At 72.2% G+C, this 56753-nt stretch carries 51 protein-coding genes (2 of these 51 only partly in view); 23 read left to right on the top strand and 28 right to left on the bottom strand.

The genetic code is table 11. From position 1 onward, the window contains the following. The 3 genes in view from argB to argC are tightly spaced (each overlapping or abutting the next) and all read right to left on the bottom strand, a layout consistent with a single transcriptional unit that may run on beyond the window. Positions 1-588, bottom strand: partial view of an acetylglutamate kinase gene (gene argB / locus QQX09_RS10465; RefSeq protein ID WP_301134350.1) — the 5' portion only. It extends 312 nt beyond the left edge of the window; only the first 588 of its 900 coding nucleotides appear in the window; the start codon lies at positions 586-588; the stop codon falls past the left edge of the window. Next, entirely contained in the window at positions 585-1760 is a 1176-nt protein-coding gene (argJ, locus tag QQX09_RS10460) for a bifunctional glutamate N-acetyltransferase/amino-acid acetyltransferase ArgJ (RefSeq protein ID WP_301134348.1), read from the bottom strand. Before argJ ends, argB begins: the two co-directional genes overlap by 4 nt. Beyond that, the gene (argC, locus tag QQX09_RS10455) at positions 1757-2806 is read right to left on the bottom strand and encodes an N-acetyl-gamma-glutamyl-phosphate reductase (RefSeq protein WP_301134346.1); all 1050 of its coding nucleotides are present in this window, start codon (positions 2804-2806) and stop codon (positions 1757-1759) included. Before argC ends, argJ begins: the two co-directional genes overlap by 4 nt. A gap of 52 nt (positions 2807-2858) precedes the next feature. Here argC and QQX09_RS10450 point away from each other — a divergent pair, with 52 nt between their 5' ends. Both QQX09_RS10450 and QQX09_RS10445 read left to right on the top strand, forming a co-directional pair. Continuing rightward, the gene (locus QQX09_RS10450) at positions 2859-3839 is read left to right on the top strand and encodes a quinone oxidoreductase family protein (protein ID WP_301134344.1); all 981 of its coding nucleotides are present in this window, start codon (positions 2859-2861) and stop codon (positions 3837-3839) included. Positions 3840-3877: 38 nt separating this feature from the next. Beyond that, positions 3878-4378 carry a GNAT family N-acetyltransferase gene (locus QQX09_RS10445; protein ID WP_301134342.1) on the top strand — a complete coding sequence of 167 codons (501 nt, stop codon included), beginning with the start codon at positions 3878-3880 and terminating at the stop codon, positions 4376-4378. 6 nt (positions 4379-4384) lie between these two features. Here the strand turns inward: QQX09_RS10445 and QQX09_RS10440 are convergent, their stop codons facing one another. Then, positions 4385-5098 (bottom strand): hypothetical protein, encoded by a 714-nt coding sequence (locus tag QQX09_RS10440; protein WP_301134340.1) that lies wholly within the window; start codon positions 5096-5098, stop codon positions 4385-4387. A 125-nt stretch (positions 5099-5223) separates the two neighbouring features. Here QQX09_RS10440 and QQX09_RS10435 point away from each other — a divergent pair, with 125 nt between their 5' ends. Both QQX09_RS10435 and QQX09_RS10430 read left to right on the top strand, forming a co-directional pair. Beyond that, entirely contained in the window at positions 5224-6279 is a 1056-nt protein-coding gene (locus QQX09_RS10435) for an NAD-dependent epimerase/dehydratase family protein (RefSeq protein WP_301134338.1), read from the top strand. A 276-nt stretch (positions 6280-6555) separates the two neighbouring features. Then, a complete protein-coding gene (locus QQX09_RS10430) occupies positions 6556-7545 on the top strand; it encodes a zinc-binding alcohol dehydrogenase family protein (RefSeq protein WP_301134336.1) in 990 nt (329 codons plus the stop codon). Between the two features lie 20 nt (positions 7546-7565). Here the strand turns inward: QQX09_RS10430 and QQX09_RS10425 are convergent, their stop codons facing one another. The 4 genes from QQX09_RS10425 to tal all read right to left on the bottom strand — a co-directional run bounded on the left by QQX09_RS10425 (position 7566) and on the right by tal (position 11558). Continuing rightward, a complete protein-coding gene (locus tag QQX09_RS10425; protein WP_301134334.1) occupies positions 7566-8885 on the bottom strand; it encodes an HNH endonuclease in 1320 nt (439 codons plus the stop codon). A 152-nt stretch (positions 8886-9037) separates the two neighbouring features. Then, entirely contained in the window at positions 9038-9943 is a 906-nt protein-coding gene (locus QQX09_RS10420) for a hypothetical protein (protein WP_301134332.1), read from the bottom strand. Positions 9944-9954: 11 nt separating this feature from the next. Next, complete coding sequence (locus QQX09_RS10415; RefSeq protein WP_301134330.1) at positions 9955-10464, bottom strand: O-acetyl-ADP-ribose deacetylase; 510 nt, start codon at positions 10462-10464, stop codon at positions 9955-9957. After that, on the bottom strand, positions 10461-11558 hold the full coding sequence (gene tal / locus QQX09_RS10410) for a transaldolase (RefSeq protein ID WP_301134327.1): 1098 nt from the start codon (positions 11556-11558) through the stop codon (positions 10461-10463). Before tal ends, QQX09_RS10415 begins: the two co-directional genes overlap by 4 nt. Positions 11559-11656: 98 nt before the next feature. Here tal and QQX09_RS10405 point away from each other — a divergent pair, with 98 nt between their 5' ends. From QQX09_RS10405 to gnd, 3 genes are read left to right on the top strand one after another with little or no spacing between them, the layout of a single operon-like run. Continuing rightward, positions 11657-12619: an SDR family NAD(P)-dependent oxidoreductase gene (locus QQX09_RS10405; protein ID WP_301134325.1), complete on the top strand. Its 963-nt coding sequence runs from the start codon at positions 11657-11659 to the stop codon at positions 12617-12619. Further along, positions 12616-14019 carry a glucose-6-phosphate dehydrogenase gene (zwf, locus tag QQX09_RS10400; protein WP_301134323.1) on the top strand — a complete coding sequence of 468 codons (1404 nt, stop codon included), beginning with the start codon at positions 12616-12618 and terminating at the stop codon, positions 14017-14019. The genes QQX09_RS10405 and zwf overlap by 4 nt, the downstream gene beginning before the upstream one ends. 1 nt (position 14020) lies before the next feature. Further along, the gene (gnd, locus tag QQX09_RS10395) at positions 14021-15043 is read left to right on the top strand and encodes a phosphogluconate dehydrogenase (NAD(+)-dependent, decarboxylating) (RefSeq protein ID WP_301134320.1); all 1023 of its coding nucleotides are present in this window, start codon (positions 14021-14023) and stop codon (positions 15041-15043) included. Between the two features lie 269 nt (positions 15044-15312). Here the strand turns inward: gnd and QQX09_RS10390 are convergent, their stop codons facing one another. The 4 genes from QQX09_RS10390 to QQX09_RS10375 all read right to left on the bottom strand — a co-directional run bounded on the left by QQX09_RS10390 (position 15313) and on the right by QQX09_RS10375 (position 21946). Next, on the bottom strand, positions 15313-15609 hold the full coding sequence (locus QQX09_RS10390) for a DUF202 domain-containing protein (RefSeq protein ID WP_301134318.1): 297 nt from the start codon (positions 15607-15609) through the stop codon (positions 15313-15315). A gap of 61 nt (positions 15610-15670) precedes the next feature. After that, complete coding sequence (locus tag QQX09_RS10385; RefSeq protein ID WP_301134316.1) at positions 15671-16699, bottom strand: CE1 family esterase; 1029 nt, start codon at positions 16697-16699, stop codon at positions 15671-15673. A gap of 65 nt (positions 16700-16764) precedes the next feature. Beyond that, positions 16765-19506: a glycoside hydrolase family 3 protein gene (locus tag QQX09_RS10380; protein WP_301134314.1), complete on the bottom strand. Its 2742-nt coding sequence runs from the start codon at positions 19504-19506 to the stop codon at positions 16765-16767. A gap of 7 nt (positions 19507-19513) precedes the next feature. Further along, positions 19514-21946, bottom strand: a complete 2433-nt coding sequence (locus QQX09_RS10375; protein WP_301134311.1) for a glycoside hydrolase family 3 C-terminal domain-containing protein — start codon at positions 21944-21946, stop codon at positions 19514-19516. Between the two features lie 84 nt (positions 21947-22030). On the opposite strand from QQX09_RS10375, the gene QQX09_RS10370 reads away from it, so the two are divergent. Next, positions 22031-22648 (top strand): TetR/AcrR family transcriptional regulator, encoded by a 618-nt coding sequence (locus tag QQX09_RS10370; protein ID WP_301134309.1) that lies wholly within the window; start codon positions 22031-22033, stop codon positions 22646-22648. 339 nt (positions 22649-22987) lie between these two features. Here QQX09_RS10370 and QQX09_RS10365 read toward each other — a convergent pair whose 3' ends face one another. Next, positions 22988-24070, bottom strand: coding sequence for an Rv2578c family radical SAM protein (locus QQX09_RS10365; protein ID WP_301134307.1), 1083 nt, complete (start codon positions 24068-24070; stop codon positions 22988-22990). A 52-nt stretch (positions 24071-24122) separates the two neighbouring features. Next, positions 24123-24845 (bottom strand): hypothetical protein, encoded by a 723-nt coding sequence (locus QQX09_RS10360; RefSeq protein ID WP_301134304.1) that lies wholly within the window; start codon positions 24843-24845, stop codon positions 24123-24125. A 226-nt stretch (positions 24846-25071) separates the two neighbouring features. Between QQX09_RS10360 and QQX09_RS10355 the strand changes: the two genes are divergently transcribed. The 5 genes from QQX09_RS10355 (at position 25072) to QQX09_RS10335 (ending at position 31861) form a co-directional block, all read left to right on the top strand. Further along, complete coding sequence (locus QQX09_RS10355) at positions 25072-26976, top strand: DUF4914 family protein (protein ID WP_301134302.1); 1905 nt, start codon at positions 25072-25074, stop codon at positions 26974-26976. A gap of 38 nt (positions 26977-27014) precedes the next feature. Beyond that, positions 27015-27440 carry a VOC family protein gene (locus QQX09_RS10350; protein ID WP_301134301.1) on the top strand — a complete coding sequence of 142 codons (426 nt, stop codon included), beginning with the start codon at positions 27015-27017 and terminating at the stop codon, positions 27438-27440. An 81-nt stretch (positions 27441-27521) separates the two neighbouring features. Then, positions 27522-30233 (top strand): cation-translocating P-type ATPase, encoded by a 2712-nt coding sequence (locus QQX09_RS10345; RefSeq protein WP_301134299.1) that lies wholly within the window; start codon positions 27522-27524, stop codon positions 30231-30233. Between the two features lie 9 nt (positions 30234-30242). Continuing rightward, complete coding sequence (locus tag QQX09_RS10340) at positions 30243-30857, top strand: sugar O-acetyltransferase (protein WP_301134296.1); 615 nt, start codon at positions 30243-30245, stop codon at positions 30855-30857. Beyond that, positions 30854-31861 carry a phosphotransferase family protein gene (locus tag QQX09_RS10335; protein ID WP_301134295.1) on the top strand — a complete coding sequence of 336 codons (1008 nt, stop codon included), beginning with the start codon at positions 30854-30856 and terminating at the stop codon, positions 31859-31861. The genes QQX09_RS10340 and QQX09_RS10335 overlap by 4 nt, the downstream gene beginning before the upstream one ends. Positions 31862-31878: 17 nt before the next feature. On the opposite strand, the gene QQX09_RS10330 is transcribed toward QQX09_RS10335, so the two are convergent. The 4 genes from QQX09_RS10330 to QQX09_RS10315 are packed head-to-tail and all read right to left on the bottom strand — an operon-like array spanning position 31879 to position 35007. Further along, entirely contained in the window at positions 31879-32727 is an 849-nt protein-coding gene (locus QQX09_RS10330) for an alpha/beta hydrolase (protein WP_301134292.1), read from the bottom strand. A 59-nt stretch (positions 32728-32786) separates the two neighbouring features. Beyond that, entirely contained in the window at positions 32787-33185 is a 399-nt protein-coding gene (locus QQX09_RS10325) for an ACT domain-containing protein (protein WP_301134289.1), read from the bottom strand. A gap of 26 nt (positions 33186-33211) precedes the next feature. Continuing rightward, positions 33212-34129: a phosphotransferase gene (locus tag QQX09_RS10320; RefSeq protein WP_301134287.1), complete on the bottom strand. Its 918-nt coding sequence runs from the start codon at positions 34127-34129 to the stop codon at positions 33212-33214. A 41-nt stretch (positions 34130-34170) separates the two neighbouring features. Next, positions 34171-35007, bottom strand: coding sequence for a phosphodiester glycosidase family protein (locus QQX09_RS10315; RefSeq protein ID WP_301134284.1), 837 nt, complete (start codon positions 35005-35007; stop codon positions 34171-34173). A gap of 105 nt (positions 35008-35112) precedes the next feature. Here QQX09_RS10315 and QQX09_RS10310 point away from each other — a divergent pair, with 105 nt between their 5' ends. Beyond that, the gene (locus QQX09_RS10310; RefSeq protein WP_301134277.1) at positions 35113-36018 is read left to right on the top strand and encodes an NAD(P)-dependent oxidoreductase; all 906 of its coding nucleotides are present in this window, start codon (positions 35113-35115) and stop codon (positions 36016-36018) included. A 153-nt stretch (positions 36019-36171) separates the two neighbouring features. Continuing rightward, positions 36172-36624 (top strand): GNAT family N-acetyltransferase, encoded by a 453-nt coding sequence (locus tag QQX09_RS10305; protein ID WP_301134274.1) that lies wholly within the window; start codon positions 36172-36174, stop codon positions 36622-36624. Positions 36625-36658: 34 nt separating this feature from the next. Here the strand turns inward: QQX09_RS10305 and QQX09_RS10300 are convergent, their stop codons facing one another. The 4 genes from QQX09_RS10300 to QQX09_RS10285 all read right to left on the bottom strand — a co-directional run bounded on the left by QQX09_RS10300 (position 36659) and on the right by QQX09_RS10285 (position 40323). After that, positions 36659-37213 (bottom strand): hypothetical protein, encoded by a 555-nt coding sequence (locus QQX09_RS10300; RefSeq protein ID WP_301134273.1) that lies wholly within the window; start codon positions 37211-37213, stop codon positions 36659-36661. Positions 37214-37606: 393 nt separating this feature from the next. Further along, on the bottom strand, positions 37607-38362 hold the full coding sequence (locus QQX09_RS10295; protein WP_301134384.1) for an amino acid ABC transporter ATP-binding protein: 756 nt from the start codon (positions 38360-38362) through the stop codon (positions 37607-37609). Between the two features lie 8 nt (positions 38363-38370). After that, the gene (locus tag QQX09_RS10290) at positions 38371-39333 is read right to left on the bottom strand and encodes an amino acid ABC transporter permease (RefSeq protein WP_301134272.1); all 963 of its coding nucleotides are present in this window, start codon (positions 39331-39333) and stop codon (positions 38371-38373) included. Between the two features lie 72 nt (positions 39334-39405). After that, entirely contained in the window at positions 39406-40323 is a 918-nt protein-coding gene (locus QQX09_RS10285; protein ID WP_301134270.1) for an ABC transporter substrate-binding protein, read from the bottom strand. Between the two features lie 226 nt (positions 40324-40549). On the opposite strand from QQX09_RS10285, the gene QQX09_RS10280 reads away from it, so the two are divergent. From QQX09_RS10280 to QQX09_RS10265, 4 genes are all read left to right on the top strand, one after another. After that, positions 40550-41614 carry a transglutaminase domain-containing protein gene (locus QQX09_RS10280; protein WP_301134267.1) on the top strand — a complete coding sequence of 355 codons (1065 nt, stop codon included), beginning with the start codon at positions 40550-40552 and terminating at the stop codon, positions 41612-41614. A gap of 152 nt (positions 41615-41766) precedes the next feature. Then, a complete protein-coding gene (locus tag QQX09_RS10275) occupies positions 41767-43164 on the top strand; it encodes a hemolysin family protein (RefSeq protein WP_301134265.1) in 1398 nt (465 codons plus the stop codon). Continuing rightward, positions 43161-44210 (top strand): hemolysin family protein, encoded by a 1050-nt coding sequence (locus tag QQX09_RS10270; RefSeq protein WP_301134263.1) that lies wholly within the window; start codon positions 43161-43163, stop codon positions 44208-44210. The genes QQX09_RS10275 and QQX09_RS10270 overlap by 4 nt, the downstream gene beginning before the upstream one ends. Positions 44211-44297: 87 nt before the next feature. Beyond that, a complete protein-coding gene (locus QQX09_RS10265; protein WP_301134261.1) occupies positions 44298-45485 on the top strand; it encodes a transglutaminase domain-containing protein in 1188 nt (395 codons plus the stop codon). Between the two features lie 78 nt (positions 45486-45563). Here QQX09_RS10265 and QQX09_RS10260 read toward each other — a convergent pair whose 3' ends face one another. Together QQX09_RS10260 and QQX09_RS10255 are read right to left on the bottom strand one after the other, a co-directional pair. Next, positions 45564-45707: a methionine/alanine import family NSS transporter small subunit gene (locus tag QQX09_RS10260; protein ID WP_301134259.1), complete on the bottom strand. Its 144-nt coding sequence runs from the start codon at positions 45705-45707 to the stop codon at positions 45564-45566. Further along, the gene (locus QQX09_RS10255; protein WP_301134257.1) at positions 45704-47311 is read right to left on the bottom strand and encodes a sodium-dependent transporter; all 1608 of its coding nucleotides are present in this window, start codon (positions 47309-47311) and stop codon (positions 45704-45706) included. Before QQX09_RS10255 ends, QQX09_RS10260 begins: the two co-directional genes overlap by 4 nt. 214 nt (positions 47312-47525) lie before the next feature. Between QQX09_RS10255 and QQX09_RS10250 the strand changes: the two genes are divergently transcribed. Further along, positions 47526-48965 carry a hypothetical protein gene (locus tag QQX09_RS10250; RefSeq protein WP_301134255.1) on the top strand — a complete coding sequence of 480 codons (1440 nt, stop codon included), beginning with the start codon at positions 47526-47528 and terminating at the stop codon, positions 48963-48965. Positions 48966-49031: 66 nt separating this feature from the next. On the opposite strand, the gene QQX09_RS10245 is transcribed toward QQX09_RS10250, so the two are convergent. Together QQX09_RS10245 and QQX09_RS10240 are read right to left on the bottom strand one after the other, a co-directional pair. Beyond that, the gene (locus QQX09_RS10245) at positions 49032-49610 is read right to left on the bottom strand and encodes an HAD domain-containing protein (RefSeq protein WP_301134253.1); all 579 of its coding nucleotides are present in this window, start codon (positions 49608-49610) and stop codon (positions 49032-49034) included. A gap of 100 nt (positions 49611-49710) precedes the next feature. Beyond that, positions 49711-50766 (bottom strand): phospholipase D-like domain-containing protein, encoded by a 1056-nt coding sequence (locus tag QQX09_RS10240; protein WP_301134251.1) that lies wholly within the window; start codon positions 50764-50766, stop codon positions 49711-49713. A 269-nt stretch (positions 50767-51035) separates the two neighbouring features. Here QQX09_RS10240 and QQX09_RS10235 point away from each other — a divergent pair, with 269 nt between their 5' ends. The 3 genes from QQX09_RS10235 (at position 51036) to QQX09_RS10225 (ending at position 53517) form a co-directional block, all read left to right on the top strand. After that, positions 51036-51347, top strand: a complete 312-nt coding sequence (locus QQX09_RS10235) for a hypothetical protein (protein WP_301134249.1) — start codon at positions 51036-51038, stop codon at positions 51345-51347. Positions 51348-51407: 60 nt separating this feature from the next. Beyond that, on the top strand, positions 51408-51797 hold the full coding sequence (locus QQX09_RS10230; protein ID WP_301134247.1) for a hypothetical protein: 390 nt from the start codon (positions 51408-51410) through the stop codon (positions 51795-51797). Between the two features lie 127 nt (positions 51798-51924). Beyond that, positions 51925-53517, top strand: a complete 1593-nt coding sequence (locus tag QQX09_RS10225; protein WP_301134232.1) for a hypothetical protein — start codon at positions 51925-51927, stop codon at positions 53515-53517. 240 nt (positions 53518-53757) lie between these two features. Here the strand turns inward: QQX09_RS10225 and pheT are convergent, their stop codons facing one another. After that, positions 53758-56340 (bottom strand): phenylalanine--tRNA ligase subunit beta, encoded by a 2583-nt coding sequence (gene pheT, locus QQX09_RS10220; protein WP_301134230.1) that lies wholly within the window; start codon positions 56338-56340, stop codon positions 53758-53760. Further along, on the bottom strand, positions 56340-56753 hold the end of the coding sequence (pheS, locus tag QQX09_RS10215) for a phenylalanine--tRNA ligase subunit alpha (protein WP_301134228.1). Its footprint extends 672 nt past the window's final position; only the last 414 of its 1086 coding nucleotides appear in the window; its start codon lies off the right edge, out of view; the stop codon is at positions 56340-56342. The genes pheT and pheS overlap by 1 nt, the downstream gene beginning before the upstream one ends.

The following is a 56753-nucleotide window of genomic DNA, read 5'->3' as shown; positions in this document are numbered from 1 at the left end:
GGCCGTGTCGGCGTTGACGTTGAGGACCGTGGTGGGGTCGTCGATGTCGGGCGCGACGGTGCTCACCACGGGGATGCGGCCCGCCTCGATGATGTCGACGATCGCGCCGGGGTTGACCTTCACGACGTCGCCGACGAGGCCGACGTCGACCGCCTCCCCGTCGACCACGGCGTGGCGGCGCTTGGCCTGGAGCATGCCCGCGTCCTCGCCCGACAGGCCGACGGCGTACGGGCCGTGGTCGTTGATGAGGCCCACGAGCTCGCGCGACACCTGGCCGGTGAGGACCATGCGGACCACGTCCATCGCCTCGGGCGTGGTGACGCGCAGGCCGCCGCGGAACTCCGACTCGATGCCGAGCTTGGACAGCATCCCGGAGATCTGGGGGCCGCCGCCGTGGACCACGACCGGGTGCAGGCCGAGGAGCCGCAGGTGGACGATGTCCTGCGCGAAGGAGCGCTTGAGGGAGTCGTCGATCATGGCGTTGCCGCCGTACTTGATGACGATGGTGGCGCCGCGGAACGTCTCGATCCAGGGCATGGCGTCGATGAGGACGCTCACCTTCTGCTGGGGCGTGAGGTCAAGGTTCATGAGGAGTACGCGCTGTTCTCGTGGACGTAGTCGTGGGTGAGGTCGTTGGTCCAGACGGTCGCCTCGGCGTCGCCGGCGTGGAGGTCGACCGTGATGAGGACCTCACGGCCGGACAGGTCGACGCCTTCGCGGGGGTCGCCCACGCCGGAGGCGCGGCAGACCTGCACCCCGTTGACGGTGACGTCGAGGGCGGTGGCGTCGAAGGGGGCCACGTCCTCGGGGACGGTGCCGGCGGCGGAGATGATGCGGCCCCAGTTGGGGTCGTTGCCGAAGATCGCGGCCTTGAACAGGTTGGACCGCGTGATGGCGCGGGCGACGGCCTCGGCCGCGTCCTCGGTGGTCGCGTTCGTGACGGTCACGGCGATGTCGTGGCTCGCGCCCTCGGCGTCGGCGACCAGCCCGCGCGCGAGGCTCGCACACACCTCGGTGAGCGCCTCCGCGAAGGCGCCCGGCTCGGGGACGATGCCGGTCGCACCGCTCGCGAGCAGCAGCACCGTGTCGTTGGTGGACATGCAGCCGTCGGAGTCGACGCGGTTGAAGGTGGTGCGGACGGCCTCCTCGAGGGCGACCTCCGCGGTCGCGGCGTCGATCGCGGCGTCGGTGGTGATGACGCACAGCATCGTGGCGAGGCCCGGAGCGAGCATCCCCGCGCCCTTGGCCATGCCGCCGACGGTCCAGCCGTCGCGGCCCGCGACGGCCTCCTTGGGGACGGTGTCGGTGGTCATGATGGCGAGCGCGGCGTCGGCGCCGCCGTCCTCCGCCAGGCCGGCGACCGCATCGTCCACCCCGGACAGCAGCCTGCCCAGGGGCAGGCGCACGCCGATGAGGCCCGTCGAGCACACGGCGACGTCGCCGGGACCGATGTCGCGGCCGGTGCCCTGGAGCGACGATGCGACGTGCTCGGCGGTGCGGTGGGTGTCGAGGAAGCCCTCGGGCCCGGTCGCGGCGTTGGCGCCGCCGGAGTTGAGGACGACGGCGTCCACGCGCGCGTCGGCGAGCACCTGGCGGGTCCAGGTGACGGGTGCAGCGACCACGCGGTTGGAGGTGAGCACGCCGGCGGCGACCTTGGCGGGCCCCTCGTTGACGACGAGGGCGACGTCGGGCGCGCCCGTGCTCTTGAGGCCGGCGACCACGCCGGCGGCGAGGAAGCCCTGTGCTGCGGTGACGCTCACGGTGCGACTCCGATCGTGGTGAGGCCGGTGGTCTCGGGCAGGCCCAGCGCGACGTTCATCGACTGGAGGGCGGCGCCCGCGGTGCCCTTGACGAGGTTGTCGATCGCCGCGACGACGACGACGCGGCCGGCCTTACCGTCGACGGCGACCTGGACCAGGCACGTGTTGGCGCCGAGGGTCGCTGCGGTGGTGGGCCACTGGCCCTCGGGCAGGAGGTGGACGAAGGGCTCGTCGGCGTAGGCGTCCTCCCAGGCGGCGCGGACGGCCTCGACGTTCACGCCCTCCGCGAGCGGCGCGGTGACGGTCGCGAGGATGCCGCGCGCCATGGGCACGAGGGTCGGCGTGAAGCTGAGGCGGGCGCCCTCCGCGCCGGCGGAGGCGAGGTTCTGGAGGATCTCCGGGACGTGGCGGTGGGAGCCGCCGACCGCGTAGGGCTGCGCGCTGCCGAGCGCCTCGGAGGCGAGGTACGGGACCGCGAGCTTCTTGCCCGCGCCGGAGTAGCCGTTGGCGAGCACCGCCACCACGTCGGAGGGGTCGACCACGCCGGCGGCGACGCCGGGCTGGAGGCCGAGCGTCACCGCGGTGACGTTGCAGCCCGGGACCGCGATGCGCCTCGTCCCGGGCAGCGCGTCGCGCTGGTGGCCGCTCGGGGTGATGAGCTCGGGCATGCCGTAGGGCCACGTGCCGGCGTGCTCGCCGCCGTAGTACTCGGCCCACGCCTGGGCGCTCTCGAGCCGGTGGTCGGCGCCGCAGTCGATGACGAGCGTCTCGGGTGGCAGCTGGGCCGCGACCTCCGCCGACGCGCCGTGCGGCAGGGCGAGCACCACGACGTCGTGGCCCGCGAGGTTCTCCGCGGTGGTGTCGACGATCACCCGCTCCGCCAGATGGCGCAGGTGCGGCTGGTGCGCGCCGAGCGCGTCGCCCGCGCTCGAGTGCGCCGTGAGCGCGCCGAACTCCACGTCGGGGTGACCGGAGAACACGCGCAGGACCTCGCCGCCGACGTAACCGGAGGCTCCCGAGACTGCGACCCTGATGCTCATATGCATAACCATACATGCCTATGCATGAGACTGTGTAGCACGACGTACCATGCGTGATGTGAGAGCGATCCAGGTGGCGCGGCCCGGTGGTCCGGAGGTGCTCGAGCTGGTCGAGCTCGAGCGTCCGATCGCCGCGCCCGGGCACGTCGTGGTGCGGGTCGAGGCGGCGGGCGTGAACTTCATCGACACGTACCAGCGGTCGGGCCTCTACCCCATGGAGATGCCGTTCATCCCCGGCAAGGAGGGCGCCGGCCAGATCGTCGAGGTGGGCGAGGGCGTCGAGGACTTCGTCGAGGGCGAGGGCGTCGCGTGGGCCTTCACGCAGGGCTCGTACGCCGAGTACCTCAGCGTCCCGGTCACGGACCTCTACCGCGTCCCCGAGGACGTGGAGCTCGACATGGCAGCCGCCGCGATGCTCCAGGGCCTCACCGCCCACTACCTCGTGACGTCCTCCTACCCCGTGATGCCGGGCGACACCGTGCTGGTGCACGCCGCCGCGGGCGGCGTGGGCCTGCTGCTCACGCAGCTCGCGGTCGCGCGCGGCGCGACCGTCATCGGCACGGTCGGCGCGGAGGGCAAGGAGCGCATCGCGGCGCAGGCGGGCGCCTCGCACGTGCTGCGCTACGACCTCATGGAGGACCTCGCCCACGATCTTCCCGCGGCCGTCCGCCGCATCGTCCCCGAGGGCGTCGCCGCGGTGTACGACGGCGTGGGCCGCACCACGTTCGACGGCTCGCTCGCGTCGGTGCGCCGGCGCGGCTCGATGGTGCTGTTCGGTGCCGCCTCGGGCCCTGTGGAGCCGGTGGACCCGCAGCGGCTGAACTCGGCAGGCTCGGTGATGCTGAGCCGGCCCACCCTGGGCGACTTCACGGCCGACGCCGAGGAGCGCGAGTGGCGGGCGAGCGACATCTTCCACGGGATCCTGCTGGGCGACCTCAGCGTGCGGATCGACCACGGGTATGCGCTCGAGGAGGCGGCGGAGGCGCATCGGGCGCTCGAGTCGCGCACCACCTCGGGCAAGCTCCTGCTGCACCCGTAGGACACATTCCCGACACATCGACCAGGCACAATGTGCCCATGCAGAACCTCCGCCTGCGCGTCATGCGCGCCGCCGACATCCCGGCGGTCACCGCGCTGAACGCGGGCGCGTCGCCGGCGGTGAACCTGCTGGAGGAGCAGGAGCTCGCGGCGCTGCACGGCATGTGCGACGTCGCGCTCGTGGCGACCAACCGCGACCGCGAGGTCATCGCCTTCCTCCTGAGCCTGGGGATGGGTCAGCCGTACGAGTCCGAGAACTATCGCTGGTTCGAGACGCGCGGGGTGCGCCACCAGTACATCGACCGGATCGTGGTGGCGCCGTCGGCGAAGGGCACGGGCGTCGGGCGCGCGCTGTACGAGTCCGTGTTCGAGAGGGCACGCGAGCGTGGGGCGAGCGAGGTGACCACCGAGGTGCAGCTCGACCCGCCCAACCCCGGCTCGGTGACCTTCCACGAGCACCTGGGCTTCCAGCGGGTGGCCGAGCAGCGCACGCGCGGCGGCGCGGTGCTCGTCGCGCTGCTGGCGCGCGCGGTCTACTGAGGATCCCTACTTCGCGATGAAGACGCTCGCCTGGCGGGCGCGCTCGTCCGCGACGCGGTGGAGGCCGTAGCTCAGCACCCGCTCGTCGGAGCCGAGGCGGTGCGCCGTGCGGCGGATGAGGTCGCCCACGGCGGAGCGGTCGAGCGCCTCGATCGTCTCGGCACGCTCGAGCGGATCCTCGGCGGGCGGCCCTCCGGCGAGCGACTCCTTCACGAGCGCCACGACGTCGTCGTTGGGCGGGATGGGCGCGTGCACCATGAAGGCGATGCACGCCCAGGTGCCGGGGCCGAGCCCGCGGATCGACAGCAGCAGCCGGGAGACCTCGTCGGTGCGGGTGCGGATCGCGTCCTGCATGTCGAAGGCGGTGCGCACACCCGAGTGGGTGAGGAGGCGGGCGGCCTCGTGGATGACGTCGGCGCGTCGGCGCGGGACGCCGAGCACGGTGGAGTCGCCCCAGCGGTCGCCGATGATGCCGCGCAGGTCGACCGCGTCGATCGCGGCGAGCTCGACGAGGTTGTCGAGGCTGCTGCCGGGACGGCGGCGCATGACCGTGTCGGCGATGTCCGCCACCGCCTGCTCGGGCAGCTGCGACGCGAACACGCCCGTGATGAGGGCAAGCTCGCTCTGAGCGGGATAACCCCACGGCGCGGCGTCCCTCCAGCCGGCCGGGAGGATCCCCCCAAGCGCCGCCCTCAGATTCGGCACCAGGTCCTCGACCATGGAGCCACGGTACTCCCCCGGTCGCGGGAACGGCACCCGTGCAAAAGGGACATATCCCACGACTTTCGAGGCGGCCCGGCGGACGCTCGGACGCGGGCTCCGGGGCCACGTCCTAGGCTCGGGGCATGCGCATCCTCATCGTCGGAGGTACGGGCCTGATCTCGTCCGAGCTCGCCTCCCAGGCCGCCGCGGCGGGCCACCACCTCACCCTCGTCACGCGGGGGCGCTCGACCCTCGCCGCTCCCCCGGGCACGGCCTCGATCCACGCGGACGCGACCGACGCATCGTCCCTGCGGGAGGCGCTGCACGGCATGAGGCTCCGGGGCGAACGCTTCGACGCGGTGGTGCAGTTCATCGCCTTCACCCCCGAGCATGTCGCCGCGGACGTGGAGACGTTCGCGCCGCTGACCGACCAGTACGTTCTGGTGGCGACCTCGGCGGCGTACCGGACCTTCGACAGGCTTCACCCCCTCACGGAGGACACGGAGCAGGAGAACCTCCACTGGGAGTACGCGCGGCTCAAGGCCGCGAGCGAGGCGGTGCTGAGGGGGCGCGCGGCGGCTGCGGGCCTCGGGTGGACCGTGGTGCGTCCGGCTCACACGTACGGCGCCTCGAAGATCCCCGGCTACACGGGCAACAGCTCGCACCCGTGGACCCTGGTCGACCGCATGCGCAGGGGCGCGGACATCGTGATCCCGGGCGACGGCACATCGCTGTGGACGCTCACCCACGCCTCCGACGTGGCGGCAGGCATGCTCGGGCTCCTGGGGAACGATGCGGCGCTGGGCGAGGCGGTCCACATCACGTCGGACGAGGCTCTCACCTGGCGAGGGATCCACGCCGAGATCGCGCGCGCCGCGGGGCTCACGGACGAGCAGTTCGCGGCGCAGGCGGTGTGCGTGCCGTCCGACGCGCTCGTGGCGGCGCGGCCGTCGGAGGCGGGCTCCCTGTACGGCGACAAGATGCACCCGGCGGTCTACGACACGTCCAAGATCCGCCGGCTCGTGCCCGGCTGGGAGGCGCGGGTCCCGTTCTCACAGGGGGTCGCCGAGGCGATCGCGTGGTTCGAGGCCGACCCGGCGCGGCAGCGGGTGAACGACGACGCGAACGCGATGCTCGACGCGGTGGCCCGCATCTACCGCGACGCGCTCGACCGCGTCCGGGCCGAGGTGGGGCGCTGAGCGAGGACCCTCCCCGGAAGGGACGCGATCCCGAGGTCGCGTTCCCGCTGGCCATCGCGTCGACCGCGCTGGGCGTCGTCGGGCTCACGGTCCCGACGCTCGCATGGGTCGCGCTGCTGCTCGCGGTGGCGAGCTACCTCCTCAACATCCGCCACGCCCCCACGCGCGCCTTCGCCATCGCGGGCGCGGCCTTCTCGCTGGTGGGGATCGTGAGCGCGATCGTCGGGGGCTGAGGGCCCGCGCGGGCGTAGTGTCGAAGGGCGAGAAGGGATCGCCATGCACGCCATCGCCGCCTTCGCCGGGCTCCCGATCGAGAGCCACGAGGCGCTCGTCGACGTCGAGCTCCCGATGCCCGACCACGGCCCGCTCGACCTCCTCGTCCGCGTCGAGGCCGTCTCCGTCAACCCCGTCGACGTCAAGGTGCGGGTCTCGCGGTCGACGCCAGACTCGCCGCGCGTGCTCGGCTACGACGGCGCGGGCGTGGTCGAGGCGGTGGGCGCCGAGGCTCCCGGCTTCGCGCCCGGCGACCACGTGTGGTGGGCCGGGGACATCGGCCGCGCCGGAGCGAACGCCGACTACCAGGCGGTCGACCATCGGATCGTCGCTCACATGCCGTCGACATGGTCGTTCGCGGAGGCCGCCGCGCTCCCCCTCACGTCCCTCACCGCGCTCGAGGCGTTCCGCGACCACCTGGGCCTCGACCCGCGATCGACCGGCACGCTCCTCATGGTCGGCGGCGCGGGCGGGGTCGGGTCGGCCGCGATCCAGCTCGCCAAGGCGACCACGGGCCTGCGTGTGCTCGCCACGGCGGGCCGCGAGGCCTCGGCGGAGTGGGCGAGCGAGATGGGCGCGGACGCGATCGTCGACCATCGGACCCTCGAGGCGTCGGTGCGCGAGGCCGCCCCCGAGGGGGTCGACCACATCTTCTCGGCGTTCACCCCGGGGAACATCGGCGTCTACGCCGCGGTCGGCAGGCCGTTCTCGCGGGTGGTCGCGATCGACGGCGGCTTCGAGGACGTCACGCCGCTCAAGTCGAAGTCGATGTCGCTTCACCTCGAGTACATGTTCGCGCGGGCCCTGCACGGCGCCGCGGATCTCGGGGTCCAGGGCGAGTACCTCGCGGAGGTCGCCCACCTCGCCGAGCGGGGCCTGATCCGCACCACGGCGAACGAGCTCCTCGAGGGCTTCACCGCAGCGAACATGCGGGAGGCGCACCGGCGGGTCGAGTCCTCGTCGATGATCGGCAAGGTCGTCGTGCACCGGTAGAGGGCGGAGCTCTTCCTTGGTCATGCGGCGTCGGGTTCGTCGTGGTGTGGTTCGTCGTCGGTGTCGATGTGGAGCCTGGCGGTGCCGCCTTGGATGGGGGTGCGGGTGGGGTCGATGGAGGCCGGTGGGATGAACCAGGGTCTGCCGTCGCGCATCTCGAGCTCCCAGTCGGTGGTGTGGAGGCGCACGTGGCATCCCGTGCACAACGGCACCCCGTCCTCGAGGTCGGTCCGTCCGCCGTCACGCCAATACCGGGAGTGGTGCACGATGCACCAGGTCGGTGGTGCCAGGCACCACGCGCAGCCGCCGTCACGCTCGATGAGGGCCTTGCGCTGATCGGCGGTGTACAGGCGTCGTGCACGGCCCCAGTCCAGCGGCACCGAGTCGCCCCCCATCACCACCGGCAGGATCCGGGCGTCCACGGCCATCAGCCGCATCGTGCCCACGGTGATGGGTCCGGGAAGCGAGTCGCACGAGCCGAGGGCCAGGTCGTCCTCGAGGTCGGTCTTGTCGATGCGGATGATGACCTCGGTGCGCACGCCCGTGCCCGGCGCGTCGCATCCCAGCCCATGCTGGGCGAGCGTGACCAGCGCGTCGACCCGCATCTGAGGCGCGCTGCGCCGGTCCGCCTTGGCCAGCGCGGGATCGTCGTTGCGACGCTGGAAGCCGTCCTTGACCTGGGCGTCGAGCCACGCCACGATCGGCGCCGCCGACGCCGCATCAAGACGCGCCGACAGCCGGGTCATGCCATCGCCGTCACGCGACACCACCAGCGAACGCTGCTGACGGTGGCGCCGTTCCTTGGCCGCCAGCGCCTCCCGATCCAGGCGGGCCCGCAGCTGCTCGCATGCCCGCCGCAGCTCCCGCAGCGACAACCGTTCGGCCTTGACCACCAGGCGCGCCTCGAGGCCTTCGGGAAGCGCGGCGACGTCGACCAACGCGTCGAGCGTCTCGGTCAGCACCGCCACCGCGCCCGCACCGATGCGCCCCTCGGCATGCGCGGCCGCGATCAGCGGATACCGTTCCTTCTTCGCGGCATCGCCCGCATCGATGAGCTTCTGCGCCTCACCCTCACCGATACCGAGGTCCTCGGCGACCTTGCGGCGCGCGTGCGCATGCCCGTGGCGACGTGCCCACCCGTTCGCACCCCGCTCGCGCGCCGAACGACGCTGCACCGCGGCCGCCGCGTCAGCGGCCACCACCCCCGCATGCCGGTACACCGACGCCACACACTCCTGGAACAGCGCGAACTCCCTCTCGCCCAGCGCGTCGACATCCGCACCATCGAAATGGCGCAGCGCCGCCATCGCCGTGGTCAGACGAGCCGTGGAGAACGTCATGACACCACTCCACCACGCAGGTCCGACAACGAGACGCCTAGGAATCCACAGGAATACCAGGAAGGATAACTCTTCGCGAGCGAGGGGCTGGGGACATCACCCCACCGCCCAGCCCACCAGGGACGATGCGGAAACCACCGGGCGCCGACCGCTCAGCCCACCCCGGGACCGGACCGGTTCACCGTGTCGCCGTCGAGCCCGACCGGATCGGTCGGGCCCACCGCGAAGGCCTCGAAGACCGGATCGGCGAGCACCGCGTCCACCAAGGCGCGCGACCCCGCCACGAGGGTCGAGTCGAGGTCGATCTCGGTCGCGACGGCCCAGGCGCGGTCGGCCGGCCACGCGAACTGGGGCGCCGGCTCGCGGAACGACCCCCACCAGCCGATGCCCGCCTCGAAACCCCAGTCGGGGTCGGCCAGCTCGGACAGCCTGCCCGCCAGCATCAGGTACTCGCGCCCCGTCCCCTCGAATCCGGGCACGTCGGCGACGTCGCCGCGCGCGATCGCCTCGACCACGTCCGGGGAGAGCCGCGGGAGGTCGGGGACCACCCCCGCCGCCGCATCGTCCCCGCGGGTCGCGACGACCACGTGCCGCCCGCCGGGGTGCAGCTCTCCCCAGCCCGACCAGATCCCGAGGGTCACCTCAGCGGGAGCCGCCGACCCCGCCGGCCGCGGATGCGGCAGCAGGTGCGGCACCAGCGCCGCCCAGAGGCGCGGGTCGAGCCAGCCGTCGCGGGTCTGGCCGACCTCCCAGCCGTCGTCCAGCTGGACGACCTCGTCGTCGCCGGTCAGGGCGTACCACTGCACCAGCGGGTGCATCACCCCGCCGACGGCGGCCGCCACCTCGGCCCACGACCACTCGCGCTCCTCGACGACGCGCGGGACCATGCCGGTGCCGGGGTCGTCCCAGGAAAGCCGTCGCGCGGGCACCGGGTGGAGGATGCGGGCGTACGCCTCGAACCCGAGGCCGACCACGCCGCCGACCGTCGCCCACGCACCGGCGCGGCCCCGCAACCACCGACTCGCCTCGGCGACGGCCGCACCCCGGAGCACCCTCATGACGACGCACCCTACCGCCCGAGAAGTCCCCGGTAGATGGCGAGATCGGCGTCGGAGAAGACGCAGAAGATCACCTCCTCGACGCCGGGCGCGGAGGCGAGCGCCCGGCCCACCGCGCGCACCGCGACGCGCGCGGCTTCCTCGGCCGGGTACGCGAAGGCCCCGGTCGAGATCGACGGGAACGCGATCGACCGGCAGCCGTGCTCCTGGGCGAGCGCCACGCACGTCGCATAGGCGGAGGCGAGCCGCGCCTCCTCGCCCTGGTCGCCGCCGTGCCATACCGGTCCGACCGCGTGGATGACGTGCCTGGCCGGCAGCGCGTGACCGCCGGTGATCTTCGCGGACCCGACCGCGCACCCGCGCAGCCCCATGCACTCCTCGAGCAGCCCGGGCCCGGCGGCGCGGTGGATCGCGCCGTCGACTCCCCCGCCGCCCAGGAGCGAGGAGTTGGCGGCGTTGACGATCGCGTCGACGGCCAGCGTGGTGATGTCGGCGCGGCGCACCGACAGCACGGCCGTCACGCGAGCGCCTTGCCCACGGTCGCGAGCAGGTCCTCCCACGACGCGATGAACTTCTCCACGCCCTCGCGCTCGAGCTGCGCGGTCACGTCGTCCATGTCGATCCCGGCCTTCTCGAGGTGCCCGAACGCCGACTGCGCCTCGTGGTACGTCCCCTCGATGGTGTTCCACCCGCGCTCGTGCGCCTCGCCGTGGTCCTGGAACGCCCGCAGCGTCGCCTCGGGCATCGTGTTGACCACGCCCGGCGCGACGAGCTCGTCGACGTACATCGTGTCGGGGTAGGCGGGGTCCTTCACCGAGGTCGACGCCCACAGCGGCCGCTGCGGCCGCGCGCCCTTCTCTGCGAGCGCCGCCCACCGCTGCGTCGTGAGGATGTGCTCGTGCTGCTCGTACGCGAGGCGCGCGTTGGCGATCGCCGCGATCCCGCACAGCCCCGAGTCCTGACCCGTGGCGCGCAGCCGCCTGTCGACCTCGGTGTCGACGCGGCTGACGAAGAACGAGGCGACGGATCCCAGGCGCGACACGTCGCGCCCCGCCGCCACCGCGCCCTCGACTCCGGACAGGAACGCGTCGACGACGGCCCGGTAGCGGGCGAGCGAGAAGATCAGCGTGACGTTGACGGAGATGCCCTCGGCGAGCGCGGTCGTGATGGCGGGCAGCCCCTCGACGGTCGCCGGGATCTTGATCATGAGGTTGTCGCGCCCGACCTCGTCCCACAGCTCGCGGGCCTGCTCGATGGTGCCGATCGAGTCGTGGGCGAGGCGCGGATCCACCTCGATCGACACCCGCCCGTCCACGCCGTGAGTCCGCTGGTAGACGTGGTGGAACACGTCGCACGCGTCGCGCACGTCCGCCGTGGTGAGCTCGCGCACGGCCTCCTCGGCGGTGGCTCCGCGCGCGGCCAGGGCCGACAGCATCGCGTCGTACTGCGACGAGCCCGCGACCGCGGCCTGGAAGATCGACGGGTTGGTGGTGACGCCCGCCAGCGACAGCGCATGGATGTCGTCCGCCAGCGAGCCCGAGGCGAGCCGGTCGCGGCTCAGGTCGTCGAGCCACACGGACACGCCGGCGGCGGAGAGCAGGTGCAACGCGGTCATGGTGGCCTCCCTCGTCCCCTCCGCCCACCCTAGGTCGCCCGGCGGAACATGCGCACCTCGTTCTAGGTTGGCCTGTGGGGAGACACGAGGGAGCACGCATGAGCTGGACCGCCGACGACATTCCCGACCTGACCGGACGCGTCGCCGTCATCACGGGCGCGAACGGCGGGCTCGGGCTCGCCTCGACCCTCGCGCTGGCGCGCCGCGGCGCGCACGTCGTGATGGCCGCGCGCGACCCCGCCAAGACGGACGATGCGCGGGCCGCAGTCCTCGCCGAGGTCCCGGGAGCCTCGCTCGAGACGGTCCCGGTCGACCTCTCCTCGCAGGCGAGCGTCCGCGAGGCCGCGGAGGCGATCGCGTCCGCGCACCCGGTCGTCGACATCCTGCTGGCCAACGCGGGTGTCATGGCCATGCCCGAGCGCCGCACGGAGGACGGCTTCGAGACCCAGCTCGCCGTCAACCACCTGGGCCACTGGACGCTCGTCTCGCGGCTGCTGCCGAGCCTGGTCGCGGCCCCCGCGGCGCGCATCGTCACCCTCACCTCGATCGCGCGCCTCAACGCGACGCCGCTCGACCCCGCCAATCCGCACCTCGAGGGCGAGTACGACGACTGGCGCGCCTACGGGCAGTCCAAGCTCGCCGCGCTGCAGACGGCGCTCGGGTTGGACGATGCGCTGCGCGCCGCGGGCACGCCCGCCCGGGCCCTCTGCGCGCACCCGGGCATCTCGCACACGGACCTGCAGAAGCGCACGGTGCGCGAGGGCGGCGGAGGCAGGCAGGGCCCGTTCTGGGAGGCCTACGCGGAGCAGCGCGGCATGCCGCCCGAGCAGGGGGTGCTCCCCCAGCTGCGCGCCGCCACCGACCCGCACGCGCGCGGCGGCACGCTGTGGGGACCCCGATTGGGGCTGTCCGGCCCCCCGACCCGCAAGATGCTGCTGAGGCGCGGCCTCATCGAGGCCGGCATCCCCGGGCTGTGGGAGGCCTCGATCGCGCTGACCGGCGCGCGCATGGACGTCGAGGCGGCCGCGGCTGCCGCCCGCGCGAAGGAGGCCACCCCGTGAACCGCACCGAGCCCTCGGACGTCCTCGTCTTCTTCGGCGCGACGGGCGACCTCGCGCGCAAGATGATCTTCCCCTCGCTCTACGGGATGGTGGTGGCCGACGAGCTCCACGTACCCGTCGTCGGCGTGGCCTTCTCGCAGTGGGGCATCGACGACCTGCGCCGGCGCGCGCGCGAGTCGGTCGAGGCCGCGGTCCCGGAGGTCGACGAGGACGCCCTCGAGAGGCTGCTCGGCCTCCTGCGCTACGTCGACGGCGACTACCGCGACGCCGCGACCTTCGACGCGCTCAAGGAGTCCGTGGGGGACGCGCATCGTCCCGTGCACTACCTCGCGATCCCGCCGGTGATGTTCGCGACCGTGGTCGAGGGTCTCGCCCGCGCGGGCCTCAACCGGCACGCGCGGGTGGTCGTCGAGAAGCCGTTCGGACGGGACCTCGCCTCGGCTCAGGAGCTCGACGCGGTGGTGCGCGAGGCCTTCCCCGAGGAGTCGGTGTTCCGCATCGACCACTACCTCGGCAAGGAGGAGATCATGAACCTCCTCTACTTCCGCTTCGCGAACTCGTTCCTCGAGCCCGTGTGGAACCGCCAGCACGTCGCCAGCGTCCAGATCACCATCGCCGAGGACTTCGGCGTGCAGGGGCGGGGCTCGTTCTACGAGTCCGCGGGCGCGCTGCGCGACGTGCTCGAGAACCACATGCTGCAGATCGTGGCGCTGCTCGCCATGGAGCCGCCCGCGTACCAGGGCTACGGCGCGGTGCACGAGGCGAAGGCCAACGTGTTCCGCGCGATCCGCCCGCTCACCAGGAACGACATCGTGCGCGGCCAGTTCGAGGGCTACCGCGACGAGCCCGGCGTGGCGCGTGGCTCCGACGTCGAGACCTTCGCCGCGGTGCGGCTGTTCATCGACTCGTGGCGGTGGGCCGGGGTGCCCTGGTACCTGCGCACGGGCAAGAACATGCCGGTCACGGCGCACGAGGTCGTGGTCGAGTTCAAGAAGCCGCCGCAGGCGCTCTTCGACGACGCGATGATGGCGCAGCACCCCAACCACCTGCGCTTCCGCCTCAAGCCAGACCCGGAGATCGCGCTCGGCGCGCGCGTCAAGACCCCGGGCGAGGAGTTCGTCGGCGAGCAGCGCGAGCTGGTCGCGGCGACGGGCGACACGGCGGCGCGCGAGCCGTACGAGAGGCTGCTCGGCGACGCGATCCAGGGCGACCGCGCGTTGTTCACCTCGGAGGACTCGGTCGAGGCCGCGTGGCGCGTCGTCGACGCGATCCTCACCGACCACGCCCCCGCGATCCGCTACGCCCCCGGCACCTGGGGCCCCACCGAGGCGGACACGCTCATCGGCGCCGACGGCCCGTGGCACGACCCGTCCCTGCGGGATTCGAACGGAAGGAAATGACATGCAGCTGGGCATGATCGGGCTCGGGCGCATGGGCGCCGGGCTCACGCGCAGGCTGATCCGCGACGGCCATACGGTCGCCGTCCACGACGTCTCCCCCGCCGCCATCGACGCGCTCGCCGCGGAGGGCGCCGTCGCGGTGCCCGAGCTCGCGGGCTTCGCCGAGACGCTCGACGCGCCCCGGGCCGTGTGGGTGATGGTGCCCGCCGGCGCGATCACGCAGCAGGTGATCACGTCGCTCGCCGCGGTGCTCGAGCCCGGCGACACCATCATCGACGGCGGCAACTCGTACTACCGCGACGACATCGCGCACGCCGCCGCGCTCAAGGACCAGGGCATCGCGCTGGTCGACGTGGGCACGTCGGGCGGCGTCCACGGGCTCGAGCGAGGCTTCTGCCTCATGGTCGGCGGGGACGATGCGGTGGTCGCCCGGCTCGCGCCGATCTGGCGGACGATCGCGCCGGGCATCGACGCGGCCCCTCGCACCCCGGGCCACGCGGGCGACCCCGCGCCCGGCGAGGAGGGCTGGCTGCACTGCGGCCCGACCGGCGCGGGCCACTTCGTCAAGATGGTCCACAACGGCATCGAGTACGGCCTCATGGCGGCGTACGCGGAGGGGCTCAACGTGCTGCGCAACGCGAACGTCGGCGGGGTCGAGCGCACGGCGGACGCGGAGACCGCGCCCCTCGCCCACCCCGAGTTCTACCGCTACGACGTCGACACGGCCGCGGTCGCGGAGGTGTGGCGGCGCGGCTCGGTGATCGGCTCGTGGCTGCTGGATCTCACGGCGCAGGCGCTGCACGAGGATCCGAACCTCGATTCCTTCTCCGGCCACGTGGCGGACTCGGGCGAGGGCCGCTGGACGTCGATCGCGGCGATCGACGAGGGCGTGCCGACCCCGGTGCTCACCACCGCGCTCTACAGCCGGTTCGCGTCGCGGGACCTCGACGACTACGCGCAGAAGACCCTGTCCGCGATGCGCAAGGGCTTCGGCGGCCACGAGGAGAAGCCCACCGGCGAGTAGCCGAGGGGCGCCCGAGGCTCGGCACGCACGCCTCCACGCCTCCACGACGCTCGCCGAATTCATGCACGAAGCGACGGAAGAGGCGGGGCCCACCTCATGCCGGGCCCGTCCGCACGCACGATGCGTGCGCAGCGTGCGCGTTCGCGCGCGCATCGTGCGCCTGGCGGCGGGTTCCACTGCGCGCCCTCCGCGAGATTCATGAAGTCGGCGAGCATCGGGGAACGATGGCGGCACGCCCTCGCTGATCGCACCCGGGCACCCGCGACGGCTCAGGTCATGACCCAGCCGACGAGCAGGAGCAGGCCGGCCGCGACCACGCCCCAGGTGAGCCACGATCCGATGCGGAGGTCGGGCGCCGCCTCGCCGTTGCCGGGCGGGCGGGCGTGGGTGCGCCACGAGAACCAGCCCTGGGCCGCCGCCGCGATCGCCAGCAGGAGCACCAGCCCCGCCGCTCCCAGCCGCCAGCCCTCATCGATCGGCACGTCGAGCGCGACGAGCAGCAGCGCGGTGATCAGCAGCCCGACCGCCGTGCGGATCCACGCCAGGAAGGTGCGCGCGGCGTCCACTCCTCGACGCTACTCCGGGGCGGCGGCCGGGGCATCGCGCACCCCGGCCGCCCCCGCGGCGTCAGGCGGCGCCGAGGAAGAAGTCCACGGCGGCCTGCGGGCCGTCGAGGAACTCCGTGGTGCCGCCCATGATGCGCGGCTGCGCGTAGACGGGGTTGGGGACCACGTGCCCGCCGCCGTCGACCGAGAACAGCAGCACGGGGGCCGCGCCGTCGTACGCGGTGACCGTGACGTCGCTGGCTCCCGCGGCGTCGGTGTTCGCGAAGGCCGCGACCTGCGGCGTCATGCTGAGGCCGTTGCGCTCCGCGACGAACGCGGCGCTCTCCTCCGCCGACAGCACCTGGCCGAGGCTGCCCGCGAAGCCGCCGGCCTCGCCGCCCTCGAACGGGTTGATGGGGTCGTCCGAGCCGAGCACGAGCATGGTCGGCACCGCCGCGCCCGAGGCCTCGCACTCGTTGTTCGAGGGCGCCGGGTACGCCGCCGCGAACGGCGCGATGCCCTGGACCAGGTCCGGCGCCTCCTCCGCGAGACGGATCGACATGTGGCCGCCGTTGGACAGGCCGGTCGCGAACACCATGTCCGCGCCGGCACCGTCGAGTGCGGCGACGTCGGCCACCACGGCCCGTGCGAAGGCGACGTCGTCGACGTCCCTGATGCGCGCGGGGTACGGCGTGCTCGCGCGGCAGTCGTGCCACGTCTGCTTGAAGCCCTCGGGGTAGACGGCGACGAAGCCGCGCTCGACGGCGAGCTCGTCGAAGCGGTAGCCGCTCGCGCCGCGCAGGCCCTCGGCGTCCATGCGGGAGCCGTGGAACGCGAGCACGATGGGTGCGTCGGCGGGCAGGTCGTCGGGCACGACCGCGACGTACTCGCGGGTCATGCCGTCGACCTCGAGCGTGCGGCGCTCGACGGTGGCGGCGAGCTCGGGCTCGTCGGCCGAGGGCGCGTACAGGAACCAGGCGGCGAGCCCGCCCAGCACGAGCACGAGCCCGCCGAGAACTGCGCCGGTGATCGCGAGGGCCCGCTTCCAGCGGGGACGGCGGGGCCGGGCACTCTCGGGCGCCGCGGAGACGGTGGTGTCAGGGACGGTCATCGTCGACCTTTCTCGTGGGGAGGGAACGGCGGGGCGGCTCGAGGGTCGCCCCGCCGTGCGTGCCGTCAGCCGACGGCGTGGGTCTTCGCGACGGTGAACAGCAGCGCGTGGACGCGGTCGCGCAGGGCGTGGCCCATGCCGACCGGGTCGGCCTCGGCCGCCGCCGCGGTCGCCTTGACCGTGGCGCTCGGGAACACCGCGAGCATGACGTCGTTGCCGCCGAGGGCCGCGAGCTGCGGGTCCATCCAGGAGCCCAGCACCGCGTCGGTGGACACGAAGCCCTCGAAGCCCCACTCGCCGCGCAGGACGCCCTGGAGCAGGTCCTCGTTGCCGCCGGCCCACGAGCCGCCGAGGTTGATGAACGAGCTCATGGCGCCCGCCGCGTCGGCCTCCTTGACCGCGATCTCGAAGGGCTGCAGGTACAGCTCGCGCAGGGCCTGCTCGGACGCGAACACGTTGATGCCCGAGCGCGCGTTGACCTCCTGGTCGTTCAGCACGAAGTGCTTGATCGTGGTGGGCACGCCCTGGTCCTGCGAGCCGGAGACGACCGCGGCTGCCATCTTGCCGCTGACGAGCGGGTCCTCCGAGAAGTACTCGAAGTCGCGGCCGCCCAGCGCCGTGCGGTGCAGGTTCATGCCGGGGGCGTACCAGACCTCGACGCCGTAGGCGCTGGCCTCGCGTCCCACGGACTCGCCGAGCGCGTACGCGAGCTCGTCGTTCCAGGTCGACGCCACCACGATCTCGGTCGGGTACGCCGCGGCGTCGATCGCCGAGAACAGCGAGTTGAGACCGGCGGGGCTGTCGAGCATCGTGATCGACGGGACGCCGAGGCGCTCGACCTCGGCGGTCTTGTACGCGCCGTACGAGAACAGCTCGATCTGCTCGTCCAGCGTGAGCTGGTCGAGGAATGCGTCCCAGGCCGGGTCGTCGTAGTCGAGGCCCGCGAGGTCCGCGAGGACGAGGCCGTTGTCGGCGCCGTACGCGGGCGCGTCGCCCTCGGCCGGCTCGATGACGGGGTCCATGAGCGCGAGGACCTCGTCGGAGGCGGCCTCGGTGCCGTCGGGTGCCGTCGGGTAGGTGCCCTCCCAGTCGGCGCGCGACAGGTAGGTCAGGTCGCCCTCGACGTAGTCGAAGCGGCTCTCGTACGCGACGCCCGTGTCGGGGTCCACGTCGTAGGCGACGTCGTTCGCGACCGTCGTGGTGGACGATGCGACGGGCGTGTGGACATCGAGGCGCGCCGAGATCTCGTAGTCGCCCGCCTCGAGGACGTAGCGGCCGGCCTCGGTGTCCCACGACGCCATGTCCTGCACCGCGAACTCGACGGTGACGGTCTCGGACGCGCCGGGCGCGAGCTCCGCGGTCTTGGCGTAGCCGGCGAGCTCGATCGCCGACTTCTCGATGCCGCCGTCCGTGTAGGGCGCCGAGAAGTACACCTGGACGACGTCCTTGCCCGCGACGTCGCCGGTGTTGGTCACGGTGACGTCGACCGTCACCTTCTCGTCGGCGAGGACGGGCTCCGCCACGTCCCACGCGAAGTCGGTGTAGCCGAGGCCGTGGCCGAACGGGAACTGGACGGTGTCGAGGTAGCCCGCCTCGTCGTCCGCGTACCGGGTCTCGTAGTAGCGGTAGCCGACGTAGATGCCCTCCTCGTACTCGAGGAAGCTGCGACCCACGTTCGTGTAGTCGTGGTCGCCCATGTTCTCGACGCCGGGGGCCGACGTGACGTCGTACGCGTACGTGTCGGTGAGGCGGCCCGAGGGGTTGACCTCGCCGCTCAGCACCTTGGCGAGCGACACGGCGCCCTGCGGGCCGGGGGTCCCCATCCACACGGCGGCGGTGATCTCGGGGTACTCGTCGAGGAAGCCGAGCTCCATCTGGTTGCCCGAGTTGACGACGACGATGACGTCGTCCTGCGCCGCGGTGACGGTGTCGAGCAGCGCGCGCTCCTCGGCGGTCAGGCGGAGCTGGTCCGGCGAGAGGTCCGAGCCCTCGCCGCCGCTCGCACCGAGCACGACGATCGCGGTGTCGGAGAACTCCGCGGCCTGCGCCATCACGTCGTCGGTGAGGTAGTCGGGTGCGGGCTCGGCGGTGCCCGCCGCGCCCGTCGCCATCTCGGCGATCTGCACGAGGAAGTTGCTGGAGCCCTCGGTGTGCTGGGCACCGGCCTCCTGCATCGTCGCGTACAGGTCCTCGTTGTAGGCGATCCCCTGCCCCTCGAGGGCCTCGAACAGGGTGGGCGCACCGGCGACGCTCGTGCCGCCGGAGCCGCCGCCGCCGAGGCGGAGGTTGAAGGACGCGAACGAGAAGACGTTGACGCCGCCGTCGAGCGGCAGCGCGTCGCCGTCGTTCTTCAGCAGCACCATGCCCTCGTCGGAGATGCTCTCCGCGACGTCGAGCGCCGCCTCGCGGGCGGCGGCCGCCTCCGCGGTGTCGTCGGTGAACGTCAGCGAGGCGACGCGCGACAGACCGCCGACGTACGGTGCCGCGAGCACGACGATGCCGACGCCCGCGGCCGCGGTGACGCCCCAGCCGACCGCGCGGCGGGGACGGTGCTTGACCTTGCGGTAGACCCGCTCGCGCCGCTTGAGGGCGCGACGCTCGGCACGGTTCATGGTGGCGCGCACCTCGGCGCGCTCGTCCTTCGACGCCTTCTTCGCGTCGCGGGCCGCCGTGCGGTCCGCCGCCTTCGCCGCCGTGCGCTCGTCGGGCGTCATCGCCTTGAGCTCGTCGCGACGGGCACGCTTGGCCGCACGCTCGTCCTTGACGCGCGCGACGGCCTCCTGCTTGATCTCTTTCCGGTGGGACATGTCTCTCTCAGTCGTTGCTGGGGACGCGCTCGCTCCTTCGCCGAGCGCGCCATGCCGATGCCACCTGGCGCACGCCGCGCCAGAATCGGCCGTTGACCATGAGCAGCAGGCCGTCGAGCATCGCGTCGTCGATCCTTCCGCCGCTCATCCGTGCGACCGACCTGAAGGGCAGGTCGAGCACGAAGCGTGTGTTGTTGGCCGCATGCGGGCGGCCGAGCGCCATCAGCACCGCGTACGCGGCCTCGATGACGCGGTGGAGCAGGCCGGCGAAGCCGCCGCGGCCCTGCGTCTGCGCGATGATGTCGTCGCGCGTGAGCGGCTGACCGACCGGCCAGCGCGGCGACGGCAGCCTCCGCCCGAGGAGCGCCTCGAACTCGAGGTCGTTCGCCTTCTCCACGTGGCCGTCGACGTAGTGCGGGAGCCGCGCCTCGTCGACCGCGGGCATGGGCTCGCCGTCGACGTCGAGCTCCCGCCGCAGCCGGATGTCGCGGGACGATGCGCCGGCCAGGACCGCGTACGTCCCGCCGACGGTGCGCCAGTCTCCGCGCGCGACGTCGTAGATGTCGAAGGCGTGGTCCGCGTACGGGATCTCGACGGTTGCGCTCTCGCCGGGCATGAGCGCGACCTTCGCGAAGCCGCGCAGCTCGCGCGGCGCGCGGACCTGGCCGACCGCCGCGTCGGGCGCCTCGACGTAGAGTTGGACGGTCTCCACGCCCTCGCGCTCGCCGACGTTCGTCACCGTGACCCGGGCCGAGGCCTCCCCCGCCTCGAGGTCCGTGTACCGGAACCGCGTGTAGCTGAGGCCGTGGCCGAACGGGAAGCGGACGGGGGTCTCGGTCTTGTCGAAGTAGCGGTAGCCCACGTAGATGCTCTCGCGGTGCTCGGCCGTGGCCTCGCCGCGCGCGAACGTGGTCGAGGACGGCACGTCCGCGTAGACGAGCGGGTACGTCTCGGCCAGGCGGCCGCTCGGGTCGACAAGGCCCGTGAGGACGTCGGCGACGGCGCGTCCGCCGCCCTGGCCCGCGAGGTACGAGTGGACGATCGCGCCGGCCTCGTCCGCGAAGGGCAGCTCGACGGGAGCGCCGCCGGCCAGCACGACGACGACGCGCACGCCCGACTCGATGAGCCGATGCGCGAGCACGAGCTGGTTCTGCGCGAGCCGCATGTGGGAGCGGTCGACGGCCTCGGCCTCGGCGGACTCGTCGAGGCCGAGGAACAGCAGCACGACGTCCGCGCGGCGGGCCAGCCGCATCGCACGGCGGCGGAGGCGACGCGAGGGCTTGTCGCGGCGCGCGAAGCCCGCCTCGTAGCCGACGATGTCGAGGTCGCTGTCGCGCAGGGCGTCGAGCGCGGACTCCACGCGCGTGGGGTTGACGAGCGAGCTGCCGGCGCCCTGGTAGCGGGGCCGCGCGGCGAAGTCGCCGATCACCGCGACGCGGCCGCTCTCGGGCCGCAGCGGGAGCAGCTCGAGCGGGTTGTCGAGCAGCACGATCGACCGGCGCGCGGCCTCGACCGCGAGCTCGTGGTGGGCGTCGTGGTCCACCGGTGCCGGCGCATCGTCCCTCCGTGTGCGCTCGATGAGCGCGAGGAGCTCCGCGACGCGCGCGTCGAGGACGGACTCGTCGAGCGTCCCGGCCTCGACCGCCGCGACGATCTCGCGGTCCGTGGCCCCGTCGGTCGACGGCATCTCGAGCGCGTTGCCGGCGACGAGGCCCGCGACGCGGTCGTTGTTGCCGCCCCAGTCGGTCACGACGAGACCGTCGAAGCCGAAGGTGCGACGCAGGATCCGGTCGAGGAGCTCGACGTTCTCGTTCGCGTACGTGCCGTTGACCTTGTTGTACGCGCTCATCACCGTCCACGGGTCGCCCTGCTCGACCGCGATGCGGAAGCCCTCGAGGTAGGTCTCGTGCAGCGCGCGCTCGTCGACGATCTCGTCGATCGTCATGCGGTGCGTCTCCTGGCTGTTGACCGCGAAGTGCTTGGCGCTGGCGGCCACCCCCTGCGACTGGATGCCGCGGATGAGCGCGGCCGCGCAGGTGCCGGACAGCAGCGGGTCCTCGGAGAAGTACTCGAAGCTGCGCCCCGCGAGCGGGTTGCGCTTGATGTTGAGGCCCGGGCCGAGCAGCACGCTCACGTCCTCGGCGGCGGCCTCGGCGCCCAACGCCGCGCCGACGCGCGCGAGGAGATCCGTGTCCCAGCTGCTCGCGAGGGTGGCGGCGGGCGGGAAGCATGTGGCGGGGATGCTGGCGTTGAGGCCGAGGTGGTCGGCGGCGCCGCCCTGCTTGCGCAGGCCGTGCGGACCGTCGGTGAGCATGATCGAGGGCACGCCGACCCGCTCGACGGGCTTCGTGTGCCAGAAGTTCGCGCCGGACATGAGCGACGCCTTCTCGGCGAGCGTGAGCTCGGTCCGCAAGCGTCGTCGGTTGTCGGAGATCGTCATCAATCGGTACCTTGGTTCAAGTTCCACCACGTGGTGGAGTTCTGCGGATGAGCGTAACAACTTCCACCGGATGGTGGAAATCGCGTGGATCCGCCCTGGAAGGAGACGATCCCGATGCCCGAGGGCTACGCGACCGGACGCGCGACCAAGCAGTCGATCGTCGAGAGCGCCGCCGCCGCTTTCGCGCAGAAGGGCTTCTACGGCGCATCGCTGCGGAGCATCGCCCGCGAGGCCGGCGTCGACCATTCGACGCTCCTCCACCACTTCGGCAACAAGACCGCCCTCCTGCTCGCGGTGATCGAATGGCACGACTCGCGGAGCATGCCCGAGGAGCTCCCGGAGACGATCGACGCGGAGTACATCGCGGACGGCTTCGCGGCCACGGCGGCCCGCAACGCGGAGACCCCGGGCCTCGTGCAGCTCCTCTCGGTGCTGACCGCCGAGGCGGGAGCCGAGAACCACCCCGCGCGCGAGACGCTCCAGCGCCGCCACGGCCTCGTGACCGCGCTCATCGCGTGGACGATCCGTACGCAGCGCGCGGAGCACGAGGGCCACGACGACGACCTCAGCCCCGAGGACCGCGCGGCCGTCGTCGTGGCGAGCTGGGAAGGCCTGCAGGTCTACGATGCGCTCCACCCGGGCCAGCTCGACGTGCCCGCGCTCGTGCGTGCGATGCTGCGCGACGCCTTCCTGCTCGACTGACGCCTCCGCGCACGGCGCGGGCGGGCCGACCGCTCGGCGAGCGCGGCTCCCGCGAGACGCTGGGCCTGCGCGAGCGAGATCGGGTCGATGGTGAACATGGGTGCTCCTTCGTGCTGGCTACGGAGGAGCTGTCGGACAGGACGCAGCGATGTGACGTGTCGCGAGGGGCGGTGGGCCGACGCGGCCATCGGCGGCTCGCACTGTCGGCACGGACGGGATCCGTTGGGGATCGCGTCCGCGGGTGGGCGGCGGGGCGGGAGGCCCTCTGCTCGTCTCACGCGGTCCGTGAGGACCTGATCCGACCTTATGGCACGGCGAGCCGCGGGCGCAAAACGCGCGTCAGAACAGGGTGAGCGGCTCGGGCGCGGGGGCCGCCGCATCGCCCCCGTGCGGGCGGGTGCGCCGCCACTCGCCCTGGTCGTCGCGCGCGTTCGCCCGCGACGCGACGGTGCCCGTGTTCGGGTCCTCGGGCGTGCGCGCGAGCCCGTGCGCGGCGATCAGCGGCGCGATGCGCGCGGCGAGCCGGCGGCGATACTCCTTCGGCGCGTACGAGCCGTCGGCGTACAGCTCGCGGTAGCGCGCCACCAGGTCGGGACGATGCGCGTGGAGCCACCGCGCGTACCACTCCTTCACGCCGGGCCGGAGGTGCAGGGCGGTGTAGGTCACCGAGCTCGCGCCGGCCGCCTTGATGCGGCCGAGCGCGGCGTCGAGGTGCTCCTCCGAGTCGGTGAGGAACGGCAGGATCGGCATCATGAAGACGGCGACATCGAAGCCCGCCTCGGCGGCCGCGGTCACGGTGGCGAGGCGCGCCTGCGTGGTGGGCGTGCCGGGCTCGATGGCCTGCTGGAGCTCGTCGTCCGCGATCGCGATGGACAGCGCGAGGTCCACCGGCGCGGACCTTCGCGCCGCCGCGAGCAGCGGCAGGTCGCGACGCATCAGCGAGCCCTTGGTGAGGATCGACATGGGGGTGCCGGAGTCCGCGAGCGCGCGGATGATGCCGGGCATGAGCCGGTAGCGGCCCTCCGCCCGCTGGTACGGGTCCGTGTTGGTGCCGAGCGCGACGTGCTCGCGCCTCCACGACGCCTTGGCGAGGTCCTTGCGCAGCGCGTCGGCGACGTTGATCTTGACGATGATCTGGCGGTCGAAGTCGACGCCGGCGTCGAGCTCGAGGTAGCGGTGCGACGGCCGCGCGAAGCAGTACACGCACGCATGCGTGCAGCCCCGGTAGGGGTTCACCGTCCAGGTGAACGGCAAGGCGCTGCCGGGACCGACCCTGTTGAGCGCGCTCTTGGCGAGCACCTCATGGAACGTCACGCCCGCGAAGTCGGGCGTGGTGACCGTCCGCACGAGGTTCGACATCCTCGCGAGCGCGGGCAACGCATCGTCCGTCTCGGCGCGCAGCGCCTGTCCCTCCCACCGCATGCCCTCATTCGAACACCTGTTCGAATCGCGGTCAAGGCGACGCGCGGGCCGCTCACCCTTCCGCGGCGGCCACCTCGATCTCGGACCGGCCCTCCGCCGGGGACTCCAGCGCGAAGGCGAACACGGGCTCCGCCCCCTCCGCGACCTTGATCGCCAGCGTGTGCAGCGTCGCGTCGAGGCCGGACTGGTCCCCCACGGCCCACGCGGCGGTGTCGCCCTCCTCGCGGGACTCGAGGGCGCCGTCGCCGTAGCACCACGCGTCGAGGACCCACCCGCGACCGACCGGCTGCGGCTGCACCTCCTCGCCCGTGCAGGGCGCGAGCACCGTCGCGTCCGCGAGGAGGACGTTCGAGAGGTGCGGCTCCGAGGACGACAGCGACAGCGTCGTGGGACCGGCGGCGGGAGCGTCGACGGCCACCCGCATCGGCAGGGACCAGCCGCCCGTGGTGGTCCAGTACGCGGTGATGGCGGCCTCGTAGTAGTCCGCGCTCGGGTCGAGGTCGTCCTGCCGGTGGACCTCGACGCATGCGTCGACGACGCCCGAGGCGGCCACCTGGACGTCCAGGATCGGGTAGCGCACGGACGGCTCGTGCCAGCTCCCGCGGAGGCATTCGCGCCCCACGAGGTCGCCGTCGAAGCCGGGGCGGACGGCGCCCAGCGAGGGGTCCACGGGAGGCGCCTCGGCCTCCGGCGCCGCGCCGACCACGGCGCGCGCGACGAGCCACCCGGCGACGGCGACGAGCACCACCGCGACGACGACGAGCACGCGCCTCATGATCCCCCCCGTTCGGCGGCGCCCCCGCGCGCGGCCTGGCGCGAGCCTATCCGCCGAAGTTCCGCCCGGCCAGCGCATCGTCCCTGCTCACGGCCGTGTCGCTCGGGCCGATCCATGACCCGTGACCTACGTCCCTTTTACCTTTCCTTGTGAATCGGCAGACTCTCCGGGACGGGCGCACCATGGACGATGACGCCTGCGACGCGAGCCGAAGGAGACGAGCGCCATGCACACCCTCACCCAGCTGGACCGACTTGACCTCGCGCCGGAGGTGCGCGCCGCCCTCGAGGCGGCCCCCTCGGTGACCATCCCCGCGACGCGCGAGGAGCTCTACCGGCTCTCCCTGGGCCCCGACGGCGGGCCCCTCTTCTGGGTCGACTACGACGTCGACGGCGAGGTCGTCACGGAGGCCACCGTGACCCGCTGCCGCAACGGCATCGCGGTCAACTACCCCGAGGACTACATGCGTCGCCGCGACCCGCAGTGCATGGTCATCGCGGACGACCGGCCCACCGACAAGACGCGCTTCCGCGACCGCTTCGGCCACCGCTTCGACGAGACCCGCGCCGAGACCCTCGCGTGGCTGTCGCACCAGGACCTCGTGGTGGTGCCGTTCAAGGCGGGCGGGCCGACGCACGGCTCGCCGTCGATCGCGATCGTGCCCGCCAACTCGGCCTTCTTCGCGACCGCGCTCGTGTACCTCCAGGGCTGGGTGACGTTCGACGAGCTCGGCGACTTCGCACCGCGCTCGATCCTCTACGTCGCTCCCCCGTTCCGGCACACGCACTTCGACGGCAAGCAGGTGGTGGTGCACGACCGCTCCGAGACGCTGCACGAGATCTTCGCGTACAACCTGTACCCGGGTCCGAGCGCGAAGAAGGGCGTGTTCTCGGTGCTGCTCGACATCGGCGAGCAGGAGGGCTGGATCACGGCCCACGCCTCGGCGGTGCGCGTCACGACCCCGTACGACAACGAGACGGTGATCATGCACGAGGGCGCCTCGGGCGGCGGCAAGTCCGAGATGTGCCAGGAGCTGCGCCGCGAGGACGACGGCCGCATCCTGCTCGGCACCAACGTCGCCACCGGCGAGCCGTACCTCATCACGCTGTCCGAGACCTCGGACCTCGCCCCGGTCACCGACGACATGACGCTGTGCCACCCCGCCGTGCAGGACGGCTCCGGGAAGATGGTCGTCGCGGACGCCGAGTCCGGCTGGTTCGTCCGCGTCGACAACCTCAGGTCCTACGGCGCGGACGTGCACTTCGAGCGCGCGGTCATCCACCCCGACGAGCCGCTCGTGTTCTTCAGCATCGACGGCGTCTCCGACGCGACCGCGCTGCCGTGGGAGCACACCTTCGACTCGACCGGGAAGCCGTGCCCCAACCCGCGCGTGGTGATCCCCCGCGAGATGATCCACGGCATCGTGCACGAGCCCGAGCCCGTCGACGTCCGCACGTTCGGCGTCCGCATGCCCGCGTGCACCACCGAGAAGCCCACCTACGGGATCATGGGCATGACCCACTTCGTGCCGCCGGCGATCGCGTGGCTGTGGCGCCTCATCGCGCCGCGCGGCGACAAGAACCCGTCGATCGGCGAGGCCGCGGACGCGGTCAAGACGCTCGAGCATGGCGGCATGGTGTCCGAGGGCGTCGGCTCGTACTGGCCGTTCTCGACCGGCACCCAGGTCGAGGCGGCCAACCTGCTCCTCAAGCAGATCCTCGAGTTCAACCGCACCCGCTACGTGCTCACGCCCAACCAGCACGTGGGCGCGTACAAGGTGGGCTTCTCCGCCGAGTGGCTCACCCGCGAGTGGCTGGCCCGCAAGGGCGGCGGCCGCATGCGCGCCGACCAGCTCGAGCCCGCCCGCTGTCCGCTGTTCGGCTACGCGCCCAAGGAGATCACCCTCGACGGCCAGCCGATCCGCCGCACGCTGCTGCGCCCGGAGATGCAGTCCCACGTGGGAGACGCGGCGTACGACGCCGGCTGTGCGATCCTCACCGGCTTCTTCAAGTCGGAGCTGCAGAAGTTCCTCACCGACGACCTCGACCCGCTGGGCCGTCAGATCATCGAGACGTGCCTCAACGACGGCACCGTCGCGGACTACGAGGCGCTCACGCCGATGTACCTGTAGCGGTTGACGGCGCGGCCGGGGCGGCGCACGGTGGGCTCATGACCGAGCCCGCCGGCGCTCTCCAGCTGCGCCTCGTCGTCCACGCCGCGGACCTCGACGCCGCCGTCGCGTTCTTCCGCGACGCGCTCGGGCTGCCCGCGGAGCTCGACCTCACCACGCCCGTCGACGGACCCGGCGAGGACGCGCGCGTCGTGGTGCTCGACGCGGGTCGCGCGACCCTCGAGCTCGTCAACACGCCGCAGCGCTCCCTCATCGACTCCCTCGAGGTGGGACGCGACGTCTCCCGCGAGATCCGGGTCGCCCTCGAGGTGGACGATGCGGCGGACGCCGCCGCACGCGCCGCCGCCGCCGGCGCGCAGGAGGTCGCGCCACCCACCGCCACCCCGTGGGGCTCCCTCAACGCGCGCCTCGAGGGCCCCGCCGGGCTGCAGCTCACGCTGTTCCAGCAGGTCGAGCCCGAATAGGGCGCGCTAGCGTGGAAGGCGAGGCGCCCCGGCCGCCTCGCGCACAGGGACGAGGCGGCGACGCCGCCGCTGGGAGGGGCGATGGCTGCAGCCGCGGTGACCGACCCCTCGACGCGCGACGCCGCCGAGGTCGCGAGCGCCGTCGCCACGGACGTCGATCGCGGGCTCGCCGCCGCCGAGGCCGCCGCGCGGCTGGATCGTGACGGGCCCAACCGGCTCGAGGAGGAGCGCACCGTCCCCGCATGGCGGCGGCTCCTGTCGCAGTTCGCGGACCCGCTCGTGTACCTCCTCCTCGCGGCGGCGGTCATCTCGCTCGTCGCGTGGTCGGCCGAGGGCTCCGACGGCGTGCCCTACGACGTGCTCGTCATCATGGTCGTGGTGCTCGCCAACGCGGTGCTGGGCTTCGTGCAGGAGCGGCGGTCGGCGCAGGCCGTCGCGGCGCTGCAGCGGATGGCGGCCGCGAACGCGGCGGTGATCCGCGACGGCGGCCTCGCGCGCGTCCCCGCCTTCGACGTCGTGGTGGGCGACCTGCTGGTCCTCGCGGAGGGCGACGCGGTGCCGGCCGACGCGCGGCTCGTCGACGGCGCGCTGTGGGCCGCCGAGGCCTCGCTCACCGGCGAGAGCACCCCGGTCGCCAAGTCGCCCGCGCCGCTCGCCGAGCCGGCGGAGGTGGGCGACCGCACGTCGATGGTCTTCGCCGGCACCGCGATCACGCGCGGCACCGCCCGCGCGATCGTGACGGCGACCGCGATGGACACCGAGACCGGCCGCGTGGCGCGGCTGCTGGGGGCGACGGAGTCCGACCCGACGCCCCTCGAACGGGAGATCGCGCGCCTGGGCCGCGTGCTCGGCCTCGGCGTGCTCGGCATCGCCGCGGTGGTCATCGCGACGGTCGCTCTCACCCAGGACATCTCGTCGCTGCAGGACGCGGTCGACGTGCTGCTGCTCGGGGTCGCGCTCGCCGTGGCTGCGGTGCCCGAGGGGCTGCCGGCGATCATGTCGGTGGTGCTCGCGCTCGGGGTGCAGCGGATGGCCCGCAGGCATGCGATCGTCAAGGACCTGGCGTCGGTCGAGACGCTCGGCTCGGCCTCCGTGATCTGCTCGGACAAGACCGGCACCCTCACGCAGAACCGCATGGCCGTCACGCGCATCGTCACCGCGGACGGGACGGCATCACCCGCCGAGGCGTCGCGTCTCGCGCGCGAGGCCGTCGCGTTCGGCGCGCTCGCCTCCGACGCGACGGTCGCCGGCGACGGCGGCTTCGAGGGCGATCCCACCGAGGTCGCGTTCCTCGAGGCGGAGCGCGAGCTCGAGGCCGAGGCCCTGCGCTCGGGCTTCGACCGCGTGGACTCCGTCGCCTTCAGCTCGGAGCGCCGCCGCATGTCCGTGCTCGCGACCCACGACGACCGCGCCGACGTCCTCGCGGTCAAGGGCGCCCCGGACGTCGTCCTCGCCCGCTGCGCGCGGCTGCGGACCACGGAGGGGGACATCGTCCTCGACCCGGAGAGGCGGAGCGGCCTCGATGCCGCGATCGACACGCTGGCCGACGGGGGCATGCGCACGCTGGCCGTGGCCGTCCGCGAGGCCCCCGCATCGTCCGCGCAGGAGCACCACGAGGTGGACCTCACGCTGCTCGGCGTCGTCGGCCTCGAGGACCCCCCGCGCGACGAGGCGCGCGCCGCGGTCGCCGAGGCGCAGGCCGCCGGGATCCGGGTGGTGATGATCACCGGCGACCACCCGCGCACCGCCTCCGCGATCGCCTCCCAGCTCGGCATCGTCCCGCCCGGATCCCCCGCCCTCGCCGGTGCCGCCCTGTCGCGGATGGACGATGCGGCGCTGGCCGCCGCGGTCGAGGACGCCTCGGTCTTCGCGCGGGTCGCGCCCGAGCACAAGCTGCGGATCGTCGACGCGCTCCAGGCGCACGGCGAGGTGGTGGCGATGACCGGCGACGGCGTGAACGACGCCCCGGCGCTGCGCAGCGCGGACATCGGCGTCGCGATGGGGCGCGGCGGCACGGAGGTCGCGCGCGAGGCCGCCAACATGATCCTCACGGACGACGACTTCGCGACCATCGTCGAGGCCGTGCGCGAGGGCCGCGGCATCCTCGACAACATCACGCGCTTCCTGCGCTTCCTCATCGCGTCGAACCTGGGCGAGGTGCTCGCGGTGTTCATCGGCGTGGTGCTGGCGGGCTGGCTGGGGCTGCGGAACGCCTCGGGCGCGGTGGTGGCGCCGCTGCTCGCCACGCAGATCCTGTGGATCAACCTGCTCACGGACCTCGGGCCCGCGCTCGCGGTGAGCGCCGAGCCCTACGCCGACGACCTCATGGAGCGGCGGCCGCGCCGTCCCGGGACGCCCATGATCTCGCGACGCATGTGGACCGGGATGGCCTTCACCGGAACGGTGATGGCGGCGGTGACGCTGGTGACGTTCGACCTGTTCCTGCCCGGCGGGCTGCTCCCCGGCTCATCCGACCTCGACACCGCGCGCACCGCGGCCTTCACCGTGCTGGTGATCGCGAACCTCACGGTCGCGTTCGCGGCACGGTCGGAGACCCGCAGCACGCTGCACCGCCTCTTCTCCAACCCGTGGCTGTGGGGCGCGGTGGGCCTCTCGCTCGCGCTGCAGGTCGCGGTGGTGCACCTGCCCGTGCTCAACGAGGCCTTCTCGACGTCCCCCCTGTCGCTCGCGCAATGGGGTGCCTGCGCGGTGCTGGCGCTGGCGGTGCCGCTCGCGATCGAGGCACGCAAGGCGGTGCTGAGGTCCCGCGACCGGGCCGCGGCGCGCGGGTAGGTTGGGGCCGTGACCAGCCCCCACGAGATGAAGGCCGCGATGGCCGAGGTGCCCGTCGAGGACCCCACGCGGACCGAGTACGAGAAGCTCGAGAACGACGAGTGGTTCAAGTACCGCGCGGGTCCGGAGCTGGCCGCCATGCAGCGCGCCACGCTGGCCCGGCTCCGCGAGCTCAACGCGCGCTACTACGACGACCCGGTCGGGTCGACGGCGGGGCTGGCGGAGCTGGTCGGCGAGTGCGGCGAGGGGCTCGACTACCGGCCGCCGCTCTACCTCGAGTACAAGGAGCGCGTGCGCTTCGGGCGCAACGTCTTCATCAACGCGAACCTCATGATCCTGGGCTCGGGCATCGTCACCATCGGCGACAACGCGCTCATCGGTCCCGACGCGCGCTTCTACACCGTCAACCACGCCTTCGACGTGGAGATCCGGCGGGAGGGCTGGGAGCGGGCCTTCCCCATCACGCTCGAGGCGGACGTGTGGCTCGGCGGCTCCGTGGTGATCTGCCCCGGCGTGACGATCGGCCGCGGGTCCGTGGTCGCGGCGGGCTCCGTGGTGACCAAGGACGTGCCGCCGATGTCGGTGGTCGGCGGCAACCCCGCGCGCGTGATCCGCACGTTGTGACCTCGCTCCTGCCGACCCAGCGGCCGCTCGCCCGCGACGAGCTCGGGGCGGTGCTCGCGCCGCTGGGCCGCGTCGCCGACCACTGGCTGCTGTCCGGCGGCACCTTCTCCGCGGTGCAGGGCGTCGAGCTGGTGGGCGGCGGCACCGTGGTGGTGAAGACCTCGGTGCCCGAGGTCCGGGACATCCGCGGCCGGTCGCGCCTGCTCGGCTACGAGCACGACATGCTGGGCGCGGAACGCGACAACCTCGCGCTCGTCGCGGGCCTCGGCATCCCGGCGCCGCGCATCGTGCTCGAGGACTTCTCGCGCGAGGCCGCCGACGTCGACGTCCTCGTGATGACCATGCTGCCGGGCATGGCGTGGGACTCCGCGGTCGACGTGATGACCCCGGCCACCAACGACCGCGCCCTCCACCAGGTGGGCGGCATCCTGGCCGCGCTCGGGTCCGTGCGCGGACCGCGGTTCGGCTTCCCCGCGGACGGGTTCCGGCTCGGGGACGACACCTGGCCGGGCTTCCTGCGCCGGCTCGTCGCGTCCGCGGTGGACGATGCGGCGGCCTGGGACGTCGACATCGAGCCGCGACGCCTGGAGGCGGCGGTCGACGTGGCCGCGGGCGCGCTCGCGGAGGTGACCGAGCCGACGCTCGTGCACGCAGACCTGTGGCACGGGAACGTGCTGGTGGACCCCCAGACCGGGGACATCACCGGCGTGGTCGACTTCGAGCGCTCGCTGTTCGGCGACCCGCTGTGGGGCCTCGCGGGCGGCGAGACGCACGCGTCGGGCCCCTTCGAGTCTGCGAAGGTGCGCGGCTACGAGGCCGCCACGGGACGCCCGCTGGCCATGGGTCGCGCCGCGGAGCTGCGGGTGGCGCTCTACCGGCTGTGGTCGATGGCGGTCCAGCTCACCGAGATCGGGCCGCGCGGCTTCGAGGGACCGTGGCTCGACGGCCACCGCGCGTCCCTGCGCGCCAACCGCGAGCGTCTCCACGCGATCCTCGGGGTGTGAGGCTCGGGGTGTGAGGCTCAGCGCTGCCGCTCGAGGTAGGCGATGACGTGGTCCGCGACCTCGGCCCAGCCGGAGTCGATGAGCAGGGTGTGCCCGCGGTCGGGCAGGTCGAGGAACTCCGTCTCGCACGGGTTCCGGCTCTGGATCCGGAACGTCTCCGCGCTGATCGCCGGGTCGACCAGCCGGCTCCTGCCGGCGGACACGACGAGCATGGGGCCGCGCTCGCGGTTGACGGTGTCGACGCTCGCAGGGGCCCGCGGGTCGCGGCGCAGCGAGGCGAGCTCGAAGCCCACGCGCGCCGAGCCGGGCACGTGACGCGTCTCCCACAGGGTGCGGGCCTCGTCGACGTTGACCGCGTTCGCATACGCGTAGCGGAACTCGGGGAAGGTCAGCCGGATGGCGCGGTCGCGGTTCTGCGGGTCCCGCAGCACCGGCGCGGCGGCCTGGAGCATCGAGTCGGGCGCGCGCGTCGAGCCCTTCATGGGCGCGGGGGCGATCGCCACGGTCGCCCGGGCGAGGCCCTTGCCGGCGAGCTGCTGCGCGGTGAGCGCGCCCACGCCGTGCCCGACGAGGAGCGGCCTCTCGCGCAGCGCGCCCACCACCATCGCGGCATGCTCGCGCACGTCCGCGAGGCTCACGCCGGCCACCGCGTCGGGGTCCGCGAGCGCCTCCTCGAAGGTCTCGGGCTCGCGCGGCCACTCGACCGCGACGGTCGTGAAGCCGTGCTCGCCGAGGCGGTCGCGCCAGGGCTCCCAGGCGTCGACGAGCGCCCACAGCTCGTGCAGCAGCACGACGGCGGGGCCGTCCGCCGAGTTCGCGGCGTCGACCTGTTCTCGCTCGCGGAGCGTGAGGGTGTGCGTCAGCATGGCTCTCCCCCGAATCTAACCGCGGGCCCGACCGCTCGCCACGGCAGCCGCGCGGACCGTCAGCTGCCGCGCGACGCCGCCTCGAGCCGCTCGAGCGCCGCGAGCGCGGCGGCGCGGCGGCCCCACGGCACGAACACGTGGTCGTGGTGGAAGCCCGCGACCACGTTCGCGCTGATCCCCTCGTCGGCCAGCACGCGGGCGAACACCGCCGTGAGGCCCACGGCCTCGAGCGACGAGTGGACCTCGAGGGTGATGCGCGCGGACGGGAACTCGTGCGGCAGGTCCAGGGCCCGCGCATCGTCCTCCCGCAGGACCACGGTGACCCCCTCGGACTCCTCGACGGTGACGACGGGGCTCCGGCCCTCGGGCACCACGGAGACCGACGCCCACACGTAGCGCTCGGGATCGAGCCGCACGCTGAGGTTCGACAGCAGCTCCGCGAGGTCGGTGAGGGCCATGAGGCCAGGGTAGGCCCGGAGGCTCGTCAGGCACCGGCGAGCGCGAGCCGCTCCTCGCCGTCGCGCAGGATCCGCGCCGTCACCGCGCCCGGACCGCCGTGAAGGTGCTCGAAGGCGGCGTTGTAGCAGCCGAGCCACGCCGTCGCTGCCCACGCGACCTCGCGCGCCTCGGCGTCGAAGGCGCGGCCCGCGACGTCCTCGTAGGCGGCGATGACGCGCTCCCCCGTCGAGATGTCGGCCGCCGCGCCGGCGTCGGGTGCGGCCACGTGGTCGAGCGCGAGCGTGCCGACCAGGACCGCCTCGGGCACCAGCGCGATCGAGTCCCAGTCGTGGACGATCGGCCGGGCGCCCACCCAGCGCACGTTGAGGCCGTTGAGGTCCGCGTGGCCCAGCACCGGCGGCAGGTCGCTCGCGAGCAGCCGCGCGCGGGCCGCCCGGGCGACGGCCGCGAGCGCGGGCGGGAGCTCGGCCTCGATGCGGTGCGGGTCCCAGCGGTCCGAGGCGGCCGGGGGCCAGACGCGGAGCGGGTCCGCGTGCGCGTAGTCGAGCCACGGCGGCGGCGCGAGGCCCTCGGCGTCCACGATCGCGAGCGCGCCGACGAGCCGCGCGAGCAGCCCCGCGAACAGCACGGGCGCGTCCCCGTCGGGCGTGAGCGCGCCCTCGGGGCGCCACTCCTCGACGGTGAGCCAGGCGTCGTCGTCGCCGGGTTCGGGCCCCGCGAGCAGCGCGGGCGTGTCGATGCCGGCCTCCTCGGCGGCACGATGCGCGGCGGCCGCGAGCGCGAGACGGTCGCCCCCTCCGCGGCGCTTGACGGCGACGCGCCGGCCGTCGGCGAGGGCCACGCCCCACACGTCGGACATCGAGCTCGCCTCGAAGAAGACGGCCCGGGGCGCCGCGCCCAGACGCGCCTCGAGCCACGTGGCGACGGGTGTGTCGAGCGTCATGATCCGAGGCTAGCGAGCGTGGCCTGCCCCCGGCGGGCGGGTCAGCGCGGGTACGCGGCGATCACGCCCGCGTACGGGCCGAGGTACGGCGTCGGGTCCGGCGCGCCGGCGACCCACAGCTGCGAGATCTGCCCGTCGAGGTAGAGCGCGTCCTCGACGCCGAGCTCGTCGCGGAACATCGCCGCGAAGTCCCACAGGTTGACGTACGTGCGAGTGATCGCGAGGTAGACGGTGCCTCCGTCGGGGCTCACGCCCACGCCGGTGCGCAGCGCGGTGTTGTCGCTGCCCTCGGTGAACTGCGGGTGGATCTCGCCGTCGAGCAGCAGGGCGGGGCCGGACTGCGTCGCCTGCGCCACCCCCGCGGGGTCGTAGAGCGTGGAGTCCACGATCGCGGCGGTGCCGTCGTCGCGGATCTCGAACACCGCGTTGGGCTTGAGGTGGAAGTTGCCGTAGCCGTCGGCGAGGTTGAGCGCGCGCCGCTCCTCGCCGTCGGCGACCAGCAGCCCGCCCGGCGTGAGGTCGTCGGAGAAGATCCCCGCGTTCGTGAGCACCGCGATCCCGGGGTGATCGGCGATGTACTCGGCGAGGTCGGTGCCGTCCGGGTCGTCGGGCCAGTCGACGCGCACGTCCCATGCGTCGAGGTCGAGCGTCACGACCCCGTACGAGCCGTGCTCGCCGAGGTTGATCACCCGGGTGGGCACGTCGGACGATGCGGCGGTCCCCGAGGGCGTCGCGCTCGCCTCGGTCGTCGCGGGCGCGGCGGAGGTCTCGCGCGTGGCCGCCGCCGAGCCCGAACCGCCCGGCGCCGCGTCGAGCAGCGAGCACCCCGCGAGCGCGAGCGCGGCCAGCGCGAGGGAGGCGAGTCGGAGTCGGGGCACGCGACGAGGCTAGTCGACCGTCGCGTCGTCCCCCCACGAGGGAAGCCGTCAGGGGTCCCGAGACGTTGTACCTCCGGACCTCATCCGTCGACCGCAGGAGCCCCCATGACGCAGACCGCCCCGACGCCCTCCCCCGAGGGCGTGTTCCGCACCCTCACGATCGCGGTGCTCGGCACCGGGATCATGGGTTCCGCGATGACCCGCAACCTCGTGCGCGCGGGCCACGGCGTACGCGTCTGGAACCGCACCCACGCCACGGCCGCGGCACTCGCCGCCGACGGCGCCACGGTCGCATCGACCCCGACGGAGGCGGTCGCCGAGGCCGACGTCGTGCTCACCATGCTCCACGACGGCCCCGTCACGCTCGAGGTGATGCGCCACGCCGCGCCCGGCCTGCGTCCCGGCACGCTGTGGGTGCAGTGCGCGACGGTGGGGCTGGACCTGCAGCCGGCGATCGCGGCGCTCGCCGACGAGCTGGACGTCACGCTCATCGACGCCCCGGTGCTCGGCACGCGCGAGCCCGCGGAGCTCGGCACGCTGACCGTGCTCGCCGCCGGGCCGGAGGATTCCCGCGCCACCCTGTCCTCGGTCTTCGATGCCGTCGCGATGCGCACGTTCTGGGTCGGGGACGATGCGGCGTCCGGCTCGGCGCAGCGCCTCAAGCTGGTCGCGAACGCGTGGGTGCTGTCGATCAACAACGCCGCCGGCGAGGTGATCTCGCTCGCGAAAGGCCTGGGCGTGGCGCCGCAGCTCTTCCTCGAGCTCATCGAGAGCGGACCGCTCGACCTCGGCTACCTGCGGACCAAGGCCGCGCTCATCCTCGAGGACCGGCTCGCGGAGGTGAGCTTCGGCGCGTCGACCGCGGCCAAGGACGCGGACCTCATCCTCGCAGCCGCGGGGCTGGCGGAGGTGCGCCTCGACGGGCTCGAGGGCGCGCGGGCACGGCTCGACCGCGTGGTCGAGGCCGGCCATGGAGCGGAGGACATGGCGGCGGCCTACCGCGCGAGCTAGGCCCGCCCCCACCCCCACCCCCACCCCGACCCCGCCCTTCCCCACCCCGACCCCGCTCCCACCCGGACCCCGCCCCGGGGAACTCAGCGACGGTTCTGAGAGATCTTCGACTCCCACGGGGAAATGAGCGACGCGGCGACTTACCGTGGAGGGGTGATCCGCACGGCCGGGCCCGGCGACGCCGCCGAGGTCGCGAGGCTGCTCGACGCGTTCAACCGCGAGTTCGACACCCCGACCCCGGGACCCGACGTGCTCGAGGCGCGGCTGCGGCCGATGCTCGACACCCCCGACACGGTCGCGTTCCTCGCGGGCGAGCGGGCGATCGGCCTCGCGCTCGTCACCTACCGCCCGAACGTGTGGCACGACGGACCCGTCGCGCTCCTCGACGAGCTGTACGTGCGGCCCGACTACCGCGACCAGGGCATCGGAACGGAGCTCGTCGAGGCGATCGTCGCGCACGCCGTCACGCGGGCCTGCCGGCTCGTGGAGGTGAACGTCGACGAGGGCGACGGCGACGCGCTGCGCTTCTACGCACGCCACGGGTTCGCGCTGCTGCAGCCCGACACCGGCGAGCGCGCGCTCTACCTCGCGCGCGAGGTGCGCTGACGAGCGACCGGCGGGACGGGGCCGACCCCTTCCCTCACGACCACAGGCCGCACGAGCCGAGCAGGAGCAGCACGGGCGCCACCACGACGCCCACGACGATGAGCCCGGAGGTCCGGGCCACCCGCGACCCCGTGGGGCCCGGCGCGGTCCTCGTCACGAGCGCGAGGCCCACACCGTAGACCGCGATCTGGACCGCCAGCGCGGCCCAGAACGAGCCCCGATCCTCGCCGAAGCCGTACGTCGCGGCCGCCACCCACGCGACGAGCACGCCGAACGGGACAGCCGCCCACCAGGCCGACAGGCTCCTGCCCGTACGACGCCTCGCGACGAGGCGCACCAGCAGGAACACCCCGAGCGCGAGGAGCTGGAGGAGCGCCTGCACTCCCCCGACAACCAGGTAGCCGATGCGGAACCAGCCCTCGGGGTCCGCACCCTGGCCGCGCGGCCACAGCGGGGGCCCGGCGACGGCCCAGCCGAGGGTCATCGCGACCACGAGCACGATCAGCAGCAACGCAGCGTCGGTGCCGAGCGCACGGCTCGCCACCCCCTCCCCGGGGCCGCCCGCGGGCGCCGTCGACTCCTCGCTCATGCCCCGCATCGTGCCCCATCCAGGCACGACGCCGCTAGGGCACGCGTGCGCGCCACCCGCACGCGACGGGTGTGAGCGCGACGGCCGGGGCTCGGCGTGTCCTTGCGAGAGGTCATGCTCGCTTCCGCGTATCTCAGGAATTCCTAGAACAGCCCCGTCTCGGCGGCCGATGCCAGCCGTCTACCAGCGCATTCGCGCCGCCGTCCGAGGCCATTTCAGCCACGGCTTGAATACGCCAACACGACGCACGCCGCGCTCCGCGGCGACCGGGCCGGCCGCGCCGGCAGCGCCGGCAGCGCCGGCCACCATGGCCACCGCGGCCACCACAGCCACGCCACACGCCACCGCGTCCGGAGGGTGGGGGCGGAGGCTGGCACCGCACCCCGACCCGCGCTAGAGCACGTGCGAGAGGAAGTCCCGTGTGCGCTCCTCGGCCGGCGCATCGATCACCGAGGAAGGCGCACCCTCCTCGACGACCACACCCTCGTCCATGAACACCACGTGGTCGGCGACCTCGCGCGCGAAGCCGATCTCGTGGGTCACCACGACCATCGTCATGCCGCCCGCCGCGAGGTCCTTCATCACCGCGAGCACCTCGCCCACGAGCTCGGGGTCGAGCGCGGAGGTGGGCTCGTCGAAGAGCATGATCTCGGGGTCCATCGCGAGCGCGCGGGCGATCGCCACGCGCTGCTGCTGACCGCCCGAGAGCTGCGCCGGGTAGTGGTCCATGCGGTCGGACAGCCCGACGCGCTCGAGCAGCTCGACGGCCTTGGCCTTCGCGGCCGCCTTGGAGCGGCGCAGCACCTGCACCTGCGCCTCCATGACGTTCTCGAGGGCCGTCATGTGCGGGAACAGGTGGAAGCGCTGGAACACCATGCCGATGCGCGAGCGCTGCTGCGCGATGGCGGCGGGGTGCAGCCGGTGGAGCGTCCCCGAGGAGTCCTCGCGGTACCCGAGCAGCTCGCCGTCGATGCGGACCGAGCCCCCGGTGAGCACCTCGAGCTCGTTGAGGCACCGCAGCAGCGTGGACTTGCCGGACCCGGACGGGCCGAGGACCACGCACACCTCGCCGGGTGCGACCGTGAGGTCCACCCCGCGCAGCACGTGGAGGTCGCCGAACATCTTGTGCGCGCCGCGCACGTCGACCATGGGGGTCGTCACGGGGTCACCTCCAGGAAGGGGTCGTCCTTGGCCGTGCCGGACGCCTTGATCGCGGCCTGACGTCCGGTGCGCGGCCTGCGCGGGCCGCCGCGGCGGGGCCGCTCGGTACCGGTGCCACGACCGTAGTAGCGCTCGAGGTAGCTCTGGCCGACCATGAGGATCGAGGTGATGAGCAGGTACCAGAAGGCGCTCACGATGAGCAGCGGGATGGGCTCGAAGAGACGGTTGCCGATCGCGTTGGTCGCATACGTCAGGTCGAGCGTGAACGGCACCGCGAGCACCAGCGACGTGGTCTTGAGCATCGAGATGGTCTCGTTGCCGGTGGGCGGCACGATGACCCGCATCGCCTGCGGGATGACGATGCGCCGCAGGATGGTGCGCTCCTTCATGCCGAGCGCGCGGGCGGCCTCCTCCTGGCCCTTGTCCACCGAGCCGAGTCCCGCGCGGACGATCTCCGCGAGGTACGCCGCCTCGTTGAGGCCCAGGCCCAGCAGCGCGGCCCAGAACGCAGTGATGACCACGTCGGTCTGGAAGGTGACGAACTCCGGCCCGAACGGGATGCCCAGGCTCAGCGTCGGGTAGAGCACCGAGATGAGGCCCCAGAACACGAGCTGCGTGTAGATGGGTGTGCCGCGGAACAGCCAGATGTAGAACCAGCTGACCGAGCGCAGCACCGGGTTGTCGGAACGGCGCGTGATCGCGAGGAGGACCGCGAGAACCACGCCGATCACCATCGACCCGAACGTGAGCAGCAGCGTCCAGCCGACGCCGCGGATCACCGTGACGTCGCGCAGGTACGCCCACACGATGTCCCAGCGGAACTTGGGGTTGGTGACCAGCCCGTGCACCGCCATCGCCGCGAGGACGATGACGATCGCGGCGGCGATCCACCGGCCGGGCCGCGGGACGGGCCGGGCGTGGATGCGGTTGGGGACCGGGTCGTGCGCGGTCTCGCTCATGCGTGCTCCCTGGATCGGGCGAGGCGCCCGGCGCATCGTCCCTGCGACGGGACGATGCGCCGGGCGGCCGCGCTAGGCGGGGTTGACCTCGGCGGTGGTGAGCATGCCGTCGGCCGCGCCCCACGCGTCGAGGATCGACTTCAGCGTGCCATCGTCCATGAGGCCCTGCAGGGCGGCGGCGATCGCGTCGGTGGTCTCGGAGCCCTGCGCGGTCACGACGCCCTGCGGCGCGGTGGCGAAGGCGTCGCCCAGCTGCTCGAGCTTGTCGCCGGTCTGGGTGACGGCGTAGCCGATGATCGGCGAGTCGGCGAAGAGCACGTCGGCCTTGCCGCCGACCACGTTGGTGGCGGCGTCCGCGTTCGAGTCGAACGGGAGGATCTCGAGGGCGTCCTTGCCGGCGGCCTCGCAGTCGGCGGCCATCTGCAGGGCCTCGTCCTGCTGGATGGTGCCGGTCTGGAGAGCGATGGTGGCGCCGCAGAGGTCGTCGGCAGAGATGCCGGCGGGGTTGCCCGCGGCGACCGCGAACGCCTCTCCCACGGACAGGTACGAGGTCATGTCCGCGACCTCGGTGCGCTCGGGGGTGATGGTGAAGGACGAGATGCCGGCGTCGTACTTGGTGCCGATGCCCGGGATGATCGAGTCGAAGGCCGCCGACTGGATGTCGACCTCGAGGCCCAGCGCGGCGGCGACGGCCGCGGCGATGTCGACGTCGTAGCCGATCGGCGTGGTGCCGTCGACGTCGAGGTACTCGGCGGGCGCGTAGGAGGTCTCCATGCCCACGCGCAGGGTGCCGCGGTCGGCGATGTCGGCCGGGAGCAGCGCCACGGCGTCCTCGTTGACGGCGACGGTCGTCACGTCGAACGCGTCCGTCGTGGCCGCGGCGTCGGCGGACGAGGCGCCGGACGCGCCGGTCTCCTGCGACGCGTAGGTGCAGGCGGACAGCGAGGCCGCGGTCATCGCCGCGATCATGACGAGGGCAGGCTTGCGCATGGGGGTGCTCCTTCGAGGGTATGAGGGCGCATGGCGCCGCGGGTCCGGGGTGGGGGCTCCCGCGGGCGCCTCCGGGAAGGTGTCCCCGGGAGACGCTTCATGCATCACTATGCATCATTATGCAGGACGGGAGGCGGGACCTTGGGCCGCACCCGCGATTTCGCCCCACCAGCAGGGACGATGCGGTGGTAGCGTCCGGGGCACACGGGCCGCATCGGGGGATGGCATGGCGCACGAGTGGGAGCCGGGCTGGACGGATCCGTACGCCGCCGCGCCCGCGGCGCCCACCGCATCGGCGCCGCCCGCCCAGCCTCCGCTCGCGCCCACCGTCGCGACCGCGTACGCGCCGCATCGTCCCTCTCCCCCGCGCCGTCCCCGCCGCTCCGGCTGGATCGTCGCGTGCCTGGTCGGGCTGGCGTACCTCGCGTGGCACTGGGAGGACGTCGCGGACATCGTCGAGGGGTTCCGCGCCGGGTCGACGCCCGCATACGCGCTCCCGACCGTCGAGAACCTGTCCGCCGAGGCGCCCGAGGAGGGCTACGCGCTGTTCGGCAGCGACGACCTCGCCCGCCACCTCGAGCGCGAGCTCATGGCGCACACCGCGCGCATCGACGTCACCGAGTGGACCCGGCTCGACGAGGACTTCGACACCCTCTGGGACGCGTGGGACGAGGTGCTCGCGCAGAACCCGTACCTCTACGTGGACACGGGGCACGCCTACCGCGTGCCGGGCCGCGTGGAGCTGCGCCCCACGTACACGTACTCGGCCGAGGAGTCCGAGCGCCGGCGGGCGCTCACCGTGTCGGCCGCGCGGGCCGGGCTCGAGGCGGCCGGCGTCGCCGACGCGCCGGACGATGCAGCGAAGGTGGGGCTCATCTACGACTACATCGCGGCCGTTGCCGAGTACGACTACACGGCGGCCGACGAGATCGAGCAGGACATCTCCTCGGGGCTGGTCGCCCACTCGCAGGAGGCGTACGCGATCCTGGTCGACGGCTACGCGGTGTGCGCGGGCTACTCGAAGGCGTTCATCGCGATGGCCCACGAGGCGGGCCTCGAGGCCGTCGAGGTCACCGGTTCGGACACGGCAGGCCGGTACGGCGGCTCGCACGCGTGGAACAAGGTGCTGGTCGACGGCCGCTGGCTGCTCGTCGACATCACGTGGGACGACGAGGGCTCGTACGCCGGCGACGACTACCTGCTGCTGCCGGACGACGCCGACATCCTCGACACACGCACCGCGGACCTGTCCTGGATGAACGACGCGCGCGTGGCCGACTACCGCGGGTGAGCCCGGTGCCGGGCCCGCGCCGCTGCGGTGCCGGCGCCATCAATTACACTCGACGCCATGTCCGACGGCCATAGTCCCGAGCGCCGGCACGCGGTCCCCGACCCGCATCCGGCGCCAGCCCCCGTCCACCCCTCGCGCGAGGGAGCCCGCCGATGACCGAGGCCTGGCTGCTCCTTCTCCTCGCGGTCGTGCTCATCGCCGCGAACGCGCTCTTCGTCGCGGCCGAGTTCGCCTTCGTCACGGTCGACCGTCCGACGGTCGACCGCGCCGCCGAGTCCGGCGACCGCCGCGCCCGCTCGCTCCAGGCGGGCCTCAAGAAGCTGTCGACCGAGCTGTCGGGCGCGCAGCTCGGCATCACCGTCACCTCGCTGATGGTCGGCTTCATCGCGGAGCCGTCGATCGCGACGCTGCTGCGCGTCCCGCTCGAGTCCGCGGGCCTGCCCGAGGCGACCGCGCTGGGCGTCGCGCTCACCCTGGCCTTCATCCTCGCCACCGGCACGCAGATGGTGTTCGGCGAGCTCGTGCCCAAGAACTGGGCGATCGCCGAGCCGCTGCGCATCGGCCGCGCCGTCGCGGGCGCGCAGCGCGGCTTCACGTGGTTCGCCGGCCCGCTCATCCGCGTCCTCAACGGGGGCGCCAACCGCATCGTCCGGATGCTCGGCATCGAGCCGCGCGAGGAGCTCGCGTCCGCGCGGTCCGCGCGCGAGCTGCAGTCGCTCGCGGAGCGCTCCGGGGAGCAGGGCACGCTGGAGCCGCGCGTCGCGCGTCGCCTCGCACGCGCCGCGGAGATGCGCGAACGCACCGCCTCGGACGCGATGACGCCGCGCACGCGCGTGCACTTCGTGGAGGCCGATGCGTCGGTCGCCGACGTGCTCGCGCTCGCCTCGCGCACCGGTCACGCCCGCTTCCCCGTCATGGGCGAGGACGTCGACCAGATCGTGGGCGTCGCGCACTTCAAGCGGGCCCTCGCGGTGCCCGCACGTTCCCGCAAGTCGACGACGGTGGGCGAGATCGCGCTCCCCGTCGCGTCCGTGCCGTCGACGATGCCGCTGAGCGCGGTGCTCGCGGCGCTGCGCGAGGGCGCGCAGGTGGCCGTGGTGGTCGACGAGTACGGCGGCACCGACGGCATCGTCACGCTCGAGGACCTCGTCGAGGAGATCGTCGGCGAGATCGAGGACGAGCAGGACCGGCCCGTGAGCCGCCACCGCCGCCTGCGCGACGGCCGCTGGTCCCTGTCGGGCCTGCTGCGTCCCGACGAGGCGGGCGAGGTCATGGGCCTCGAGCTGCCGGAGGCGCGCGAGTCCGACACCCTGGGCGGGCTGCTGACCGAGCGGCTCGAGCGCTTCCCGCACGTGGGCGACGTGGTCGAGCTCGAGGCGCGCGACGAGTCCGCGCGCGACGAGGACGGCCTCCCGACGCCCGTGACCGCGAGCATGCGCGTCACGCGACTCGACGGGCACCGCGTGGACCGCGTGGTGGTCGAGGTGGTCGCGCCGCCCGAGCCCGATGCCGAGTCCACGGACGACGCGCGCGAGGAGGCCGGCCGATGAACGACTACACCGCGCTGCTCATCGCCGTCGCGCTGCTGCTCGGCAACGCGTTCTTCGTGGGCGCCGAGTTCGCGCTCATCTCCGCCCGCCGCACGCAGATCGAGCCGCGCGCGGCAGAGGGCTCGCGCCCCGCGCGGATCACGCTGCGCGCGATGGAGCACGTGTCGCTCATGATGGCCGGCGCCCAGCTGGGCATCACCGCGTGCTCGCTGGGCCTCGGTGCCGTCGCCGAGCCCGCCGTCGCGCACCTGCTCGAGGTGCCGCTGGAGGCCATCGGCATCACGGGCGCCTGGGTGCACGGCATCGCATTCACCATCGCGCTCGTCATCGTGGTCGCGCTGCACATGGTGCTCGGCGAGATGGTCCCCAAGAACATCGCGATCGCCGGGCCGGAGCGTGCGGCGATCGTGCTCGGCCCGCCCCTGTACGCGATCGTGTGGGTGCTCAAGCCGCTCATCTGGCTGCTCAACCAGTCCGCGAACGTGGTGCTCCGCCTGCTCAAGGTGGAGCCGCAGGACGAGGTCACGTCGACCTTCCGCGCGGAGGACGTGGAGGGCTACCTCGCGGAGTCCCGCTCCGAGGGGCTGCTGGACGAGCACGAGCACCAGGTGCTCTCGGGCTCGCTCACGCTCAGCTTCGAGACCGTGCGGGACGTCATGACGCCGCTCGCCTCGCTCGCGACCCTGCCCGTCGACGTGACGCCGCAGCGCGCGCAGAAGGAGTGCGTGCGCACCGGCTTCTCGCGCTTCCCGGTCGTCGGCGAGGACGGCGGGTACGCGGGCTACCTGCACCTCAAGGACTTCGCGTCGGTGCCGCGCGGCGGCGCCACCAAGCCCGTGCCGGACGATGCGATCCGGCCGCTCACGGTGATCTCACCGGAGGCGTCGCTCGAGGAGGCGCTCTCCGCCATGCAGGCGAAGGGCACGCATCTCGCGCTCGTGCGCGACCCGGAGACCGACGAGGTGCTGGGTGCCGCGATGCTCGAGGACGTCATCGAGCGGCTCGTGGGCGAGGTGGTGGACGCGGCTCAGGCCGTCGAGGCGTAGGCGTGTGACGCACGCCCTTCTCCCCCGGCGTCGTCGCTGGTAGGTTCCCGCCAGGAGCGATGAGGGCGCTCCGGGCTGGGGGGCAGCGTGTCGTTCAATCCAACCGAGTGGCAGCCGGAACCGCTGCGCCCGGAGGAGCGCCGTGCCTCGGGCCTGCCCGCGTCGGGGTGGCTTCCGGACCCGGGCGACCCGGACCTGGAACGCTACTGGGACGGCACACGGTGGACGGGACGCGTCCGCAACCTCTACACCCGCATCGAGCACGGCGTCTCGCCCAGCGCGTACACGACGCCCGCACGGACCTGGACGCCCGCAGCCGAGCCCGCGGGCGTGCACCGGCGTGCGCGTCGGCGCAGGTGGCGGACCTCGGTCCTGCTGCTCGTCGTGGTGGCGCTCCTCGGGGTGCTCTGGGCCGGGCGGGCGGCGGACGCGGGCCTGCTCCCGTCGTGGGCGAACCTGGGCCGCACCGCCGCCGAGGCGCTCACCCCCACCACAGCGCCCGTGGCGCCCACCGTGGACTACCCGGTCTACGGCTCCACGGAGCTGGTGCGCTACCTCGAGACCGCCATGATCGCGCAGCAGGAGGCCATCGACGTCACGTTCTGGGCGGAGGAGCTCGGCGGGCCGGCGATCGAGGACGCGCTGCGCGAGGCCGTCACCCAGAACCCCTACGCCTTCGTCAAGGGCTGGGTGTTCTGGGAGACGACCGTCGGCGTCGAGCTGCATCCCGTGTACACGTACGCGGTCGACGAGGCCGACCGGCGCCGCTCGCTCACGGCGACCGCCGTCCAGCTCGGGCTCAGCGCGTCCCGTGCGACCGCCGCATCGTCCGACAAGGAGAAGGTGACGCGGATCCACGACTACCTGGTGTCGCGGGGCGAGTACGACTACGAGGCCTACGACGCGATCAACCGCGGGGAGGACAACGCGGTGGTCGACCGGTCGCAGGAGGCGTACGGGCTGCTGGTCGAGGGCACCGCGGTGTGCAACGGCTACGCGCAGGCCTTCCTGGCGATGGCGGAGGCGGCGGGGCTCGAGGCGGTGCAGGTGACGGGCTCGGACCTCGCGGGCGCGACGGGCGGGGACCACGCGTGGAACAAGGTGCTGGTCGACGGCGAGTGGCTGCTCGTGGACGTCACGTGGGACGACCCGTCGACCAACCCGCGCACCAGCCACGACTACCTCATGCTCGCCGACGGGGACCCGCGGCTCATCACGCGCATCACCGACAGCGACTGGGTGGTGGACGCGCATTTGGGCGACTACTCGTCGTAGCGTCGCTGAGTTCCCCGCAGGAGTCACGAACCTCCTGAAACCGTCGCTGGTCTCCCCGCAGCGGGGCGCGGGTGGGAGCTAGTCGGGGACGCGCGTGTCCTCGCCGCCCTCGGGCATGTGGTCGTTCTCGGGCTTGCGCGCGAGCACGATGATCGAGCCGGCGAGCCCGCCCCAGATCAGCACGATCGAGACGAGCATGAGGATGAGGGCCTCGGTGCTCATGATCCGCTCCTCGGGTCGTAGTCCTCCGTATGGCGCTCCCCCACGTCTGCGGGCAGGTTGAGCTGCTCACGCGTGGGCCACGGATGGAAGTGCACGATGTCCTTGCGCCATCTCATCAGCGGCATGAGGAGGGCCGCGAGCGCGAGGAACGCGACGGTGCCCCATCCGAAGACCACGAGGTACCAGGTCGGGTAGCCCTCGTAGCCGTCGATGAGGAGCGACACGGCCTTGTCGACGAACATGTAGATGAGCAGCAGCGCGACCGCGCTCACCAGCCACAGCCACGCCTTGCCCGGTCTGAGGGTGGAGACCGCCGCGAGGTGACGTTCGAGCTCGTGGCCGCGCCGGCCGATCCAGATCGCCGCGGCGATCATCGTGATCGCGCCCGCGACGATGCCGAGCTGGTTCGACCACTGGTCGACCGTGTCGAGCAGGTAGAGGCCGGTGGTGGTGCCGAATCCCACGATCGACAGCACCGCGCTGACGCCGCCGACCGCGACCGCGGCGGTGCGCGGCTTGAGGTTGAGCTTGTCCTGGAGCGCCGACGACACCACCTGCAGCACCGACACCAGCGACGTCAGGCCCGCGAGCACCAGCGAGGCGAAGAACAGCGCCCCGAAGAACTGCCCGCCCGGCATCTCCGCGATGACGGCCGGGAAGGTGACGAAGGACAGGAACGGGCCGGCGAGGCCCTCGAGGTCCCCCACCGCGACGCCCTGCTGGCTCGCGAGGAAGCCCAGCGCGGCGAAGACGCCGATGCCGGCGAGCAGCTCGAACGAGCTGTTGCCGAACGCGACCACCAGGCCGGGCGACGTGATGTTGGAGCGGCGGCGGCGGTACGAGGCGTACGTGATCATGATCCCGTAGGCGAGGGACAGGGAGAAGAAGATCTGCCCGTACGCGGCGATCCACACCTGCGGATCGCCGAGCGCCGCGAAGTCGGGCGTGAACAGCGCCTCGATGCCGTCGCCCGCGCCGTCGAGGAACAGCGCGCGGACCACGATCACCATGAACGTCGCCACCAGCACGGGGATGCCGATGAGGTTGAGCCGCTCGACGCCGTTGTGGAGGCCGAGCGCGAGGACCACGATCGTGATGAGCCACACCGCCACGAGCGGGATGATGACCTGCGGCACGAACGAGAGGCTCACGGTCCCCGCCTCGCCCAGCTGCAGGTAGTCGCCGAGGAAGAAGCCGGCGGGATCGTCCTGGTAGGACAGGCTGAAGCTGAAGAAGAAGTAGCTGAGCGCCCACGCGATGATCGCCGTGTAGTAGAGCCCGATGACGAAGCAGATCGCGACGTGCAGCCAGCCGACGCCCTCCGCATGGCGGTGCACGCGCTTCATCGCGAGCGGCGCGGAGCCGCGGAAGCGGTGGCCGATCGCGTGCTCGAGGAAGAGGATCGGGATGCCCGCGGTCAGCAGCGCGACCAGGTACGGGATCATGAACGCCCCGCCGCCGTTCTCGTAGGCCTGACCGGGGAAGCGCCAGATGTTGCCCAGCCCGACCGCGGAGCCGATCGCGGCGAGGATGAAGGCGGTCTGGCCGGACCAGTGCTCGCGCTTCTCGTGGGTGTGGGGTGCTGCTGCGGGCTGCTCGGCCATGGTGTTCTCCCCTCCATCGCTCACGCTAAACCGGGCGCGCGCATCGTGCCTGGTGAGGGCGGACGATGCGGGCGCGGGCGGGCGCACGGACGATGCGCCGCGCATCGTGCCGACGAACGGGTGCGCGCGGGCCGTCCCGGGCCCTACGCTCAGATGGGGGAAGGCGCCTCACCAGGGGATTCGGTGGCGCGCCCGTGCATCGCGAGGAGGGGTCATGGCTGGACCGACGAAGGCGCAGATCGAGGCGCGGCTTGCCGAGCTCGAGGCCGAGAACGCGCGCCTGCGCGGGGCGCTCGAGGAGAACGCGGCAATGCGGGCGGAGGCTCCCGCCGCCGTCGCCGGCCCGGTGGCGCCGGCGCCGCGGCACCGGGGGCGGGCGTTCCTCGCGATCGTGCTCATCGTGGTGGCGACGCTCCTCGCGCCGGTGGCGACGGTCGTGGGCTTCGCGGCGCGCGAGACGAGCGACACCGAGGCGTTCGTGCGCACGCTCGCGCCGCTCGCCGAGGACCCAGCGGTGCAGGCGCTCATCGTGGACGAGGGCACCGCCGCGATCGACGACGCCCTCGACACCGATGCGCTGGTGAACGAGCTGCTGTCGTCGGTGATCGACGCGGACTCGACGCCGCGGCTCGCGAACGCGTCGGAGCTGCTCGGGCCGCTGCTCGCGGACCAGGCGCGCGTGGCGATCCGCAGCGCGCTCACGACCGTGGTGCAGTCCGACGCCTTCGCGACCGTGTGGGAGGAGGCGCTGCGGCTCACCCACAAGCAGCTGGTGGCGGTGCTCGAGGCAGACGCGGAGGGCGCGGTGTCGATCGACGACACGGGCGTGGTGTCCATCCAGCTGGCACCGATCATCGCGCAGCTCAAGCCGGCGCTGGTCGATGCGGGCTTCACGCTGGCGGACTCGATCCCGGACGTGAACGCGAGCATCACGGTGGCCGAGGTGCCGGCGATCGCGAAGGCGCGGCTGGCGTACTCCGTGCTCACCACGGTGGGGAACGTGCTCCCGTGGGTCGCGCTGCTGCTGCTCATCGTGGGCATCGCGATCCACCCGCGGCGGCCGCGCGCGATCATCGTCGCCGGCACGCTGCTGCTGGTGGTCGGAGCGGTGCTCGCGGGCTCGATCGCGATCGGCGGCTCCGTCGCGGCGGCGATGATCGCGACGCAGGTGCCGACCGACGCGACCGACGCCATCTACGGTCAGCTCACCGGCGAGATCTCGGCCGTGATGCTCGCGTACGCGGTGCTCGGGGTGCTGCTGATCCTCGCGGGGGTCTTCTCCGGCGGGTCGTCGCTGGGTTCGGGTGTGCGCCGGTCGGGTTCGTCGTGGCTGGCGCGGGGGTCCGCGGCGCTGGACGCGCGGGGCTGGCGTCCGGAGGGCGTGGGCGTGGTGCTGCACCGGATGGGCTGGCTGCTGTGGCTGTGGCTCGCGCTGGTGCTCGCGGTGCTCGTGTCGACCATGCGGCCGCTCAACGTCTGGGATGTCGTGGTCGGGACCGTGGTGCTCGCGGTCGCCGCCGGCCTGTTCCTCGTGTTCCGGGGGCCCGGGCCTGCAGTGACGGGTGACGAGGACTCCGTCGTGGATGAGGAGTCGGACGTTGTCGAGGTGGCGGACGCCGACTTCGACGAGTTCGAGGACGAGCCGCAGATCTAGGCGCCGTTCCCTGCCTGCTCGGCGTCACTCTTCCTCACCGTTGAGGGTCGTTGCGGTCCGAAACCGTCACGGATCCTCACGGTTGTCGAGGCGATCGCGAACGAAGCGCTCTACCGCGTCGAGGTGAGCGGGCTCGAGGCCGCGGTCCGAGGCGGGGCTGATCATCAGCAGGCGGTCGGTGTCCCACCATCGCGGCCCGGGCTCGTCGAGCTCGGCGCGGGCCTCACGCCAGCCGTCGATGAAGTCGTCGACCCAGACGACCGCGGTGAACTCCTCGAGCGCCTCGCGCGCCCGCTGCGCCTTCCACCAGCCGGGCGAGACCGCGAAGGCGCCGCCCGCATCGTCGAGCACGGGCCATTTCGCGCCCAGGCCGATCGCGGGGCCCAGCACCGCCGGCGCCCGACGACCCCAGGTGGTGCACCAGCGCGTCGCGACGCCGGGGGTCTCGGAGATCTCGCGGAGCCGGTCGACGAGGGCCGCCGACCACTCGATCTCGTAGATGCCGTCGAGGATGAACGAGCGCCAGGAGTCTGCGGGCCAGTGGGCGCGGTCGGCGGCGCTCGAGGCGAAGGGGCTGAGGACGCCGTCGACGTCGAGCAGGACGGCGACGATGCCGTCGTGCTGCTTCCTCCAGGAATGCTTCACACCTCGATGCTGTGCCGCAGGGCGCTGCGTGTCGAATGCGAGGCCGGCAAGGGGGCGCAGCGGGACTTCATGGGGAGCCGCGCTGTGCCCGTCGAGGCGCTCAGTCCTCGCCTTCGCCGCGGACGTAGCGCGCGTGGAAGTCGAGGATCTGCGCGACCGTCTCAGGGCGGTGCGTCTCCAAGGCGATCTCGCGCGTGCCGAGGCGCACGCCGCCCTCCACGAAGTTGTGAGACCCGGTGATCGCCGCACGCGCGCCATCGTTGCGGAAGAACACCATCGCCTTGGCGTGCAGGTAGCGCGTCCCCGTGTACATCGATCGATGGCCGGTCCACAGCATCGAGGAGGCGATGAGCGCGCGGTTCGCGGGGCTGGCGTTGCGCGGCGGGTTGAACCAGAGCTCGTTCTCGCGCGCGCTGATGACCTTGCCCAGCTCGCCCGTGGGGCAGTACTGGGACACGAGGAGCACCCGGTCCGCCTGCCGCGCCAGCGACACCGCCCGGCGGTAGATGATCGAGTCGCCGGGGATGCCGCCGTCGACCAGCACCCGGTCGCTGCCGTACCGATACTCGAGCGACTCGTGCCCACGCTCATGCGCGTTCATGTGCTGGATCTGGTGATAGACCGTCTCCAGGTCGTCCGCGAGCCGCGCGTCCGCGATCCTGAGCATGAAGTCGGCGTTCTCGACGCCCTTCCGGTCCAGGTTCACCCCGCCGAACGCATAGGCCGCATCGTCCACCACGCAGAACTTCGTGTGGGTCCGGCCCCGCCACGGCAGTCCCTTCTCACGCCCGAGCCAGGTGAAGCGCACACCCGCGCGGACGAGCTTCGACGCAAGGGTGTCGGAGGCGCGCCACAGCTTGGTGCGGTAGCCGGTGGGGAGGAACGTGCCGGCGGCGTCCGCATACGTGAAGACATCGGCGGCGACGGATACCTCGACCCCGCGCCGCGCCGCATAGACGAGCGCCTCGATGAGGTCGTCCGTGCGGTGGTCGTGTGCGATGGTCAACGTCGTCAGCAGCACGCGTCGCTTCGCATCGTGGATGCGGCTGGTCGCGTCGGCGACGTAGTCCTCGCCCCGGAGCAGCTGGGGCGGCGCGAGACCCCCGCGGCGAACCTCGAAGTGCTCGCCGTGTGCTGGTGCCGGTGCACTGGACACAGATCCACGCTTTCCTACTGTCCTCCCAGTCTAGGGAGGCGCGCCGCGCGGCGGCGATGCGGGCGCGACCACCGACATCGGTCTGGACGATCTCCCGTCGCCGTCGAGTGTGGTCGACCTGCTGCGCCGAACACCGAATCGTCCCTCGGGCCTCCAACGCACTAGGCCCGACAGGGCACAAACGCGGAGACTTGCTCCTCGGTGACATAGTTGTCACACTCAGATCGATCGTCGCGCCGGTGCGGCGGTCGAGGGCTTCGCGGCGAGGGGTGAGCGACGCCGCGAAGGTCGTGCGGACGCTCGCGCCGTTGGCGGAGGACCCTGCGGTGAATGCGCTGATCGTGGACGAGACGTCCGAGGCGATCGGAATGCAAATCGACACCGACACGCTGGTCGAGGACCTGGCAGACCAGGAGATCGACTCGAACGCCACGCCGCTCCTGGCGCAGGGGAATATCTCGCTCGGGTCCCTGCTGGCGGACCAGGCGCCAATCGCGATCCGGTCGGCGATCGCAACGGTGGTCGATTCGCGGGCGCTCACGACCGTGTGCGAACGGTCGCTTTGGCTGGAGCCAAAGTAGTTCGTCGCGGCACTGGACGCGGATACCCACAGTGCCTTCGCGATCGCCGAGTAGAACGAGGTGACAATCCGGCGGCGGCCTCTAGTCGATCAGCTCAAGCCCGCGCTGGTCGACCGCGACCTTAACGCAGCGAACTCGATCCCAAAGGTCGAGGCCTCGAAGGAGACGTCGGATGTGCCGGGCGTCGCGAAGGTCCGGCTCAGGCATTCGGTGCTCGCCACGGACGGCGACGTTCTCCCGTGGGCCGCGCCGGTGCAGGTGATCGCCGGTGCGCTGGTCCACCCGCGCCGGCTGCGGGCGATGATCGTAGCACGCGAACTGATCATGCTCATCGGCGCTGCGGGATCTATGGCGTTCCGCGGGACGCTGGACGAGGCGCCGGCCCGGGCTGCCAGTGCGGCTCCCGAGCCGGAGGCGGTTGAGGCGATCTCGCGGCCGACGAGCCGTTGATCTGAGGCGCTCCGACCGAAACTCGGTCAATGCCAGCATGGAACATACCCGGAGTCACGGCACACGTTCCGTCTACATACCGGCGTTGCGTGTCATTATCCAGCCAGAACGCGGCTAGCGTCGACGCATGCCAGAGTCACTGCTGAGGAATCGCGTTGTCGAGAACGCAGTAAGCAACATCGTGCCGCGCTCGGAACGCCAAGCCGATCCGAGCCTCCTACGCTCGACATACGTCGATGCGGGCGTGCTGGCCCAGATGTCGAATGCAAAGAATCAAATTCTCTACGGCCGGCGCGGGACCGGAAAGTCACACCTTCTGCAATACCTCGCTACAGAACTAGCGAAGGGCGGTACCACCGCCACCGCGTACGTAGACCTCCGGCTCCTTGGCAGTTCCCACCTCTACCTCGATCAAAACCGCCCTATCGCCGACCGCTGCGTGGCAGTCTTTCGCGATCTCCTGGGCATCATCCAGTCGACGCTCATGGACTATGCGACCGATCCTAAGTCAGACGGATCAGGCATTGAAGCCGTGAGCGCGTTTGCAGACTTCATAGTCTCTCGAGCAGCGACGGTGCGGGAACGGGCCGTCACCAAGAGCGTCCGTACCAGCCACGAGACCAACGGACGTTTGAGCGCCGAAACCGGGACGGCTGGCCTCAAGTTCGGGGCTGATCTCAATAGCCAAGAAAACACGCAGACGAGCCAGGCCGAGTCGTACACCGAGATCCTCAATGACACGTTGGTGTTCTCGGAGGTTCACTCCTATCTCACGCGCGCCCTCGCCGCACTCGGTATCGACAACCTCACGATCCTGCTCGACGAATGGAACTCACTGCCACTCGACCTCCAACCGCACATCGCGCACTTCCTCAATCGGTCGATCTTCCCAAGCAGCGCCGTAACGGTGAAGATTGCGTCATTGGAGTACCGCTCGCGCTTTGCGATTGCCCAAGAAGGAGCCAACGCTATCGGCTTCGAACTTGGCGCCGACGTTGCAGCCAACATTGATCTCGATGATTACTACGTCTACGAGCGGAACCCCGAGCAGGTCGGCGCATTGTTTGAAGAAGTTCTCTTCAAGCACGTTGCGTACGGTGAGGCAGCCGTTGAACTTAGTGCGATCGGAATCCGCGACGCTAAAGCACTGCGCGCACGACTCTTCACCGAGCAAGCGACCTTCCTGGAACTCGTCCGGGCCGGCGAGGGCGTTGCACGCGACTTCTTGGGCATCTTCGACTCGGCGTTCTTCAAGTCCAGGAATGGTCAGCGCGAGAAAATCGAGCTCAGATCTGTTGAGGATGCGGCAAGAGATTGGTACGAGTCCGATAAGTCGGCAGAGCTTTCGCCACAGCAGCACGCGGCTCTTCATCAGATCATTACCGACGTTATCGGCGCGCGCCAGACAAAAATGTTCATGCTGCGCCGTGAGAATGCCTCGCATCCGATGATCCAGTCGCTGTTTGACCGGCGCGTAATCCACCTGATCTCGCGCGGATACAGTGACAAGGAAAATCCTGGCCAGCGGTACAACATATACGCACTCGACTACGGCACGTACGTTGACCTAAAGCGAACGAAAGCTGAACCGGCGGGCACTCTGTTCGAAGTTGAGCAGGTGGAAGAGGAGCCGCGCGTGGTGCCATTCGCGGATAAGCGAAGTATCCGACGGGTGATTCTGGATCCGGCCATTTTTGACGCCAGTTCAACAGCCTCGTAGGCCCCAGGACGGCCCACAAAGCTACGGTCCGCCAACCGTCCCAGACCCTAGTTTGCAGCAGCGCAAACCCCGGTCATCGGCGCAGGTTCAGTCCCTGCCCGCGCCGCTCGGTACTTGAGGGGTTGCCAAGTGCGCGCTTGCAGGTGGCAAGTCCCTTCGCTGACTTGGGCCAATGTGGCATGAATGCGGCGGCCGGCTGGCTCTCCCTCGCCGGCCGCCGCATCGACCATTCAGAACGCGCTACCGCAGTACAGCCCCGAACTTCTCCCCCGCGGCCGCGATGATCGCCTCGCGCACCAACAGCACCTCGTCGGCCGAGAGCGTGTGGTCCGCGTCGCGCATCCTCACGTTGATGGCCAGCGACTTCTTGCCCTCGCCGATCTGCTCGCCTGTGTAGACGTCGAACACGCGCGCATCCTCGACCAGGCCGTCACCGGCCTCGATCACGGCGTCGACGAGCGAGCCCGCGGCGACATCCGAGGAGACCACGAAAGCGAAGTCCTCCTTCGCCAGCACCTGGCCGGACACGGGCGACGCCGTCACCAGCACGCCCTCGGACTCGTCGATCAGCGGGTCGAGCAGCAGCTCGAACGCGACCGTCCGCGCGGGCAGCCCGAGGTTCTCGCAGACCTTCGGGTGCACCTCGCCGGCCACGCCGACGATCTGCCCCTCGAGGCGGTAGACCGCCACGCGGCCCGGGTGGAACGGAGCCGTCGACTGCCGCTCCCCCGCCTCGTTCGAGATCTCGAGGACCACGCCGCACGCGCGCTCGACCTTCTCGACCATCGCCATCGCGTCCGTCCAGCGCCACGGGGTCGCGTGGCCGTCCCAGCCCGCGGTAACCCGGTTGCCGGCCATGACGCCCGCGACGCGGCGCACCTGGCCCGGAATCGCCTCATTCAAGGCGAGAACGTCGTCCGGCGTGATGGACGTGCCCGAGTAGGTCGCCGGGATGGCGCCCACCAGGCGGCCCAGGTACGCGCGACCGGTCTCGTACAGCGCCACGTCCTGCGCGCCACGCCCGAGGTTGACCTTCACCGCGTCCACGAGCGTCTCGAGGATCGCGGTGCGCAGCAGCGGCTGCTCGGCCGACAGCGGGTTGGCGAGGCGGATGACGTCGCGGCGGACGTCGTCAGCGGGCAGCATCACCTCGTCGAGGCGCGCCTCCGAGATGAACGGGTACGTGAGCACCTGCGTGAGGCCGGCCTCGGCGAGCGAGCGAGCGACCGACTTCCGGACCAGCTGCGAGTGCGTGTAGCCGCGCCCCGGGGGCGCGACGGGCAGCACCGACGGCAGGCCTTCGTAGCCCTGCAGGCGCGCCACCTCCTCGACCAGGTTGATCGGCCCCTCGAGGTCCGCACGCCACGTCGGGCGCGTGATGATGAGCACCTCGCCGTCGCGCTCCACCAGGCAGCCCACCTGCTCGAGCGCGTCGATGACCTGCTCGGCCGTGTAGGGCACGCCGACGATGCGCGCGGGGAAGTCCCAGTCCATCTCGATGGGCTCCACGGCCGGGACGTTGTCGACGTCCGTGTAGACCTCCTCGATGACTCCCCCGCCGAGCTCGACCAGGAGGTTCGCCGCACGCTGCACCGCGACCGGCGGCAGCGCGGTGTCGACCGCGCGCTCGAAACGGCGCGAGGCCTCCGAGCCCAGCTTGTGGCGGCGCGCGGTGCGCGCGACGGAGATCGGGTCGAAGTGCGCACCCTCGAGGAGCACGTCGGTGGTCGACTCCGACACCTCGGTCAGGGCGCCGCCCATGACGCCGGCGATGCCGATCGCCCGCTCGGCGTGGCCGCCGAGAGAGTCCGTGATGAGCAGGTCCTCGCCGTGCAGGACGCGCGTCGCGTCGTCCAGCGTGACGATGCTCTCCGCGGGGCGCGCGCGGCGCACCACGATGGGCGCGGTGAGCGTCGCGAGGTCGTACGCGTGCAGGGGCTGACCCAGCTCGAGCATGACGTAGTTGGTGACGTCCACCGCGAGCGAGATCGACCGCATGCCGGCCGCCTCGAGCCGCGTCCTCATCCACGTCGGCGACGACGCCGACGGGTCGAAGCCGCGCACGATGCGCGCGACGAACCGGTCGCAGCCGACGTTGCCGCGCACGGGCGCCTCGTCCTCGATCAGGATCGGGAAGCCCTCGCCCACCTCGCCCGAGACGGGCAGGCCCGCGGGGTCGGTGAACGATGCGCCGGTCGCGTGGCCGTACTCGCGCGCCACGCCGCGGATCGAGAACGAGTAGCCGCGGTCCGGCGTGACGTTGATCTCGATGGTCTTCTCGTCGAGGCCGAGCAGCGCGATCGCGTCCTGGCCGGGCTCCAGCTCGGAGGCGTCGAAGCCCATCTCGGTCAGCACGATGATGCCCGAGTGGTCGTCGCCGAGGCCCAGCTCCTTCGAGGAGCAGATCATGCCGTCGGACCAGTGGCCGTAGGTCTTGCGCCCCGAGATCGGGAACGGGCCGGGCAGGGTCGCGCCGGGCAGCACGACGACCACCCAGTCGCCCTCGACGAAGTTGTGCGCACCGCAGACGATGCCCTTGGACGACGGGTACTCGACCTTGTGGTCGGGCTTGTGGCCGGGGCCCTCGGGGTCGTTGTAGGAACCGACGTCCACACGGCAGTAGTTGATGGTCTTGCCGTTGGACTGCTCCTCCTTGACCAGCGACATGACGCGGCCCACGACGAGCGGGCCCTCGACACCCGAGCCGTGGATGCCCTCCTCCTCGAGGCCCACGCGGGCGAGCGAGGTGGCGATGTCCACCGGCGTGGCATCGGGCACCAGGGCAACCGACTCCGCGAGCCAGCTGAGCGGAATCTTCGGCATCAGATCTCCATCCCGAACTGCTGAGAGAAGCGCACGTCGCCCTCGACCATGTCGCGCATGTCGGTGACGTTGTGGCGGAACATCAGGGTGCGCTCGATCCCCATGCCGAACGCGAAGGCGGTGTACTTCTCCGGGTCGATCCCGGCGGCGCGGAGCACGTTGGGGTGCGTCATGCCGCAGCCGCCCCACTCGATCCAGCCGGTGCCGCGGCACGTGCGGCACGCCGCATCGTCCCCGCCGCACACGAAGCAGCGCAGGTCCATCTCGGCGCTGGGCTCGGTGAACGGGAAGAAGGCCGGGCGCAGGCGCGTGATCGCGTCCGGGCCGAAGAGGGCGCGCGCGAAGTGGTCGAGCGTGCCCTTGAGGTGGGCCATGGTGAGGCCCTTGTCGATCGCGAGGCCCTCGATCTGGTG

The sequence above is a fragment of the Demequina litoralis genome (genome assembly GCF_030418455.1).
In the GTDB taxonomy this organism is placed as follows: Bacteria; Actinomycetota; Actinomycetes; order Actinomycetales; family Demequinaceae; genus Demequina; species Demequina litoralis.
This window is presented reverse-complemented; position numbering and strand designations above follow the sequence as displayed.

Excerpts from the sequence above, each read along its gene's own strand:
- QQX09_RS10280 (WP_301134267.1), top strand. The coding sequence starts at position 40,550 with ATGGCGCACGAGTGGGAGCCGGGCTGGACGGATCCGTACGCCGCCGCG.
- QQX09_RS10350 (WP_301134301.1), top strand. The coding sequence starts at position 27,015 with ATGACCGAGCCCGCCGGCGCTCTCCAGCTGCGCCTCGTCGTCCACGCC.
- QQX09_RS10330 (WP_301134292.1), bottom strand. The coding sequence starts at position 32,727 with ATGCTGACGCACACCCTCACGCTCCGCGAGCGAGAACAGGTCGACGCC.
- QQX09_RS10445 (WP_301134342.1), top strand. The coding sequence starts at position 3,878 with ATGCAGAACCTCCGCCTGCGCGTCATGCGCGCCGCCGACATCCCGGCG.
- QQX09_RS10290 (WP_301134272.1), bottom strand. The coding sequence starts at position 39,333 with ATGAGCGAGACCGCGCACGACCCGGTCCCCAACCGCATCCACGCCCGG.
- QQX09_RS10385 (WP_301134316.1), bottom strand. The coding sequence starts at position 16,699 with ATGACCGTCCCTGACACCACCGTCTCCGCGGCGCCCGAGAGTGCCCGG.
- QQX09_RS10375 (WP_301134311.1), bottom strand. The coding sequence starts at position 21,946 with ATGACGATCTCCGACAACCGACGACGCTTGCGGACCGAGCTCACGCTC.
- tal (WP_301134327.1), bottom strand. The coding sequence starts at position 11,558 with ATGACCGCGTTGCACCTGCTCTCCGCCGCCGGCGTGTCCGTGTGGCTC.
- QQX09_RS10345 (WP_301134299.1), top strand. The coding sequence starts at position 27,522 with ATGGCTGCAGCCGCGGTGACCGACCCCTCGACGCGCGACGCCGCCGAG.
- QQX09_RS10355 (WP_301134302.1), top strand. The coding sequence starts at position 25,072 with ATGCACACCCTCACCCAGCTGGACCGACTTGACCTCGCGCCGGAGGTG.
- QQX09_RS10440 (WP_301134340.1), bottom strand. The coding sequence starts at position 5,098 with ATGGTCGAGGACCTGGTGCCGAATCTGAGGGCGGCGCTTGGGGGGATC.
- QQX09_RS10320 (WP_301134287.1), bottom strand. The coding sequence starts at position 34,129 with ATGACGCTCGACACACCCGTCGCCACGTGGCTCGAGGCGCGTCTGGGC.
- QQX09_RS10285 (WP_301134270.1), bottom strand. The coding sequence starts at position 40,323 with ATGCGCAAGCCTGCCCTCGTCATGATCGCGGCGATGACCGCGGCCTCG.
- QQX09_RS10295 (WP_301134384.1), bottom strand. The coding sequence starts at position 38,362 with ATGGTCGACGTGCGCGGCGCGCACAAGATGTTCGGCGACCTCCACGTG.
- QQX09_RS10405 (WP_301134325.1), top strand. The coding sequence starts at position 11,657 with ATGAGCTGGACCGCCGACGACATTCCCGACCTGACCGGACGCGTCGCC.
- QQX09_RS10225 (WP_301134232.1), top strand. The coding sequence starts at position 51,925 with ATGCCAGAGTCACTGCTGAGGAATCGCGTTGTCGAGAACGCAGTAAGC.
- QQX09_RS10300 (WP_301134273.1), bottom strand. The coding sequence starts at position 37,213 with ATGAGCGAGGAGTCGACGGCGCCCGCGGGCGGCCCCGGGGAGGGGGTG.
- gnd (WP_301134320.1), top strand. The coding sequence starts at position 14,021 with ATGCAGCTGGGCATGATCGGGCTCGGGCGCATGGGCGCCGGGCTCACG.
- QQX09_RS10435 (WP_301134338.1), top strand. The coding sequence starts at position 5,224 with ATGCGCATCCTCATCGTCGGAGGTACGGGCCTGATCTCGTCCGAGCTC.
- QQX09_RS10260 (WP_301134259.1), bottom strand. The coding sequence starts at position 45,707 with ATGAGCACCGAGGCCCTCATCCTCATGCTCGTCTCGATCGTGCTGATC.
- QQX09_RS10255 (WP_301134257.1), bottom strand. The coding sequence starts at position 47,311 with ATGGCCGAGCAGCCCGCAGCAGCACCCCACACCCACGAGAAGCGCGAG.
- QQX09_RS10380 (WP_301134314.1), bottom strand. The coding sequence starts at position 19,506 with ATGTCCCACCGGAAAGAGATCAAGCAGGAGGCCGTCGCGCGCGTCAAG.
- argC (WP_301134346.1), bottom strand. The coding sequence starts at position 2,806 with ATGCATATGAGCATCAGGGTCGCAGTCTCGGGAGCCTCCGGTTACGTC.
- QQX09_RS10270 (WP_301134263.1), top strand. The coding sequence starts at position 43,161 with ATGAACGACTACACCGCGCTGCTCATCGCCGTCGCGCTGCTGCTCGGC.
- QQX09_RS10420 (WP_301134332.1), bottom strand. The coding sequence starts at position 9,943 with ATGAGGGTGCTCCGGGGTGCGGCCGTCGCCGAGGCGAGTCGGTGGTTG.
- QQX09_RS10430 (WP_301134336.1), top strand. The coding sequence starts at position 6,556 with ATGCACGCCATCGCCGCCTTCGCCGGGCTCCCGATCGAGAGCCACGAG.
- QQX09_RS10325 (WP_301134289.1), bottom strand. The coding sequence starts at position 33,185 with ATGGCCCTCACCGACCTCGCGGAGCTGCTGTCGAACCTCAGCGTGCGG.
- QQX09_RS10275 (WP_301134265.1), top strand. The coding sequence starts at position 41,767 with ATGACCGAGGCCTGGCTGCTCCTTCTCCTCGCGGTCGTGCTCATCGCC.
- QQX09_RS10425 (WP_301134334.1), bottom strand. The coding sequence starts at position 8,885 with ATGACGTTCTCCACGGCTCGTCTGACCACGGCGATGGCGGCGCTGCGC.
- pheT (WP_301134230.1), bottom strand. The coding sequence starts at position 56,340 with ATGCCGAAGATTCCGCTCAGCTGGCTCGCGGAGTCGGTTGCCCTGGTG.
- QQX09_RS10360 (WP_301134304.1), bottom strand. The coding sequence starts at position 24,845 with ATGAGGCGCGTGCTCGTCGTCGTCGCGGTGGTGCTCGTCGCCGTCGCC.
- QQX09_RS10250 (WP_301134255.1), top strand. The coding sequence starts at position 47,526 with ATGGCTGGACCGACGAAGGCGCAGATCGAGGCGCGGCTTGCCGAGCTC.
- QQX09_RS10310 (WP_301134277.1), top strand. The coding sequence starts at position 35,113 with ATGACGCAGACCGCCCCGACGCCCTCCCCCGAGGGCGTGTTCCGCACC.
- QQX09_RS10365 (WP_301134307.1), bottom strand. The coding sequence starts at position 24,070 with ATGCGGTGGGAGGGACAGGCGCTGCGCGCCGAGACGGACGATGCGTTG.